Genomic DNA, 57,671 nt, shown 5'->3' on the forward strand with positions numbered 1-57,671 from the left:
AGTCACAGTGCCAAATGAAAAAAGCGAGGTATTCAACGATTTAATCGTTGAATACCTCGCAATGTGAGAAGATATGGACTTTTTCAGTGCCCTTCTCATAATAAGTGTGACTTTGAAAATCCTGATTATAATTCTTCTAAATAGATTGTAACTATAATACTTTTTGGACTGTAAGTAAAAGCTCTTTCACTCACTGCCCTGTAATTTCCATCAATATTAACTACATCACCAATGTTCGGAATCAAAGCTGATAGAGAGTCGTTGATGTCATACGTCATAATTAAATCTCCGTTTTGTTCACAAAAATTTATATTAATATGTTCTAAATTACTACCCACCTTCTACCACCACCTTCTAGACTAATCATAGACTGGAAATGGTTAACTGTGTAATATGATTTTGATGCATAATAAAAAGCCACACCTTTTGTAGTGACTAATATGGAGGAATACATTATATCCATATTTAGTAAAAAACCAAAAGAAAATAGGCTAACGTTTCTAAGCATGCAATTATATTACCAAACGTAAAGTGGCAGGAATGCAAGTTAACGATACAACCCCTTCCAATATCGTCAATATAGCAAGTATTGGATCAATGAGCATTTCAATAAGTTAATCCTTATTAGATTCCACGTCTTATGCTCTCTCGAAAAAAACCGCTCCAAGACATCAACAAACATCCTATCCGCATGTCAACAAACCATAAAAAATAGCCCCCTTAACAAATAGTTAAGAGAGCTAAATTAATTCCTAATCTATCACTTATTTCCAACTGGCTTTAATACATTCACCGGAAGCCAAATATTTGGAGCGTCATTTCCTTCTAAGCCTACATATAGATACCCATTAATTTCAAGACCTTTTGCAAAAACAATGCTTCCCTTTTCCATGATTTTTTCAGTTTTAGATTCTTTTAATGGAACGCCTTTCCCTTCTGCATTTTTCGTTATCTCGTAACGCGTTCCGTATTCTCTTTCTATCCTCTCAGTTATTTTAAAATCTGTACTAAGATACCTGTCACAATCTGTTCCCTCATCTCCATCACTAAAACAATGGTCAACTTGCCCATTATCTATGAAAGTGAGTTGATTTCTAAAAAAATAATATCCATACGAACCCATACCATTATCACGATTAATATTAATGTAAATTGGATCGTTATAGAAAGATGAACGAATTTTTATTGGTACTTCTTTGAAAACTACCAAATCCGTTGCTTGTACGCGATATTGCCCCATTTGATAGAATATTTTATTATCATATTTTTCAATATCATACGTTTTAAAAAAGTTATTTCGCTTAACCACTAAAGATTCAAACGTACCATCTGAATTTTTCTTGTATACCTTGATGTCTTTTTTAAAGGTCATTTTTCCTGTTTGCCCTTTTACAACTTCCGCTCCATCATACATCACTTTTGCTTCTGATTTTGTTGGATTTACTACTGCAAATGCAAACGCTGCTAGTAACACAATAAATAATTTTTTCATTTTTCTCTCCCTGCTTAACTTTATTTTAGAAAACATAATTCCCTAGTATTATATACCAATAATCTGATATTCTTCCAACAATCATATAATGATGAAAAAATCTCAATGTATTTTCAATTATCAGTTTCTCTATACCATATTGTAATTATTATCCTCCACAATTCATCGTTCTACTAACAAAGTTAAAATTCGTCACTATCCTTTGTAGATAAGCGATATTAGTTCCCCATTTTCAGCTAGACATAACAATAATTAATGTTTTATTATAAAACGATTAGAGAAATTGATATTAGCTGATTAAAAAATTGTAGAGGGGTGTTCCTTGTGACAAATAGTAAAATGAATCCGAAGGTTGATGAATTTTTAAGTAAGGCTAAAAAGTGGCAGGAAGAATATTCGGCGTTGAGAAATATCGTTCTTGACTGTGATCTGACTGAAGAATTTAAATGGATGCATCCTTGTTACACGCTTGAGAACAAGAACATCGTGTTAATACATGGATTTAAAGATTATTGTGCGCTTCTGTTTCACAAAGGTGCCTTGTTAAAGGATGTACATGGGATTCTGATTCAACAGACTGAAAATGTACAGGCGGCCCGCCAAATTCGTTTCACCAGCGTTCAAGAAATAGTCGGTATGGAAACTATCATAAAAGACTATATTTATGAAGCCATTGAAATTGAAAAAGCAGGTTTAGAAGTGCCAATGAAAGAGCATAAGGAATACATAATTCCTGTAGAACTTCACAATAAATTCAATGAGATGCCTACCTTGAAAACTGCTTTTGAAGAATTGACACCAGGGCGACAAAGAGCATATATTCTTCATTTTTCTCAACCTAAACAATCTAAAACGCGAGTGTCAAGAATTGAAAAATGCACGCAGCAAATTCTCGATGGAAAAGGATTAAATGATTAAGTTTATTGAGTAACACCTTTTTTATCGATATTTTGTACTAAATATAAAAGTCCAATTTCTTAACAATAAAGAAATTAGACTTTTATCATTCCATAGGAACAGCGCTCGATTCTTAGCCAGCTTCCATTCTTCATAACTATTAATCAAATATTGTATCTATAGTAGGGTCCCTTAAAAATTCAAAAAGCATTTTGATTTGAGTATTTGTATTTCTCCCTAAAGAAAGCATAGGTAAATGATCTTCATGATAAAATTTTACTCCTTTTGTTTCCAAACCAGTTCTTGCTTGCCCGCCAATAATCTCACATTGAACAAATAATTTATAATAGTGATATGGTTGAGGAGGATGAGGGTGCTTATTCATATCCAATAAAGCAAGTAATTTCGTTGGAACTACATCGTATCCTGCTTCTTCTTTAATTTCTTTGACAATGTTTTCACTAGGCGATAAACCTATATCACAGAAACCACCGGGCAAAGACCATCTATCATCATTTTTTTCTCTTACCATTAGTATTTTATTGGTATGAAATACTACTCCTCGAACATCTACTTTAGGTGTTTGATATCCCGTTTCATTCGTAAATAAATCCTTGATTGTTTTCATTTCTAACCCAGTGTATTCTCTCATGATCTGGGCACTTAAATTTCTTAATTCTTCATAACGTTCAATATCGTAAACATCTTTTGAAAAAGTTAATCCTGCTTGGGATATTGATTGGATCTTCTTCGCCCATTCTAACCATTTATAACTCATGACGAATACCTCCCTACCATTTTAAAATCAACAAAATGATTAACGGTGTTAATACCTGTTTCATTCACAACGATTTATTAGAGATAATCTATAGTGTAAAATATTAATATTACCCCAACGATACACATAATCCAGGATAAGGCAGAACTTGAACTGCTTGATATTTTATTCCGAAGATTAACTAAGGTAGGGTTTATCCACTTTCCAAACAATTTATATCCTAAAAATATAAGCAGAGCTGGTAGAACCATTATAATATTGTATACTGCTATAATTGGAAGCCACTGATAAAAAGGTATATCTATTGTCGTTAATAAGCCAATAGCGGCAAAATACGGTAAAGCTGTGCCTGCCTCAATGATAAAAGTCGTAACACCAATAATAATAATGGAGAATATGCTTTGAGTTTTAGGCTTTGGAATATTACTTTTTTTATTTGCAGGGATAAAAAAGCTAGCAGTAAATAATATCACCCCTACTATAAAGATGACCCAGCTAAATATTTTATTTTGAAAAATGTTAGAGAATGCTTCCATCATAAAATTTAGGCCTAACATCATGACGATACCTAATGAAAAATAGAGTAGCCCAACCGTAAGTAAATATGCGAATAATCTTGATGTTAAATTTCTATTGTCTGTTAAAACGAGAAATAAAGTAACACCAATAATCGTAGGGCTTAATGTATCTAAAAGAGCTAAGCCACCCAAATAAATTAATATATCTGTTCCCATCTTTCCCCTCCGCATTTCAAACAACTATGATTTATGTCCGAGATAATACATATATGCCTTTTCCATAAAGTTAAGGATTTCCTGATCCATTGGATATAAATTATATTTTTCGGATTCCTCAGGTGACATTCTAATGTCCCAAAGTTTATCTAAAAAAGCATCTTCGTCATTAAAGTCTTCACCTTTTTTTACATCCATTCTTTTAATGATATTTTGTATTCGTGTATGACTATAACCAAGGTGCATATGCTTTTTTAATTGCCCTACTAAAGCAATCCACTCTAAAGAGTCTGGATCGCTACTACCCATTTTTGGAAGTTTTTCTAGTGCTTCCGTGTTTTTTAAATTTAATGTATCCCGATTATTTTTTAATCCTTCTTTAGAATCCTGATTATTATATAAATCCATAATTTTTTTAATCCTAAATTCTTCTCCATCAATCGCTATACCGTTTATTAGTTCCCTTAAACTAATTTCTATCTTTGAAAGACGGTCCTGTTCACTAATAACATAAGATAGTTGTTTCATTAGACTATTCGACCAATCCCATTCCTCGGACTCTAACATCATTTTGATCTCACTTAATTGAAATCCTATAGTTTTTAAGAATTGTATTTGCTGAAGTTTCTTTAACTCAGTGTATGAGTATAATCGATGACCTCCTTCAGTTTTTGATACAGGTTTCAGTAGTCCAATTTTGTCATAATATCTAAAGGTTCTAACTGATACACCGCTCAGTTTTTTAAATTCGTTAATATGAAACAAGTTAATACCCCTACTTTCTTATTCATTTGTTTTATTAAAAAACATAGTTTTTAACAGGTAACCAATTCCTAAGCCGATTAGTACCCCCGGAAAAGCATTATCAATCAATAAACCGACTCCTGCTCCAATAATAACGCAAGCATAAATAATAATATCGTCTTTCTTCATAACAGGATTCTCCTTTTAAGTTAGTTTAAAGTAAAAGCTCTAATAACAGTATAAAAGATGACGCAAGGTCACTTTCAAGTAATTTAAACATCCTGTTGGATAAAATTTGAAACTGACTTTACGTCATTTAATATAATCAAGTTTAAGGAGGGCGGAAAATGATTAAACAAACAACCATTAGTTTATTTTTATTACTAATTATGCTTGCAGGCTGTTCGACAAGGGAGGAAGAAGTCGTCGTAAATAAAGAATCCATAGAAGATATTGAAGAGATTATGATAAATTTTGCAAGTACAGAAGTTGTGTTTTCTCCAAGTGAAACAAATGAAATAGAAGCAAATTTAACGGTTAATGATGACGGACCGGGTGCAATAGTAGAAAAATCTTCAAAACAGATAACGATTAAATTGGATACTGATATTACAAGATTATTTAACCTTAGTAAAAAACCGACTTTAGAAGTTAAAGTACCTAAGCAATTCAAAGGGAAAATAATTCTTGATGGATCTTCTGGTAATGTTACCGGAAAGGAATTAATTCAAAATGACATCGAAATACGCTCAAGCAGTGGTCATGTTAAACTTCATTTTATTAAATTGAATAATGATGTAAAGATAACAACCTCAAGTGGTAAAGTATCAGTGAATTTTGATGAAGAACAGCCTAATTTAGCTTTAGATATCCATACAAACAGTGGTAGACCTTCAATTGGCTTAACTCTATACGGCAATCCCAAGACAAAAAAGGGATTTCAGGGTATTTCAGGTAATGGTGATCATAAGATGCAAATTGTAACGAAGTCAGGAAATATAGATTTGAATTAATATAGGATAGATAAATATAAATGGCATAGCATATTTAAAGTTAAATATGCTATGCCTTTTCTTTTCAATGAAGTGACACTTTCTAAACATTCCCTGCCCTTTAGTCACTTGTTGTTACCTGAGTTATTTGGAATGCTATTTTGAGCAATCTCGGATACCACTGAATCATAAATAAATTACCCAGATTTATATCCTAGAGGTTGACCACAGTTTTACTCCTCCCAGAACAAATCATCTAAGGTTTTATTTAACGTTTTACATATAGCAATACATAAATTCAAAGTCGGGTTATATTTCCCTAATTCAATTAAACCAATTGTTTGCCTTGTGACCCCCACTTTTTCAGCCAATTCACCCTGTGATAAATCGTGTTCAATTCGAGCCATTTTTAAGCGTATGTTTTTCACATGTATCACCACTATCTTCATCTTCTAACATTCTTTGAATAACTCGATCACTTTTCTTTTTAGCAAGCACATAAAATACGATTAAAAGTCCGGAAATAAATAGTGCATACATGAACAGTGATACAAAAAATACCATAAAGAAAAAATATATTGCTTGCGGAGTGCTTTCTGCATTATTGAATGCACTGTTAACCCCCATTAAAATTGCAATAACCATGCCAATAGCTACACCGATAATAATATATTTAGTAGTTAATTTAAATTTACTTGTCCTATCGTGAATTTCTACTTCATCTGTAAATATGCCGAGATTGGCTGCTCTGAAATAATAATAAGTACTTGAGATTATTAAAATCCACTCTTCTGTTAACACATTTTGGTAGGACACTCCCATTGTAATGAATTTTATTACGATCGATATTAAACATGTAAAAATGATAAAGTAATACATCTCTTTGTAAATTTTATTTTGCTGATTTTTAACTCGTTCATCGACGTGTTTACTTTTCCAAAACATCGAAACCCCTCCTTTATTTTACAATTTTAATTATACAGAATATTTGTCTTTTTGCAATGTATATATTGCATAAGGTAAATTATATTATTCATTACTAATATGATACCCTTTGATCGTCTGTTTTCCACTGTTGTTGATTGAACAACTGACAACAAAAAAACCACTCATAATGGAGTGGTCATGTTTATTACCTTTATCAAGTTTATAAGCTTTCGAAACATCAGTTAAAACTGAAGTCAATATGCTCGATCGGCCAACAGATGATACTTGTTGTACCCATTATTCTTTCTTTCGGAATAAACCCTACCTCAGGATTTCTGCTATCATTACTTACGCGACGATTATCACCTAAGACAAAGTATTGCCCTTCAGGCACGGTAGTTTTACCTAAATTTTGGTCTAGCGTAAAATCATAAGTGAGTGATCCAGTATCTTTTAATTCCTTCTTGTATTGGTCTAAATAAGGTTCACTGAACTTCTCTCCGTTTATGTATAATTGATCATCCTTATACTCGATTTTATCTCCTGGTAGACCAACGACACGTTTAATAATATTTTCTTCCTTTTTGTTAAGAAGAACATTTTCAACAACAACAACGTCAAATCGATCAATAGACTTAAATTTCGGACCGATTCTGTTAATAATAACACGGTCTTTGTCTTCCAGTGTCGGCATCATAGAAGCACCTTGTACGAGTACTGGCGTAAATAAAAACTGTTTGATGACAAACGCCACCAATAAAGCGAATACAATCGCCTTTATCCATTCGACTAACTCATTCTTTTGTTTTTCTTGTATTTTATCTTCCAAAATTTCACCTCCCACTTTTTCTCTTATTTAATACGTTTATCAATGGAAAAAGTTTCAATTTCCTATTCATATAATTAAATATTTATTCTCAAACAAACGGCAAGAAATCATTTTATGCGATTGATACTATATCCATTAATATGCTAGCAGAAACGATTAAACGACCTGAGCCTTTAAAATTCCGGGCTCAAGCCGCTTCATACATGTTTATTATTCCCCTTGACCTAGCACAGTTCAGCATTCTAAATTTTTCTTATTTCATTTGTTGTTGCAATAGAACTCAAAATACCTATTGTCCCGAGAACTAACAACGATTTCGATGGACCAATAATTCCTAATGTTAATCCTCCTACTCCTACGACAGTTGTAAAATACCTACTATATTTCAGTTTTGATTTTGTTACTTTTGGCGTTTTCACATTTACCCCTACCATCTTATTTACCTTACTCAAAGCAGTATCTAATTGTTTAATCATTTTAGTTTACCTCCGTTAGAATTAATTGAATAAAAAATCAATAGCTGGATTTACTAATAGCAAGAAACTGGAAGCCAATACATATATGCCATATTTTTTCTTTTTTAAAATACAAAGCAATCCAATAATAAACACCACAAGTGCAAGCCCAATTGATATGTAGGTTAATATTCCTATAGAACTATTTTGTTGCAAGATATCTAATATTAAATTTCTCAAAGCAAATTCCCCCAATCTTAATGTTTGTTTCTATTAGTTTACACAATGGTCATTATTAGGATTTTTGTTTGCTAAAGAAAACGAATTTCCAAAAATTTTATATATTGAACTATCCAGTAGAAAATTGAATACTTCGCATTTGTTATAAACTAAATCTTTTTTCAGCGCTGCGATATTTAAAAGTGTACTAAAGATCCCATATGCTTTTTCTTTTGAAATTTTCACATCTAGATTTGAACGCTCTAATACTTCATCAAAAAAATTCTTATCACTTTCTCTTAGACTTTCAATTTTTTCTTTGGGTAGCTTTTTTAAAAACAAATGATAATCTGGATTGTTGAAATTATATAATGTAGGATGCTTTACATACTCTTCAAAAAGCCAGTTCATAGCTTTTTTAAACCCTTCAATACTTGAGTTAGTCTTTATCATAGAGTGCCATTGTTCTTTCAATTGATTTTGAATCATTGACAGTACTTCTAGAAAGAGCTCTTCTTTTGTTTTATATAGCCTGTAAAAAAATTCAGTTGATATGCCAACCTCATTAGTAAGTGTATCGATGCTAGTTAATTTGTATCCTTTCGTTTTCCAACTCTGAGCACAACTTTCACGTAACTTTTGTTTAAGTACTGGAATATCTTCTTCAGTAAAATTTTTAGCCATTAGATCGGTTCCTCTAATTAGTATCATTTAAATCATTCCCTTTCATTTCGTACTTTAATTGTACGAATAGATTGTCTCTTTTTTCTTACTCATTCCTTACAAGTTTATTAATTTTACAAAACTATAGTTGAGCCAAATGAAAAAGTAGAAAGGGTTTAATCAAGCTGAAAAAAGCCCTACACAGACGATTGTGGAAGGCAATAGAAATATTTTCATTCGAAACTTGTCCTTATAAATATTTAAAGGGAGACAAGTTTGTCTCCCTCTCCATTTAATATAGGCAGCCTTTTCACGTCCTCGAACTCGTTCCAAGACTTCTACCGCCGTCATTCTCCCAACGATCAATGTCCCAAACAACATCAACATCTTCCAAGCCGTCTTGTATTTCTCCGCTAGGAAGGGTACCAGTTCTAACTATAGAAATAATACATCCTCCTTTTTTATCAATTTCGCCTTGGCGTAATTGAGTCCGGATTTTGAATTGTGCCAGCACAATTTATTCCTTTCAAAATCCATGACATCCGCCGGAGGCTTTATCTTCATTCAGTAGGTGTTTGACTGAATGAAGATAAATATTTCTTATTTTTATATTATGTAATGTCATTTGTTTTGTTCATCGCCAAAAATGGGGGTTGTTTTGGAGCTAATAATCCAACAGCCACAGAACATAGAACCATTTCTATGGTTACTTACTCTTTAATACCGATAATATGCACTCTCATAAAAATATCAAAAATTATTGCTGCTGGAACAAATGCTGGAATTTCGGGGAATAAGAAATTTACATATCCTACTATACCAATCGCTACTACTGGTCATGCGATTATATATTGTAGAAGTACCCCGATTCCCGTAATAAAACCTTCATACCTTCCCATAGCTCTCCTTGCAAAAGAATAAGCTGATATGTTTTTTTCTGGAAGAAAGTATACTGTTCATGAATAAATAAAAAACATACTAACATTAGTATGTTTTTTATAAGAAAGAGTGAAAGCTTTGAGGGGCTAATAAGATAGAAACTTTCGTTTTATATTTTTCCAACCTAAAAATTCTTTTATATATTCAGCAGGTGTTATTACAAGTAAGCTTTTAAATTCTTTGTAATAATGTGAAGGATCATAGTAACCATATTGGTCAATGTTTACAGGTGTCTCTTCAAAAGAAAAATGTTGAAGTAAGAGTTGAATACGTATGAATTTACTTAGTTTTTTTGGTCCAAAACCTGTTTTTTTGTAGAAAAGTTCTCGGATATATCGCTCAGAATAACCTGTTTTATGCTGAATTACATCTGGTAAGAACAGCCCATTATTTTCAATAATAGAATCAAAACAAGTAGCGAATATTTCATCACCCAAGCTTTTTTCTTTTTTTTGAGAACAAAAATACTCATTACAAATCTGCACTCTTTGTTCGAAATCTCCTGCTTCAAAAACAGCTTGTATAAATTTAGAGTCTAGTGTGCAGCCTAATTCAACATTAACAAACGGTTGTTGAACAATTTGTTTTAATGCGCAATTGTATTGAATAACCGTTTGTTTTGGATTTAGACGAACCCCAAAATATTTACCTTTTGGGGTAAATGAATAAATTTCACGTGTAGTCGGGGTATTCCCTAAGACAACATTTTGATCTTTGCCCAAGTAAAACATTAAATCTTGGCAAGCATCCGGAATGACATGAATATCACTATTAATGCCTATTGGTTCAAACTCATAATAAAATAGTATATCCTGGTTTAAATTGCTGTTTGGAGTCAGTTCTCTATAAGAATACGTTTTTTGGACCAATTCAGGTTGGATTGGATAATAGCTACTCAATAAGCCGCCCCCTCACTTCACTCTTAAGTAAAATTAAAAGAATCCTTGCGCCTGTTCATTGTAACTAGCTAAAACACATTTAGTTGATTGATACGATTCTAAAGCTTTTAAATGATTTTCTCGACCGACGCCTGACTTTTTGTAGCCGCCAAATGCTGCACCAGCAGGGTATTGGTGATACGTATTTATCCAAACACGTCCTGCTTGGATCTCTCGACTTGCTTTATAGGTAACGTTTGTATTACGTGACCATACAGCTGCCCCTAATCCATACATAGTATCATTTGCAATTTCAATCGCTTCCTCGAAGGTTTTAAACGTAGTCACTGCCAATACAGGACCAAAAATTTCTTCTTGGAAAATACGCATTTTGTTATTGCCTTTAAAAATAGTTGGTTTAATAAAATAACCATCTAAATTATCAAGGTGATTTTCGGCGCCACCGATTAAACATTCTGCGCCATCTTGTTTGGCAATTTCAAAATAAGAAAGAATTTTTTTATGTTGTTCTTCTGAAGCCTGTGCACCCATCATTGTTTCAAGTTCGAATGGATCACCCACTTTAATCTGCTTTACTCGTTCAATGGCTTTTTCCATGAAACGATCATAAATAGACTCATGGATCAAGGCTCTAGATGGACAAGTGCAAACTTCACCTTGATTTAAAGCAAACATAACTAATCCTTCAATCGCCTTATCTAGATATCCGTCATCAGCATCCATGACATCTTCAAAGAAGATATTAGGAGATTTGCCACCTAACTCTAGTGTAACAGGAATTAGATTCTCAGATGCATATTTCATAATCAGTTTGCCGACAGCTGTAGATCCCGTAAAGGCCACTTTGGCAATACGTGGACTTGAAGCTAACTCTTTCCCTGCCTCTACACCAAAACCATTAATGACGTTTAATACACCTTTTGGTAATAGGTCTTGAATAAGTTCAACTACGAATAAGAATGATACCGGCGTTTGTTCTGCTAATTTTAATACAACACTATTTCCTGCAGCAAGTGCTGGCGCCAATTTCCAAGCTGCCATTAAAATAGGAAAGTTCCATGGAATGATTTGGCCAACTACACCAATAGGTTCTTGGAAATGATAAGCTACTGTATCCTCATCAAAAGGTGTCACTTGCCCTTGTTGTGCGCGAATGGCACTTGCAAAATAGCGGAAATTATCAATTGCTAATGGAATATCAGCATACATAGTTTCACGAATCGCTTTCCCATTATCCCAAGTTTCTACCCTTGCAATTTTTTCAAGGTTTTCTTCCATACGATCAGCAATGGCTAGTAAGATACGTGCCCGTTCTGCTACAGGTGTTTTCCCCCAAGTTTTTTGAGCTTCATGAGCGGCATCTAATGCTAGCTCTACATCTTCTTTTGTTGAACGAGCTACACGTGTAAATACTTCTTTCGTGATAGGCGTAATATTATCGAAATACTCTCCATTTACAGGTGCTACCCATTCACCACCAATAAAATTGTCATATTTCTTTTTGAATTGAATGCCAGATTCTTCAATATTCGGTTTAACATTTAGCATAATTATCGACCCCTTTAATGATGATTATGATGCTGTTGTTCTTCTTTTACAGGTACCTCATTTTGAATCTCAAAACTACTTAATACTAGTACACAAAGCATTAAACCAGCCACAATGTAAATATGCTTTGGGATGGCTTTTATAAAGATAGGAAACATCTCACGATTCCATACACCGATAGAAATGATAGCACTTACAATAAACATCATTGTAAAAAAGATAATGCTTAACGTTAAATATTGGGTGGTCATTAATGTTAGCATCGCGCCCATCATCGCTCCCATAAAACTAGATCCTACACTTTCCATGAATAGGTACATTGGTAAGCCTGTTGACAGTAAATAGCCTAATGCAATAGAAATAATAATAGATGCTATTGCACCTAGTACCATATCGGGAAGCCAGGTAGCCATATTCATCCCAACAGCAGTACTCATTGTCATAGAAATCAGCATTATACAGCACTTGGCCATGCCATGATTAGCAAAACGCTGTTTTAATAAACGGTTAGTGATTACCGTAAAAGTAACAATCACCAACATGCTTAGGAATGGTAGCATATAATCACTCCTTTAAGAGTTTTATTGTATATGACAAGACGAAGTTGTGTGACACTTCTTGTCCGGTCTAGGAACGTCTATTGCTGGGTTTCGATCAAAGAATCCAACTGGTTTCAATTGGAAATTGATGTATGCAGTTGGCATTACAGGCCAATCTTCAGGGCGTGGGATATGATGATGGCCCATTGTGTACCAAACGACGATATCTTCATCATCAATTGAACGGTTTTTCTCAACGTATTTTGGAAGTCCATCTCCTCCAGCATGTTGATTTGGATACATACCTGTTGCATATTTTTCATTTTCATCAAATTGCGTAACGTGTAAATGGTGTTTAAGGAAACCAGCACGTTTCATAACGCTTGCATCTTCATGAGCAAATGGGAAGCAATTTTCGCCAGGCAAAATTTTATATCCAACAGGTTGATTCACTCGATTAAGTGAGTTTTTATTGATAATTTTCCAAGTACGCTGAGTTTTTAAATCTAAATTACGTAACGCTTCCTTCTCCGTTTTAAAGATACGTGAAAGAGGATAGAAACCATTGCCATTCGGATTGTGTTCTCCCAATGTTTCTGATACTGTTTCTGTTTCAACTACTGAGTTATTTTCACCGTCTAACATCGTATCAAGTCGGAAATTAAAGAAGTGTTGATGATGTGATGCGTTTAATCCTGGAGAAATCTCAGATCCATATTTTGTTTGGATGCCATCTTCACATGTACCAGTGCTTAAAATACCTGTTAGTTTGACTTCGGCTTCAATCGTACCGTCTTGGTAGAAACTCCAATAGAAGCCGTAATCATAATTTCCAACTGTACAGAAGAATGAAATCACTAGTCGACGTGAGCGCCGTACTTCTACATGGCCTGTACGCCAATCTGTATGTTTCCAACCAATCCCGTAATCTTCTTCGTGTAAGCAAATCGCATTTTTGATCGTACGCGCATTTCCTTTAACATCAGCTACAACACCATCAAAGTATTGAATTTCGCCTAAGCAGTCGCAACCTAGTTCTAACGAATTGGCTAATTGACCCATTCCATATTCACCAGCATCAAAGGCATTTTGTGTGTTATGCGAAAATGTTGGTTCACCATAAGGGACAACCATTTCTGATAATGCTGCACGAAAAAGAACTGGACGATCCTTGCCTTTGTCATGGTAATTAATTGTGTATAATACAAGGCCCTCACGTGGTGTAAATCCATAGCGGAAACTCCACTTTTGCCATTTGATCAAATTACCTTCAATTGTAAAGCTTGGACCTTCAGGTTGAATGATTTCCAATGGTTTTAAGTCATTTCTAAACACAATTGATTCATCAACTTCAGGATGGTAATTACCTGATGTTGTTGGGATTGGACGTACCCCGTGATCTTCTACTTTGTAAACTTCCATTTTGTTTAGGTCTACATACGTTACAATACCTGTTAAAGGGTAAGCATATCCGTTATCTTCTAGTGATTGTTTTTGCCAACAAATCGCACGAAGTAAACGTTTACCTTCATGTTCCTGAACACCAAAATTCCCTGCTGACCAAGGATCCACCATAATTAAATCAGGATTGTCAATGCCACGTTTCTGTAAAGCTGCTACAAAATCAGGGTGGCTCTTTACTAATTCTTCACATTGCTCAAATTCCTCTAAGGCTACATTTGGTTGTACGCCAGGAATATGTTCGTAGGAATCAACTTTTTCTGAAGTTAAATTTACAACTGCTTCAAATGTTTTCAATTCTTTATCATCTAAAATCACTAAAAATACTTGGCGATCTACAGTATTACCTGGTTTGTAATTTAGTACTTCTGATTTTTTAGGTTCATGTAACATCACCGACATAAATCGTACATGTTCAGATAACTGTTGCTGTTCCTTGACTATTTGAACAGCTTTTTCAATTTCTACTTCAGATAATGGTGATAATGGGTGTCTTAGCTCAACGTTTGGATTAACCTTTACTGACATTCTATCAACCCCTTATAATTTGTTCTCTTTAATTATAGTCAGAAAATTCAGCGAAGTGATTGTAAATAACGGCATTTTTATAGATAAGTTATTTTTAGCTAAAAACATACAATATTTTCTACTTTAAGTGTTCTTTATCTTCATAAAATAATTCACAAACTCCATGTAATTTCGTTAAATTCAAATATGCATTACGCGTTTGTAAAGGATCGTATGTCCAGGTCATTTTTTAGTAGCCAATTTGAGAAGCAAGTTGTTTTTGTTGTAAAAAAAAACAGCTAAGCACCTATTTGCTTAGCTGTTTTTATTTTAGAATTATCCCTTAATTCTTCCCATGACAATCGTATTATAATAGTTGCCATCTGAAAGGAGTTTATCATTTTTCAAGACGCCTTCAACTTCAAAGCCAAGCTTTTTATAGAGCAAAATCGCTTTGTCATTTGTCTCTACAACAGTCAAGGCCATTTTTTTAATGTCATTAGCGTCAGCCCACTCTATCGATGCTTTCAAGAAATTTTTTCCTATTCCATAGCGCCAAAACTCCTTTAATACACCAACACCGAATTCTACTTTATGAGCACATCTTTTTAATGGCGATCCCTCACATCTAGAAAATCCGACAATGCGATTATTGACCACTGCTACTAAACACAAATTCCTTGGATTTGCTGTGTCTTTCTTAATGATCTCTTCAAATCCTATCGCATCGATGAAACCTTCCCCTTGTTCTCTATCGAAGTTTTCCGTCTCTCCATCAAGTTGTAGCCTTAAATCAGATAATGCTTGGGCATCTTCGTTATTAGCGGATCTAATTGTATAATGAAGTTCGTTTACAGTGAATTGTTGGCTGTTTATGAGCATTATTGAAACCCCTTTTTACTTATTTTGAAAAAAAGTACGCGGCTGGATGTTCACGAATCGATTATGCCAAACGGACTCGTGATGCTTAATAATTTGCTGCGCATTTAATACGTGACTATCTAGTGTGGTATGTGCACCTTCAACTAAAATATTGTGATGGTACCCATGGCTATAAGCATTTCGAATGGTCGTATCTAGGCAAAATTCTGTTTGAGCACCAGCAAAAATAAGCTGCTCAATTTGTTGTTCCTGTAAGTATTGCGCTAATTCCGTTTGATAAAATGCATCCAACGTTGTTTTTTGAATCACTTTATCCTCTGGTTGTCGTAGAAGCTCGTGATATAGATCCCAACCTGGCTTGCCAAACGCAAAATCGTCATCTTTATTTGAATCCGTATGCTGGATAAAAATAATTGGAACTTCGCTGTGTCGTGCCCAAGTTATTAACATATTAATGTTTTCTAATACTTTTTCGTAATCAAATAAGTAGTTTTCACTATCCAAAAAGAATGCTTCCTGCATATCCACAATAATTAGAGCCTGCTTCATATAGTTCTCCTTTAAGAATCAGATTTAATTCTCTTATTGTACAAAAATCTTTTTTTCATTTAAAGAGAATTGTGAAAACTATGTATATTCCGCAGATGATATTTTCCGAAGGCTGTTTTCTCAAAGATTGTTGCTGTTAAAACTAAAAGACAGATTTAATCTACAAAATGTGTAGGATAAATCTGTCTTTTCGGTTTGATATTTCGTGAATCGAAAATCTAACGAAAGCTCTGGTTAGTTGAAGAAAAAACATTCATTATTTTTAAAATATTTTACTTACTTCTATGTAAAATAACTATTTTCCTCGTGGCCAAATGAAATATGAAATAGATATGATAAAATCAATTCCCAGTACTAAAGACCATACTTTTAGTGTTTCAAAAAGTTTAGAGCTACGGTCCGCATCATTTACTAGGTATATCAATATTAATAAAAATCCTGCTCCGATGATATATGCAAATAAATGCTGAAAAGACCCTTTCAAAGAATTACGAGCATATGCGAAACCAGTCTTTTTTTCAGGTTTTGTTCCCTCTTTTTTTATGTAGTATAAGAACCTTTCATCAGCCCAACGAACGATACTCTTTCCAAAAGCAATCGACACACCTAAATAGATAGCAGCAATTGCGTGAGACGTAGTTGCATTTCCACCCTTTAATAGATCTATAGCAGTTACGATTAACAGAAACAAATCAATCACGGGTGTTAGAAGTAAAAAGAACGATCCCATTTTTTTAAAGTTATATACATAACGTAAAGTTAGACCGAGTATTATAACAATCCAAAAACCAATTTCTGCTGCAATAATTGACCAAGTAATAAAATTCAATTAACCACCCCACACTTTTACTTACAAAAAATCTAGTAGTATAAAAACACACGCTTATATATTGTATATTATAAGGAGAAACAATAAAAAATTCCACCTTTTATCAAATTAACCATATTAATTCAGCGAAAACCTCTTTTTGCTTCGCTAATTGAATAACAGTAAACCACTGAATCCGCTTAAAAAGCATCTGATAAATGGTGCTCTTTGCCTTTTCTTATTGCTTCAATTGTGAAATAGTTAGATTTTTGACAAGTTGAAATAAGCATTTGCTCTACCCGATTTTCAAATGCCAAGTTTTTATGTAACTCAAGCCAACGATACCAGTAAAGGTAACTATCCAAATAATACGTACCAACGCCCTGAAATCGTTCCATCCATCCTTTCAAACGGCGATGGAAGTTATTAACGTGTTGTATATGGAATATCCCTTTTTTTACTCGTTGATTTTGATTAAGATTAACTGTTTCGTGTTTAAGATTTTTTGCTGCTGCAAATTTTTTATAATTGGTAGCGGTATCCGTGCATAACAAAGAAGAATGGGCTATATAATCCCTGATAACCCCATCAATTTCTTCTGCTTTTACACGACCTCTACCCGCCATCCTCGCAATAATATTGTTATTTCGATCTTGTGCTACAACTACAGCAATTTTCTGATTTGAAATCCCTCGTTTTTCATCCTTTTCTCCTCGTTTTTTTGGTTTACGATGTGTAAATCTACGACCTTTTAAAGATTCACGAAAGAAAGTCTCATCACTTTCAATGATGCCAGATAATTGGTTGAAGCCGTGACTTCCTAAAGCGTTTAAAATCTTATGTCTCCAATAAAAAGCGGTAGATATATGAATTTTTAAAGAGTCTGAAATCTTCGGTAATGTAACACCGTTTATAATCATTTTAATGTATTCAATCCATTTTTCCGGATAACGCGAACCTGAAAAAGGCGTATTTGTCATATCATTAAATGTTTTTCCACAATCCTTACATAAATATCTTTGTCTAGAACGATATTTACCATTACATTTTACGGCAGTACTTCCACAATGAAGACAACCTAAACTAGACGAAAAGCGAGACTCCTTGATCTTAGGAAGTAATTCTTCCATTTTATTTTCTTCTTTTGGATATAGATCTTGTTTCATTGCCTTAAATAAGGCTAGTTGATCTGCTTTTCCTAATTCTCCGACTGCTTCATATACATATCTCCACATTATTGAACGCCTCCTGAAAATGCATTATATTCAACCATATTCAGTATTTCAAGAGAGCAACAATCTATACGAAAACAGCCTTTCCGAAATATTATTATGTATCAACCATCTAATACTTATTCTAGATTAGATGGTAGTAATTAATCACTTAATATATTCTAATGTACGATAAACAGCATGAACCGAATTGGCAAATGCTTTTTGCTCCGCTTCGTTTAAATGCAATTCAATCACACTTTCAATACCATTTCCACCAAGAACTACAGGTACACCGATACAAGCGTTATGAACATGATAATCCCCCTGCAAATAAGCAATGACTGGCATAACTCTTCGTTTATCTTTCACAATGGCTTCAATCATCTTGACAATTGATGCTGCTGGGGCAAAATAAGCGCTACCATTACCAAGAAGCTCAACAATCTCCCCTCCACCTTTGCGCGTTCGTTCCACTAATTGTTCAATTTGAGCTTTCGATAACATTTTTTCTAGTGGGATTCCACCGATATACGTATAGCTCACAAGTGGCACCATTTCATCACCATGTCCACCTAAAACGAAACTAGTAACATCCTCAACTGATAAATGAAGAGCCTCTGCAATAAATGTATTAAAACGAGCTGTATCTAAAATTCCTGATTGGCCCATTACACGATTTTTTGAAAATCCCGTCGTTTCTAGACAAACATAGGTCATGGCATCGACAGGATTACTTAATACGATTACGTAGCTGTTTGGTGCATAACACTTCACATGCTCACTGACGGAGCGAATAATGGAGGCATTTGTTTGAATAAGATCCTCTCTCGTCATTCCAGGTTTTCTAGCAATTCCTGCTGTAATGACAACAATATCTGCATGCTCAATTTCTTGATAGTTTGCTGTTCCTATAATGTGAACATTAAATTTTTCAATAGGACTTGTTTGCAAAATATCTAGCGCTTTCCCCTTAGCTGGCATTTCTAAGTCTGGAATATCGACTAGTACAATATCTCCGATTTCTTTTTGAGCGACCATTAAAGCTATGGTGGCTCCAGTATGACCAGCACCAATAATCGCAATCTTTGGTCTTTTAAATCTCATTTTCATCACTCCTAACGAAAATGACCCCGTGCTATCTAGATACAGGAACTATGCTATATTTCAGTTTGGGCATCGCTTAAAGGGTTAGTGTTCGTTTCTTTTAATTGTGTTTTATTACGGGCTGTCGATTTAGTCGGTCTTACTTTTGTCACTTTTTGTTTTTGGTGAATAATAGTTGCGAAAACCTCATCTGCCGCTCGTGGGATGACATGTGCACTTAAAACCTTACCAACGCGTGCCGCTGCTTCTTTACCAGAATCAACAGCAGCCTGCACTGCCCCAACATCTCCTTCAACAATAACTGTGACAATTCCTCCATCTACGAATTCATGTTTGACTAATTGGACATTTGAAGCTTTGAGCATAGCATCTGCCGCTTCAACGGAGCCCACCATGCCGTAGGTTTCAATCATTCCAATGGCTTCTTTCATAGTTTTCACCTCACGATTCCTCTGTTGCGTCAATAATGCCAACAATAATGGCATCAATTGGACAAACTATTTCTTTTGAAAAGCTTCGAACAGCGGCACTTCCCATCGTTAAAATAACATCATCTCCGACACCTGCACCAATTCGATCTGCCGCAACGATTTGCTCGTCTCCTAGCTGTCCATTTTTTGTTTTCGGTTGAATGATGAGTAATTTCAGACCCTGTAGCCCCTCCTCTTTACGAGTTGCCCATATATTCCCTACAACTGTACCTATACGCATGCATCATCATCCTTCATATCTATACTGTATTCCAATCTTTAAATTCGTTATCGTGTCCATGGCGAATGCGGTAAATCTCGCAAATTGCGGAACAATTATAGTTTGCCCTTCACACCCTATAAGGTCATTTTCAGTAATAATCTTTTCGTTGATTTCGATGGTGTCGGTTGAGGAGGGACTTTTAGGAATGTCGCTTAAATCTTCCTTTAATAACGTTCCTGTTACACCCGTTTTGATAAAGCCCGCATTCCCCTCATCCGTATCAATATGCATCTCTAATCGATAACGATCTGCAACACGGACTTTAACGTGATCAAAAGTCACTGGACGGATACCGTGAATTTTGACGGCTACGTATTGTCCATCACTAACATGGAAGTTTTTCGCATCTATTGGCGACATATGAATATGGGCTTGGGCAATAATGACTCCCTCTTGTAAAAACAAGCTTCCATTTGGACCAACTAGTGTACAGCTAGCTGAATCTGCAATATTTCCTGATTCTCGTATCGGTGGATGAACCCCTAATGAAATGGCATCTGTATTGCTTACCTCGACTTGTGTTAAAGTTCGAGCAGGGCCTAAAACACGCACATTCGCAATGCTACCTTTTGGGCCAACAACAATGAGTGTTTCATTTGCTGCAAATTGATCTGGCTGAGAAAGCATTTTTTGAACGGTCAATTGTGCCCCCTTGCCAAAGAGGTGCTCCACATGCTCCTGTTGTAAGTGAATATGTCTTGCTGATATCCCAATAGGAATTTCATTTTGCAAAAGTGGAACTGCCTGCTTCGTTTGAAATAATTCAGCAAAAACCTCATCGACGATTTGCACTATTGCTTGTTGATTCATAAATCCACCTCACTATTATGGCAGTTGTAAAATAGCTTCTAATTCTGCATGTGGACGTGGAATAACGTGGACAGATAAAAGCTCTCCCACACGTTGTGCAGCTGCAGCACCTGCGTCAGTAGCGGCTTTAACAGCACCCACATCACCACGAACGAGTACAGTGACAATACCGCCACCAACATGCACCTTGCCTACGATATTGACATTTGCAGCTTTCACCATTGCATCTGCTGCTTCGATGGAACCAACCAGTCCTTTTGTTTCAATCATTCCTAATGCGCCTAAATTATTCATCTCATTGTCCTCCTACTCAATCAATTATATCTCGGCATAATTGCGTCCAAAATCAGCTTTGTGCTTAAGCCTGCAGATGTTTTTTTGTGCGATAGCGTAGTGCTAACGTAGCGGCAGCAATGTGTTTTATCTGCGCGAAAAACATAGCGCCAGCGGCAACAACATGATGTAAGTCAAGTTAGCCTATCGCATGGAAAGAAGTTAAAATGCTTCAGCATCTTCTGGTAATGTTTGTCCGCCATCAATGATAATGGATTGTCCTGTGATGAAGCCTGCTTCTTTACTACTGAGAAATAAGGCCGCATACGCAATATCTTCCACACTTCCAAGACCACCCAACGGGATAGACTTTACCATCTTCTTTAAATACTCTTCACCAAGACCATCTAAGCCTTCTGTTGCAATATTTCCTGGCAGCACTGCATTTACTGTAATGTTATATTGTGCTAATTCAAGTGCCGCGGTACGCATAAATCCTAGCTGGGCTGCCTTACTTGCTGCATAATGAGTCCATCCAGCATAGCCTGTAACAGGGCCTGTAATCGAAGAAGTAATAATGATTCTACCGAAATCTGCCTGCTTTAAATAAGGAACACATGCCTTCACAGCAAACATCGTTCCCCTCGCATTGATATTTAACACTTGATCCCAGTTTTTTGTCGTCATATCCTCCAGCTTAACTGATGGGAAAATCCCAGCATTAGAGCATAATATATCGATTGCTCCATATGTTCTAGAAACCTCTCGCGCCATATTTTCAACAGATTCATAGCTTTCCACATCAACTTCGATTGCAGAAGCAGAGTAGCCTTGCACTTGTAGCTCTGTAGCTAATTTTGTTGCAAGTTCTAGGCCTCTTGCGGCAATAACGACTTGAGCACCTTGTTTAGCAAAAACTGTTGCAATTCCTTTACCTATTCCTTTGCTTCCACCAGTAACAATAACAACTTTGCTAGCTAAATCTACTTTCAAATAAATCTCCACCCTTTAAGATTTTTTATTGCTCTTACATTGGCTTTTTAGCAACTTCAATTACTAGACCGTTGACAGTAACATCTGGACGTAAAATAGTAGTAGAGGCAATCCATTGGTTAGCTTCTTTGGCCAATTTTGTACCAATCTTAATAGCTTCCCGAATTGCCTCTGTATCACCTTCAATTGCAATTGTTACAAGTGCTAAATCGATTGTTTCTTGTCGGAGCAATCTAATATCTGCGGCTTTTAACATGGCATCTGCTATTTGAATAGAAATGGCAAGACCTCTTGTTTCCACAATGCCAATCGATTTTGTCATGTAACAACACCCCTGCTATTTTCGTTGAATTATAATGCCTTTTTCTTGGATCACATCTTGTGCAAGTGGTGTAAGTTTAGAATGCATCGGTATTTTGAGCTGTTGCCCTTGATACGACCTAATCATTTCTTCTGTAATAAAACCTTCTTTCATATCGAAATCAGATGAATCTCTATCATTTAAATAAGGCATAAGCTGTGAAAATAACTGAAATTCACAGCCGTAATTTTTTAAGCTTTCCATATGCTGCCTAAGCATTTTCATGTATGCATTTGGTTCTTTCGTCGTTAACATTAATGACATTTTTTCATCGGGAACTAATAGAGCTGGCTCATCTTTCAACAGTAATTCAGTCAGGAACAAGGATGCCGGGGAATTGGGTAATCCTTGCGCACTGCTGACAATGAAAGTCTGATCAACTTCAAGAAATACTTTGGCATCGTAAACCATTTGGGATGAGTTCGTCGCAAATGCCTCCGTTTGCCACTCTACTACTTGGAAATAATTTTTTAATGTTTCTACTTGTTTATTCGAGATTGCTGTATGGGGATGAACAATCAATACTCTTTTTTTCTTCGTATTCACAATGGTAGACACCACTTCTTGAATGAGCCGACGTAACGCTTGCACTTCCATACGTATCACCTCATTTTTTAAGTTTTCCGTGTTGATTAGTAGCGATAGCTGCTGCATTTGCCTCATCTGTATCGATATGCATTTCTAGCATGAAATTTGGTGATACCCGTACGACCACATTCATCATTTGTATTTGACGTACCTCACTAATAATTTCAACTTTTACGATTTCTTGATCCTTCACATTTAATAAAGCAGCCTCAGTTTCGGACATATGAATATGTGCCTGTGCAATGATAAGCCCATGCTTTTTATGCAGTATTCCATGTGGACCTATCAATGTTATCGGTGAAGAATTCTTTAGATCTCCTGACATTCGAATAGGTGGGGAAACACCAAGTTTTACTGCATCTGTTTGGCTAATCTCTATTTGTGTGTCATTGCGAAACGGCCCTAATATTCGAACATTGTCAATTTGCCCTCTGGGACCTTTAATGGTAAGTACTTTTTGCGCAGCAAATTGACCAGGCTGTGAAAGATCCTTCCATTTTATTAACTTGCTGTTTTCGCCAAATAAATGATAGAAATCCTCTTCACTTAAATGACTGTGACTAGCTGAAACTGCGATGGGAATGGTGTCAGCTAATATGCTTTTAGAATTGGATCCAAGTGTTTGATTATTTGGCATCAAAACACCTCCAATTCTTATTTAGGTAAAATCGCTAATAGTTCTGAATGTGGACGTGGGATAACATGCACGGATAATAATTCACCTACTCGACGAGCAGCTTCAGTACCTGCTTCTGTAGCAGCCTTTACCGCCCCAACATCACCCGTTACTAAAACTGTTACAATTCCACCGCCAACATGTACCTTTCCTACAATATTAACGTTTGCAGCTTTGACCATAGCATCTGCTGCCTCAATGGATCCAATTAACCCTCTTGTCTCGATCATTCCTAATGCTCCATTAATTTCTACACTCATCTGAAAGTCCTCCTCTAGACACTTAATTTAGTGACAATTTCTTGTACTATTCTTTGAATCATTGCTTTATCAATTTGCGCTTCTTCATTCACGTGATCCGAAGCAAATGTTTCTTGTACATTTTTGGGATGACGTGGCTTAGGAATGGTCAATTCCCTGATTCCATAAGCGACACGTTTTATATTGATCAAATGTCGCGCTGAAATATTATCACTTGTAATATTTCCTCCATAGGCACCGCAGCCTAATGTAAAGGCAGGCGTTAAGCTTGTTGTACCTCCAGCAGCGCCAACAGATGCTAACGTATTTACTAAAATTCTAGACACTGGCATTTGTGTAGCAAACTCTTTGACAAGTTGTTCGTCCTGAGCATGTATGGCGAGGCTATGTCCTCTTCCACCGACATCTAATAATTTCCTACAAATCGTTACTGCCTCATCATGAGAATTTGCAGTATATAAGCCTAGAATAGGTGATAGCTTCTCGATTGAAAACGGAAAGTCTTTACCAATCTGATGCTCCTCTGCTACAAGGACTCTAGTATGAGATGCCACTTCAACATTCGCCATTCTTGCTATGAGCGTAGCTGGCTTGCCGACAATCTTGCTATTGAGTGTACGTGATACAGGAGAAATAATTTTCTCTAATTTTTCCTTATCTTCGTCTCTAAGTAATACTGCCCCATTTTCAGCTAAGCCTGCTATTACTTGATCCTTCACATCCTGATGTACAACAATTGCCTGTTCAGTTGCACAAATTGTGCTATTATCAAACGATTTACTATCGATTATTTGCTGTACAGCGCGTGCTACATTTGCAGTACGATCAATGTAAGCTGGGACATTCCCTGGTCCAACGCCGTAAGCTGGCTTCCCTGAACTGTAGGCTGCCTTCACAAGACCTGCCCCTCCTGTTGCTAGAATAAGCTGAACATCTTTATGCTGCATTAACGCCTCTGTACCCTTTATCGTTGGATGGGCAATCCATTGGATAAGTCCTTCGGGTGCACCGGCACGAATAGCTGCCTCATTACATATTTTTAATGCTTCTATTGTACAGTTGACTGCTGTTGGATGAGGACTAAAGACAATCGCATTTTGAGCCTTCATGGCAATAAGCGTTTTATAAATCGCTGTAGCTGTGGGATTTGTAACAGGCGACACGGCAGCAATGACCCCAAATGGATAGGCAATTTCCACTTGCTGAGCAGTAGCATCCTCGTAAACAATGCCAACCGTTCGTTCATAGCGAATCGATTCATAAACACCTTTAGAAGCGAGCTCATTTTTTATTTTCTTATGTTCAATAACGCCCATTTGGGTTTCTGTGACTGCTAAAATTGCAAGGTTTTCTGCTTGTTCATTTGCATCCTTCGCAATCGACTCTATAATTCTATCAACTTGCTCTTGTGAAAAGCTGGCAAACTTTTTTTGAGCAATGGAAGCCTCTTTGACAGCATCTCTAGCCTCTTGTATTGATAGTAAATCTTGATCCTTTATCATCCGACCTTCCTCCCATCAAGAAAAGTTTTTTAGGGTGATTAAGTCGTTCGTTTGAGTTGTTTTCGAAAATGTTTTTTGAAGGCAGTCCCAATTTTCCAGTTCCTGTGCAGATAAAGCTTCGTATCCACCAGCAGTTACCGATGTATGTTGAGATAGATTCCCGCCCTGATTAATTAGATGAAAGGACTGCCATTCCTTTAGCTCTCCCTGTGATAACTCTTGATAACTCGTATCAGATTGAGATGCTTGTGAAATTTTCTCCAAGACTAATTCAGTAATTTTGGCAATTAGTTGGTTGTCCATAAGTTCACTCCTTTTTTACAAACATCGATACTAATGATTCATCATAGAATTCAATAATTTTCGTAGCATCTGGTAAATAATCTTTTGGGTAAATTTCCTTTGGTATTATGCCGATGGAAAATTGCATACCTGCATTTTTCGCAAAGAGCATATCTGCATTGGAATCACCAATCATTACAGTCCGTTCAAGTGGCACATGATATCGTTCCTTTGCCACATTTGCTAAATCTGGAAAAGGCTTGCTATAAGTGGCTTGATCACTTCCAATTACAAATTCAAATAGTGATAAAATATCTAGCTGCCTTAAATGTGCCTCAGCACGAACAGTTAGATCCGCAGTGATAACACCCATTTTAATGCCGTTATTTTTTATGGTCGTTAAGAACTGTCTAATTCCAGGTAGTTCTTTTACGGTTACATGTTCTTGGTATTTGTTAAACTTGCCGCAGCTCTCGCTAATGTCACGCCCTTACTCCAAGGAATATCTTGCTGATAGAGTAAATAAGCTACAATTGTTTCAGCTTCTTGTATACTTCCAATAGCTAATGGACTTGTTGGATCAATGAAGATACCATTATCTTTTACACCTATACTTTTTAAAAACTCCTGTAATGAGAACGTAATTTCAAAATCTAAATTTTCAGTTAAATTTAGATATAAATTTTTTGCCCAAGATATCCATAAAGAATCCATTTCAATAATGGTTCCATCCTTATCAAAAATAATCCATTCTACTTGATTCATTGAAGTACACATCCTTTTGTTCTATTCTCTTATGGCTTCCATAGGTTTAGCTGAGACTTGTTGATCAAGTTGGATCATTTCTTCTTTTGCAAAGCGTTCTTCCGGCGCATCCTCATTAATTTGATGACGTGCCCAAACCCAATAATAAATACTTGCCGCAGCAAAGACAGCTAGAGACACGATAAAAAATGTAAAATTCGCAAAGAAACTGGCGAAAATCGCAATAATGGACAACACTAACGACACAATAGGCGTTAATGGATATAATGGTGTTTTAAAGGCCCTTGGAAGATTTGGCTCTTTTTTTCGTAAAATGATCACCGATAAATTCATCGTGATATAGGAAACTAATGCCCCAAAGGTAGAAATTAAAATTAAATCATCTGGATTGAATAATATCACGAGTATTAAGCCAATAAAGCCAGGTAAAATTATAGCCATATATGGAGTTTGACGCTTTTTATGCATCTTCGCTAAAATGCTCGGTAAATAGCCTGCCCGAGAAAGCGCGTACACTTGACGAGAATATGCTAAAATGACACCTGAGAAGCTTGCAATTAAACCGACTAACCCAACTGATGCTAAAATTTGTGCTAGCCAATACGTTTTGCCGAATGCTGCGGCAATGGCTGCTGGGAGTGGGTCTTCAGCTACCGCCATTACATCAATACCAGCTAGTCCAATCGCTACAGTCGTTGTTAAAATTGACAATACTAGCAATGTTACCATTCCTGAGATTAAGCCCTTTGGCATGTCCTTTTGAACATTTCTTGTCTCCTCAGATAGCATTGGTAACATTTCAATCGCTAAAAATAACCACATGGCATATGGGAGTGCAGACCAAACACCTTTAAATCCACCAGGTATTAAATCACCATCTGCAGGAAATAAATGCGCCACATTAATTTGTGGTAAACCAACGAAATACATTAAAATTAATAACCCCAATGCTATAAAGACGAGCACCATTTCAATTGTCGCATATTCCTTAATACCGATAATATGGACACCCATGAATAATGCATACATAAATGCAGCAGCAACTACTGTCGGGACAGTTGGGAATAAAAAGCTAATATAGCCACCAATTCCGATAGCAATAATAGGCGCTGCAATAACGTACTGTAACACAACACCAATGCCAGTAATAAACCCGATATATCTCCCCATTGCACGTCTAGCAAAAGAATAAGGTCCTCCTGCATAAGGTAACATCGTAGATAATTCTGAGATTCCTAAGGTCATTGTTAAATACATAATGGCCATAAATAATGTAGCAATGAGCATCCCTAAATAACCAGATTGACTTAATCCAAAATTCCAACCAAAATAATTACCTGAAATAACAATACCTACGCCGATTGTCCATAAGTGGATTGGTGTAAGGGCTTTCTTTAATACAATTATTTCATCTTTTTTAGAAGACATATCATCCACCACCTTTTAGTTAGATGTTATAGCATTGTATTTCTCTCTAAATACTCCTTCACTAAGGCATCACTCTGCATTGTATAATTTTCACCTAGTAATCTCGTTGTTTCATTATCACGACTACCGATCCAAGAGATAAGCTGCAGTCTTCTCATTAATATAAATGTTGGAATCATATCGATCTCTTCATCCGTTAATGCTCTTATTTTGCTATAGCCTTTTATCCAAGAGGCAATAAGATCATCTAGGTAGGGCATATGTTCAATAAAACTTACCGATGTCGCTAAATCATATAAAAACCACCCAAATCCACAATCATCGAAATCAATGACCTTTATTTCGTCACCGTAAATTAATAAATTGGCTAAGCGTAAATCTGAATGAATCAGCCCAAATCTTATCTTGCTCTTACCAAATGCCTCTAACTTGTTTTTAATGACAAGAGAGGCTTCTTCATATAAAGCTAAACGTGATGGTATCATGCCAAGCCCATCCTGCCACTTCCCCCACTTCGGAGACTCACCTAAAATCGTGTCATAATCCCACGTCATGCGCTTAAATTCTTTATAATGCTCATGCTGCTCAATTGTATGCTTATGGAACATTGCTGTAATTGTTCCTAACGTTTCAAATTGTTGAATTAAATCTTCCTCATTATTTTCATCAGGGGCATTCCCCTCCAAAAATGTAAATAACGTGCTATAATAAATTGTGTCATTATATTTATGAGCATGTACGTAGTCACCGTCATCTGCTCGAATTGGTAATGATACATCAATTGGAGATTGCTCGTGTAGCGAGTTTAGCCAAGCAATCTCCGCCTCTATTTCCTCCTTTTTGTGGTAATTTGGCCTACTTATTCTCAGAATATACTTTTTAGACTGTACGTCTTCCACTAAATACGTAGAATTTTCGGAATAGTCAATCATTTTACAAGATGCCTCTACCAAACAACTAAATTCCTTCAATGCATCATTCGCTGCTTGATGGAAGTTTGAAAGAACAGTCTCTAAATCTAAGAAATCCATTTGTCCCATCCTAAAACCCCCTTTTTAGAAAATGAATTTAATAGCGTGCAAACTTTACGAGCTGAGAAGCCTCTTTAATACCCGCTTCACATTTTTCAAGTAATTCGTCACAGTAAGCTTTATCGCATAGTAAACCAGGCTTAAATTGAAGGACACGCGTATCGAGCATTGAATAAATTGCCCACACCCCATGCTTGTACAAGGAACTCATCACATGTTTTGCCCCTTCTGGATGATTAAACTCTAGCCCCATGACAACTCCCAATTGTCGAATTCCAACAAAGAAATCAGGATACTGTTTCTGAATACGCTCTAAGCCCACGCGCAAATAACGAGCTACATAATCAACATTCTTCACAACTTCTGGTCTCTGTGAAATTTCTAGTACCTTCATTGCTACAACACAGCCTAGTTCTGCACCACCAAAAGTAGAAATATGGGCAAGTCCATCTTCTACCATCCAGCCACCTGCTCGCTCATTAACAACAGTTGCTGCAATTGGATAAATACCTCCACTGAGACCTTTAGCTGTTACTAAAATATCTGGGTTCACACCATAATGCTCAATTCCCCAAAGCTTTCCAGTTCTCATTAATCCTGTCTGCACTTCATCAGCAATATAAAGTGCTCCGTAGCGCTCACATAATGCCTTTACACCTGATAAGTAATTGGCATTTGGTAATGGGAATCCGTAGGTAGCTGGTATTGTTTCGATAATAACACTAGCAACATCCCCTTTTGAAAGTTCTAGTTCCATCGCTGCAAGATCATTGAACGGAACATGGACAAATTCATTTGGGTCACCTTCACTTAAAAATGGCTTGGAATAGCGTTCATTACCGAGAGAAACTGCTAAACCTGAATGTCCATGGTAACCATTTTTAATAGAAATCGTTTTCTTCCGTTTCGTTGCATAGCGCGCACATTTTAAGGCTACATCAATCGCTTCACTACCACCACTTGAGAATATGGTGTATTTTAATCCCTCCGGTGTACATACTGCTAATTTTTCTGCTAATTGCGCTCTAGCTGTTGATGGAAAATGATGATTTCCGATATCAAAATAATTTGTTCCTTCAATAAGCGCTGCAATCACTTCAGGATTACGATGACCTAAGTTATAAGTACCTCCATTTAAATGTACATTCATTAACTTTTTGCCATCAACATCGTAAAAATAATAGCCTTCTCTTTTTCCAATCACTACATCTACGCCATCCACTTGCCATTGCTTTGTTTTTCCTGGATTCCACCAGTCAATTGATTTTTGTAAAGTTGCTTGTTTATTCGCAAAATAGTCCATATTTTCCACCTTCCTATACGTTGACGTCTTCCAAAATTTCACTTGCAATTAATAACTCAACCTTTTTTTGGGTTAATCTTTCTTGCCATTGTGTAGAACTTTTTTCATCTGTTATTATCATGGAGACGTCTTCCAAATGACAAATATGTGCAAATGCGGAGACTCCAAATTTTGTGTGATCCGCTAAAATAATCGTATTTTCAGCACGTTCAATTAATTTTTTAGAAATCGCTGCTCCGCTAATATCATAATCTGTAATTCCATCATTCAACGATATTCCCCCAGCAGCTACAAATGCTTTATTTGCCTTTAATTGATTGAAAAATAAATCAGCTAATGGACCACCCATAAATTTTTGTCTTTGCTCAAACTCACCTCCCGCAAAAAGGACCTTACCCTGAAAACATTCTGCTGCTAATGATAAAACCGGTAGAGAATTCGTCACCACTATTACATTTGGTTTATCACTTAAAAAGCGAACAATTTCATAGGCTGTTGTACCATGACCAATAAAAATAACGTCACCGTCTTCCACAATATTAGCTGCAGCCTTACATATTATTCTTTTTTCAAAGTTGTTGAGTGAGGTTTTCTGCTCGAATGTCTGTTCAAACTTTTCTTTAGCCTTCACAGCACCTCCATAGACTTTGTGTAGGAGCCCTTCCTTTTCTAATCGGTCCATATCTCTACGTATAGTCTCACCTGAGACGTTTAATATTTGTTCTGCGTCACTTACTTTTACTTTTCCATCTAAATTTAAAATATCTAATATTACTTTTTTTCGTTCCTCAAATGAAAGGGACATTCGCAATCACTCCAAACCAATAATAGAATGTAACAAAATCCACAAATCCAAATCAAAACACCTGTTTTTATGTGGATTTGTTTTGAATTTTAAATAATCACTCAATAAAAGTCAATACAGAAAATATTAATTTTTCTAATTTTCTAATATTTATTTCTTCTTAAATCTATATTTTGCTATAAAACGGAACTCCCTAGTTATTTTAGAATAACTAAGATTTTCTCCAAACACTCATAATTCCAAATCAATACAACCAAATAAGCACGAAAAAACCCCTTCATAGCATAATGCCATGAAGGGGGTAAACAACATTTTATTTCATTAATTCTTCAACAAATTCAACTGGTACATATGTTTTTGTCGGTTCTAATAAAGCTGGTGCTACTTCAAAATGACGAAGTGCTTTATTATAGCCATATTCTTTTTGACCACGTGTAATTGTATAAGATAATGCGCCTTTAGAAATAATTGCGCCTTTTCCTGTTGATTCTACTTTAAAGCCTAACTCTTCGGCAATTAAACGTAGTGGTACCATTTTAGTATCTTCAACTTCATAAAAGTCATTGTTAATAATTTCTTGTACAGCAGCTTTAGATGGATCCACTTCACCCGGATCAACCTCACCTGGCTCTTGTGCAATCGTATCTAAAACGACAACTTTTGAAGGTGGAGTTTGTGCTGGGATACTCATTGTTGCAATTGTATAGAACACTAGTAAATGTTGTTCTGCTAAATCCTCAGCCTTTACTTTTTTACCAGACAGGCTAAGTAATTCCGTTTCTTTACCAACATTTAGCTTTAACGTGTTATCAGTATTCACTAGTTCTTTATTGAAAAAGTCAACTTCAACAGTTCCCATTTCTTTTGTTTCAACAATAATTACTTCTGGGTTATATTGTGGTGGATAAATCATTAGCATTGGCTTATTTGCATACGTGTAAGCCGTTACTTTATCACCTTTTTGTAGTTTAACTTCTTTACCAGTATTATCGAAAACTAGTGTATCGTCATTTACGACAAAAACATTTGTATTTTCGCCTTCTTTAACAGTGTAATATGTTGAATCCTCACGTTTTTCAACGTTCTCAATTGTTCCAGCTATTTTAATAAAAATAGGTTGAACTTGCGGATTTTGTTCATTATTATCAGTAGCGTTCGTCACAACCGCTTCTCCTTCTTTTGCTGATGCAGTTGGAGCTACTACAGCGCCCCCGATTAATAATGCTGACATGGCAAATGGTACGACTTTCGTCATTTTCATAAAAAAGCATCTCCTTCATTTCACGAATTCAATGTAGTAGTCGGTTATAAAAGAAAAAGGTTACAACATTTCCAACATTTTTTTCATTCACCTAAAAAAGCCGTGATTCTTTTACGATGAAGAATCACGGCTGTCACTCTAACTGTGTGGATCGGTTCGCGGGTATTTCTCCATGCTTCGCGCAGGTAATTGCATTAAATCACATAAAATTAAAACATGAATTGCAATAGATTTAGTATACGCTGTAAAAAGTATTCACGCTCATTTTGCTTTTTTCGTATATCCAAAGCTATATCTGGGAGATCGGTAATGACTCCATTGACATTTTTCCGAATAAATTCTTGTAATGATCGGTCTTTATTCAATGTCCAGACAAACAGATCAATCTTTTGTTGCTTCACCTCTGCAATTAGTTGATCTGTTACCCATGATTCCTCAAGGGAAATAAAATCAACTGTTTCATCCATAGGCCCGATATTTAAAGTATAGACAATCCCAACACGTAAGTTCGGCGCCAATTTTTTTAACTGTGTCATCATTTGTGGATCTGATGATTGCACATAATACGTATCGAGCACCTTATAAGCCTTTAGTTTTTCTACTAACTTGGGCAATATATCTTCCGTTTCTTTACCATGAACTTTCAATTCAATTAGTAAGGAAACATTTAGAGTTTTTGCTACTTCAATAAAATCATCTAAAGATGAAATTTTGTCGTTAAAGCCATTAGCATGAATCGTTAATGTCTTTAATTCTCCGAGCGTCATATTGGCGATAACACCATTTTTACCAGTTAGTCTTCTTAATGTTTGATCATGAAATACAACGAATTGTCCATCTTCTGTTTGCTGAATATCGATCTCGATTAGATCTGCACCTGCACTTGCTGCACTGACAAGACCACTGATCGTATTTTCCACATTACCCTTCGTGTAGCCACGATGAGCAATAATTTTGGTGTCTGGTGCATAGACACTTTTCTCTAACGAAATAATATTCATCACACTTAATACGATAAAAACAACCAAAACGATGAAAGACAATGGCTTATAACGCCGTTTCTTAAATTTCGGTGTAAACCTTGACTTGCCTAAAACAGATGTATTATAGGTAACAGCCACCATTACTTGTGAAAACATTGCTTGCAATAAACTAAATAACACCACGAAGACCATTTCTAAAAAAGCAAGCGTAATCCCCGCTGTGACAAGTGCCACGCTCGGTATCAAACGCTCCAAAATATACAATGGCAAGGTGCTTATAATCGTAATTCCAAGCATCACAAGCATATAAACTGTAACAAGCATGGCTAATAATCCAAGGAGTTCAAACAAGCCCCGCTTTGAAAAACGCCAGCTCTGTATTAATGAACGAAATATTGATATTTTGGGCTGGATTGTAAAAATCGGCAACGCCAAAATGCTACGTATCCCCACTATTACTAAAACAATTGCAACAGCAGCATAAAGTAAACGGCCAGAACGACTGCTCATTATTTCATCTGTCAAAAAATGTGGAATAGACATTGCTGGAGTGAACGTTAGTGGAAATATAAATGAAGCTAATGGCAATAAAAGGGCAATATAAATTATTAAAAAAATAACTTGAATACTAAAAAAATAAATAACCTTACGATTGAGCTGCTGCCATATGTGTAGATATCGATAGCGAATTCCCCGTTGTTGATAATAGGCCATTAAAAAAAGAAAGCCCATTTCATAATAAATAAATAGCAACATAAGCATGATCAAAAAAATAATCATCACGATGACAAAGGGATGTACCATAAAACTTTGAACATTTTGCCTAGTAATATGTGTATAGCCCGTTACTCGCAGCATTAGCTTAAATACGATAGCCATCATAGGAACAATTAATAAAAACTGAAATAATTTAATCAGGGCGAAAACCTGTATATAATCGATGCGATACATATAAATATTGTAGATGGTTTGTCGCATTACTTGTCCCGCTTTGTGCATTTACTCACCCCAGTCATACCTATCGTATCCCCTATCTTAAGCATCTTTACGATTTTTATAAGCTCTTTCCTATATGATATGTAAATCCAATTATTTCAAATTATCTTTAGCTCTTGAAATACAATTTGTCCCATATAATATGCGAGAAAAAATGATAAGATTTCTGTATTTATGGTGTCTATAAATATTTTCTTGAAACTTTTTTGTATGTAACTCGGTAAATAATAAAATCGATACAAATAAAGGGGGCTAATAATGATGATACAAACAATGTTTAATCTTGGTGATATTATTAGTACAACCGTACTTTTTGTCATTTTCCTAGCGATATTTTTCGTGATGATTAATACGATTAAAAAAATGAAATCGACTGCTCCTTTGCCTCCTCAAGAAACACTTCAGCAAAAAGTTGATGATTTAACAACACGAGTGAAAATGCTAGAGCATCAAGTGAAAGATTTATCAGAAAGACGGTAACTTCTTAAAAGATTATTGTTGCATGAAAAAACGCTGTAAAGGTTATTCTTTACAGCGTTTTTTCAAGTTCTTATAAAAATATTATGTCAATGAAATTAGGATGTTATTAATGACTCTATGGCAAAGCGAGGGTTGATTTACGTTACGACTGGGCGCTTTCCTGGGGGAGTTCGACGAGTCGCTTGGGCCGGTTGTACGAAAGCGTAGCGGCTGCACAGGTGTTTTATATCCCTTTTTTCAATACTACGAAAAAAGCTACTTTGTTTGCAAAATGCTGTATGGTAATTTTATTTCGCCATCCTCGGCATAATTGCGTCCAACTCGGAGTGAAAATCAACCTTTGTTTATTGTTACACATTATTTGTTGTCGACAAGCTAAAACGCTGTAAGGTTTATTCTTTACAGCGTTTTTCATAGACGATACGGCCATCAACAACCGTATAAGCGACTTTTACTTGTGGAATATTTTCGATAGCTATCGTAAAAAGATCCTCTTCTAGAACAGTGAAGTCTGCTGTATAGCCCTTTTCAATCTTACCTCGAACATGGTCTTGCGCTATTATTTGTGCAGCTCCTACAGTATAGAGTCGCACTGCCTCAAAGCGTGAAACTTTCTCCTCTGGACCGTAGCCGTTATGAAATTCCCCAAAATTCCGTCTTGTTACTGCAGCATATATACCATGTAAGGGATTTGGTACCTCAATCGGGGCATCACTACCACCTGCAACAACTAATCCACGATCTAGCAGCGATTTTAATGGGTGCAAGCCTTTTGCTCGTTCCTCCCCTAGTCTAGCTAGTTCTGCCTCATACTCTCCCTGCACAAATTGAGGCTGCATATCCACTGCGACAGGCAACGCAGCAAGTTTTTCTAAAATACCTTCATCGACCAAGCTACAATGAATAACACGATCTAATTGACCTTCGCGAGGCGGATGGGCGGCAAATACCTTTAAAATTGTTTCAATGGCTAAATCTCCAATGGCATGCACTGCCACTGTTTGTTCATGCTGACGTGCAAGTTGAACATATTCCTCTAATTGTTTAGTTGAATGTACGAGTATACCGCAATTGCCTGGTTCATCACAGTACGGTTCACGAAGAGCAGCAGTACGTCCTCCAAAGGCACCATCGACAAAAATCTTCATGGCACCAAACTCTAAATAAGGAGAAGATGTTTCTTCCATCTTGGCAACTTCTTCAAATACCGTGTGGTGTTGTAATAAATGAACTTTAAACGATTGCTTTGTCTCAACAATCTTTCGAAAAGCATGTATTGGTTGAAGCGGCGGCCCGTAATAACTTAAATCCTCAGAATGACCACCCACTAAGCCATATGATTGCAAGGATATTACCGCCTTTTCGAGAGCATCCTCAATATACTCAGGCGTAATATGAGGCATATGGTTCACAATCATATACAATGCTGCATCTTTTAAGACTCCTGTTAGGTGTCCATCCACCATATCAATGACGCCACCTTCTGGAGAGGGTGTGTCCTTTGTTATTCCCGCAAATGCTAGCGCCTTGGAATTAGCCAAAATTAAATGATGGCAACTGCGCTTAATAATTAAATGTGCTTCCCCTAGAGCATCAAGCTCCACTAATGTTGGGAAAACAGGCACTTCAAATTGTGTCTCATTAAGCCCTATCGCGATGATCCATTCATCAGTGGGAACTTCTAGCATCCGTTCACGAATAATTGCCAGTAGCTCGTCCTTACTTCTGACGTTCGATACATCAATATGCTTTAATTTCTCCCCGTAGCCAATAATATGTAAATGACTATCGACAAAGCCTGGATACATCACATTCCCTTGTAAATGTTGAATAGAAGTAGCATGTGGCGACAAGCTATCTACCGAGCCTGTCGCCACAATTTTTCCTTCTTTTACAAGGACTGCTTCAACTGTTTCGCCAACTTGCGCCATCGTGTAAATTTTTCCACCTGTCCATAACGTTGCCAAAACAATTCCTCCTATGCTATTGCTTCTAATCAATTATGCCTCGGCATAATTGCCGCTGTCGCTACGCTTTCGCGCAGATAAACAATGCGTCCGGAATCGGCTTTGTGCTTAGGCCTGCGTGATGCAGGTCAGTTAGCCGTTATCGCATGGATGCGATGATTTTAGGCTAACATCCCCTTAGAACTCCTTTCCGATTCCGTGACATCCGCCGGAGGCTTTGGGCCAACGTGATGTTGGTCACTCAGTCGTTGCCACAGGACGTGGCGTTCTTAGACTGAGTTCCTCTGTTCAGCGGGTGTTTGGAACCCGCTGAAAGAAATTAAATGTGCTCGTTCTAAGCGACGGCGAACAATTACGCCAAACCATGCTGCCAGAACAGCTTTCACAATACCTACAACGATAAATGGTACCGCACCACCCATAAAAGCAGCTGTCCAAGTTAAATCTCCGACAATTTTTAACCAAGTCGTTCCAAACGCCAATGTCACAACCATTCCAATGATGTTCGCAACAATTGCGTGGAAAATTGTAAGCCCAAATTTATCTAAGTATAAGCCCATTATAATTGCCGTAACAAGGAATCCAACAATATAGCCACCTGTAGGACCAACTAAAATACCCAATCCCCCTGACATACCGCTAAATACCGGAAGACTAGCTGCACCAAGTAAAATATAAAGCAATACAGATAACGTACCAACTCTTGTCCCTAAAATCGTTACGACTAAGCCTACTGCTAATGTTTGTCCTGTAATTGGAATAAGTGGTAGCGGAATCGTTACTTGTGCAAGAACAGCAATAATCGCTGCACCAAATGCCGCTAACACATAATTATATGTACTACTCTTTTTCAAACTAAATTGCCTCCCTTTGTACGTTAACTCAATGTGTAAATAAGTTAACACAAAGATAAAGCAAATAAAAACTGTTGTCAATCTATTTTGAAATATTGGTATAAAAAAAGAAATTGCTATAGTAAACTAGCAATTTCTCTTCACAAATTACCAAAGCGGATCATTGATAGGATCATCTTCTTGCAAATCAAAGACATATGGTGCTAATAGACGATAATAAATAAAAACACCAGCTATAAAGAAAATCATCCCAATAGTAATATTAACAAAAACAAATTGCATAAAAACCATAAGAGGAAACGGAAACGTTAAAATGCCACTCATTTGCATAGATTTTTTTGTACGATATTGTTTTTTTCCACAATAAGGACATTCGAGTTGTCCATTTTTTCGGTACATTTTTCGAGCTTGCTTCTCTGACCAAGTTTCCCCACACTCAACGCACACCGGTAGGCCATATCCTTTCTTGATTAACACACGTTTAATAATAAGAGAAATCCCCACCATGAAACTAAAAATCAATATACCTTTAACGAAATCGTATTGTAAAAATGTCCATATACTCCATGTATCCGCTTCTTGCTGTAAGCTAGCTGCCTGATGACTTCCTGAATTTTTATTGTGTGATAATAAATAACTAAAACCAATGACAAAAATCGTAAACGTTGCAAGCACCACACGATATTGCCACGGACTACTTCTTCTTTGTTTAGTTTTACTACGAGCTTTTTGGGCAATTGCTTGTTTTTTCTCATCTGTAAGCTTTACATCCCGAAGTTCATTTAGCACATCTTCTTTAAATTGATTCATGGCGTAACACCTCCCAATCATAGTCACCGATTGCTGTTGCAAGTTGCTTTCTAGCACGCTGTAATCTTGTACGTATTGTTGCTTCTGGACAACATACGAGCTGTGCAATTTCCACTGTCGTCATATCCTCAAAATAATAGAGAATCAGTACTTCCCTATATGCCACAGATAATGTAAACAAAGCTTCTACTAGCTCTCGTTTTGTGGACTTCGCAAGAAATTCTTTTTCAGGCGTGACCGCTGTCGTACGCCCTGTTATTTTTTCAAAGAGTGTCAGTCGTTTACTTTTCCAGCTACGCAAATAATCATGGCTTCGATTGACCGTCATTTTCACTAAATATGTACGTAATGATGATTCTTGACGAAATTGCTCCTGCTTTTGATAAAAGGCGATAAACACATCCTGCACAATGTCCTCAGCTGTTGCTTCATTTTTCACATATAAATAAGCAACCTTTAGTAAATAGTCACCGTGCTCTGCAATAATTTTTTCGATATCCATTTGTTGTCCCACCTTCTTTCTAAACTACTGACGGATGCCACTTCATTTCCGATTCATTTTATTAAAAAAATTTTTAAAAGAAAAGAATCTGCAAAACTCCAACGTCTATTCGTTGAAATGAAGCAGATCCTTTATGATTGAATCAATTATGCCTCGGCATAATTGCGTCCGGAATCGGCTTTGTGCACGCACAAAGAACTCCTTTCCGATTCCGTGACATCCGCCGGAGGCTTTAGGCCAACATGATGTTTTTTGCGCGAAAGCGTAGTGCTAACGTAGCGACAGCAGCATGATGTTGGTCACTCAGTCGTTGCCACAGGACGTGGCGTTCTTAGACTGAGTTCCTCTATTTCAACGGATGTTTGGACACCCGCTGAAAGAAGTTAAGAATATTTCGCTGAATAGAACGCTTACATTTTAATATTCTCCAGTATCAACATCTGACTAGGTTATTTACTATTTCCCGCATCACTATATTGATTAAAGACCGTGATTTGGTTACGACCGTTGCGCTTGGACGTATACAGTGCTGTGTCCGCATTATGGATCAACTCTTCGACCGCTGTAATCTGGCCTTGATTGTTTGTACTTACGCCAATACTAAATTCCAATTGAACGGTCTCATCATTGATTGTTAAAGACATAGAGTTTAATGTTTGATAGAGATTTTCCGCCATCATTTGTACAGATACACCTTCCTGTAATTGACTAAGAACAATAAACTCATCTCCGCCAAAACGAGCAACTATCGACTCAAATTGTTGAAAATAGTCTTTTAATTTAGTAGCAGTAATCGTTAAAGCATCATCACCAAATAAATGACCATTTGTATCATTGATTTCTTTAAAATGATCTAAATCAATCATCATTAATGCTAATTGCTGATTTTCTACTGAAGCTTTCTCTACCATTTTCTCTGCATTCTCATCAAAATAGCGTCGATTATATATATTCGTTAATGGATCAATGAAAGAGGTTTTTTCTAATTGTTTCTTCTGGTCATTATACTCCATCTCAAATAACAAATGAGTATAATTCTCTTTTTGTATTTCAAGTAAAATGTTAATATACTCCTTTTGTATCGAGCATAATACAATTTTATTACCTTGCTCTTCTATTAGCTTCACCAAAGAATTATAGATAGTTTGAAGCATAGATAAATCATTATTTTGTAAGGCATAGTGCTTCGACTTTTGGTACAAATCAATGGCCTCGCCAATGCGTCCCTGCTTTTCACAAAGCAAAGCATAGGCATTTATAACCTCCAATTGTACCTTGGAATAAGGTGGTTTCTGAATCATTGTTAGCAGTTCTTGCAATAATTCATCTGCCTCATCAAATTCCTCCAACCAAATTTGTGCAACAGCTAAGTTTATTTTTGAATAAATAATCCCTGTATAAGGATTTTCATGCTTTTTCTCAAAGAAATTAGCATAGTATAAGCTCTTTAATGCAAAATCCCTCGCTTTTTGATAGTTCCCTAAAGAGTTTTCTAAGTCGCTCAAATTATTATAAATTTTCCCCATACTATCTATATGTTGAATACGCTCAGCAATCTTTAGCCCCTTAATCATAAACTCTCCAGATTTCTTTAAATGGCCCAATGTCCCCCAATAAATGGCGGCTAAAATATAATGATGGATTAAATCGATATCATCACCATATTGAAAGGTTAATTCGCGATATTGCTCAAGCACACTAATGGAAACTTGCAAATCACCTGTTTGAAAATAGCTTGCACAGCTATAGCGTAATAACAGGATTGCTTTTTTATACATACCAAGTGCAATAGCACTTTCAATTGCGACACTACTTAATTCTATATATTCTATAAAGCGATTCGCATTATACAATTCATTTAGCGTAATCCATAATTCTTCAAACTCCTGTGTGTTCATACCGCCCCTCCTTATATTAACCCCTACTTCTTTAATACTATCTTTATGCGCATAATATTACAATTCCTCAGACTCATTTATTTTCAAATTTATGAGTAAATTTAACCTCAAAATAAAAATAAGTGATTCATTTATCCTAAAAAAATGTATATACCTTCAAAAATCACTCTTTTTATATGGAAAATATTTATAACAGTACAAAAACTATAAGTCCCAGGCAAATAAAAAACAAGTCTCTTCTTTAAAGAGACTTGCTGACTGTCGTAAATGGAATGAATATAAATTACTTTATGCATACAAGCTATTAAGATTCTTCAATACCTAATATCGCCTTTAACTCTTCTGATCTTTTTTGACTAAGATGTACAATACCGTAACCCTCTTTATACACATAAAGTGATTGACCGTAACTAACCCAGACATCTACACGAACTCCCTCTAGCATAAATGAATAATCTGGAGGGCTTTCCATATGTTCAGCAAGCTGCCACACTGTTTGTCGAAAGAATTGAGTGACTTCCTGTTCATTTTGGATGTTGAGTTTAGTAGTAACTGTGACAGTTGGTTCACTAATTTCCACATTGTTTAATACGCCGTAGTGTGTGACAATTCCATTTTCATCAATTGACTGGCTACTATTTGATTCTAAACTGACATAATCTCCTTGATGTACGGAAAAATCATCCATAATCGGATACCATGTAGCTTTTGGGTACTTTTTCATGATTTGCTCTTGAGAAAGGTTTTCTAAGTCCTTCGGAACAACTCCTTCAACAAATAGAAAAGCATTGGATTCTACCTCTACATTTATGACTGTTCCCATATACATAATTCCATGTGAGCTACTATAATAATTCTTGATGCCATTTTGTTCCTCAAACGTTTTTGCTTGCTCTGCATAATGTTTATCAAAATAACGGAGAGCATCTTGAGTGGCTAATTGTTGTACTATACCTTTCGGGAAAGTAGGATATTTTTCTTGATATAAGGTATCAAGCTTTTTGTTAGCTGCATACATCGGTAACAACGGTTCCAAATACTTCTTAAAATATTTTTCGACTCCCTCTTCTTTAAAAAGCTCAGCATATTCAGGTATTTGTTGTATCCTAACAAGCTCGTCATAATGCTCATTTCTCACAGCTTCTAGCTCTGCCTCAGAATAATGAAGACCAAGTAACTTCGCATAATAATAAATGGCAACTACCTTCTTATAGCGTTCAAATGCCTCTTTTGAGTAAAATTCCTCGTCTTGTTTGCCCCAATTGATACGTGTGATTTTTTCAAAATGAGTAAGCTGTGTATCGTTAAACATGTTTGCCGATTGTTTCGTTTCCTTATTTAGTAGCTGTTCCATGACAAATCCAACTAAGCAAAACGTCACAATTGCTGTTAAAAGCGCGAAACGAATGGGCTTTTTAGCTTTGACAGCCTGCTGCTGTAAGACACGTTTTTTGACACGCTCTTTACTCTCATCCATATCCCCTGCTACTTTCATCATTTCCTTTTGCCATTCATTCATGTCCAAGCACCTCCCATTCTTCCTGCTTTAAATGAGACTTTAAGGCTTCTCTTGCCCTTTTTAACCTTGTTTTCACAGTGTTTTCTACAATACCTAGAACTTGTGCGATTTCGGCAATCTTCATTTCTTCATAATAGTAAAGGATGATTGGCTCTCTATATGTTAATGGAAGCTTTAATATAGCTGCCCCAATATACGATCTTTCCTCCGCTTCAATCAGTGTAGCGCGCTGTATGTTAGCCTTCACCGGAAATATTCTTTCTTGTAAAATTAATTTTTTATAATGCCAGCTTTTTAAATAATCTTTGCTTTTATTTATCGTTAATCTCGATAAATAAGCACGTAGCTGTCCACGTTCCTCATAATCATGCTGTGAAAATTTTATAAAAACTTCCTGCACGATATCTTCTGCTGCGTGCCTATTTTTCACGTAAAAATAGGCGAGACGCAATAAATGCTCTGCATGTTCATCCATAATTTTTTCAAGTATGCCGTCCACCTCCCCCTCTTACACTATAAACGACTGTCAATAAATGACCGTTTCACTTCATTTCAAAAAATTGTATTGACCTTGGAGCATACTCCAATGTTAGGATAAATTTAGGAGGTGCTCACATGCATATCAAACAATTTGCAGCTAAGTATAATTTATCTACTGATACCGTACGTTACTATGAAAAAGAAGGGTTACTACATCCAAATAAACAGGACAATGGCTATCGCGTGTATGATGTCATTTGTGAACATACAATAAAATTTATTTTAGTATTAAGACAGGTTGGCTTTACATTACAAGAAATCAAACAGCTTCTTACACTAGAGCAAAAGCCCATTTCAGATTCTTGCAATCAAGAAACAGCTCAGCTTTTCTCTACAAAGATCACCCACATTGAGCAGCAGTTATTTTTTTATCAGCAGGCACTACAATCCTTGCAGCTCACTCAAACATTATTAGCTGAAGGAAAATACGCGGAAAATAAATTGGTCATCGGTTCCCTGATCGAGGATATGTATAATAAATTACAAGAAGGAAGTGGTCATCATGAAACTACGTAATATTATCTCATTGGAATATTTACTAGCATTTGTAGGAAGTGTATTTTTCTACTGGCATTTTGAATTTTCGTTCCTATATTTTGTATTGCTGTTATTACTACCTGATATAAGCATGTTAGGCTACATTGTAAACACTAAAGTTGGCGCGTTCTTTTACAATCTTGGTCATAGTTTAGTTGTTCCGGTCATTCTCTTGATTATAAGCTTTGTCACTGTATCAACACCGCTACTAATGGCCTCTATTATTTGGCTAGCCCATATATTCTTAGATCGTGCACTAGGCTATGGTTTAAAATATGATGAAGCCTTTACTAAAACTCATTTACAACAAATAGCTTAAGTTAGACGTTGCTATTTTATCGGCGGTTTTGATAGTTTTATCAGCGATTCCGGTACTTTTATCAGCGATGTTCGGCGTTTTATCAGCGATTTTTGCACTTTTATCAGCTATGTTCGATGTTTTATCAGCGATGAACGTTTTTATCAGCATTTCTGTTCACTTTATAAGCGTTGATGTTTACCTTTTCAAAAATCAATTTTTATAGGAGGGATACTATGGTGTTGAATTTAGTTCTTCGCTTTTTATTAGAAATTTGTGTGTTAATGGCTTATGGATATTGGGGTATACAAACTGGGAAAGGCATGTTCTTCAAGCTTTTACTTGGCATTGGAGCACCCGCTTTGTTCGTAGTTATTTGGAGCATGTTCGGTTCACCTAAAGCAACATTTCCATTGAATGGGACTTTGCATTTTATGCTTGAATTTGTGATATTCTCTTTAGCCGTCATAGCTCTGTATGCTACAGGACGAACACAATTAGCTACTATATTTGCCATACTAATCATCATTAATCAGATTTTATTGTCCGTATTTCATCAACGCTAAAAAATCCACGTTATTAAAAGTGGATTTTTTAGCGTTGATGAAGGTATTTATATATAGTTGTAAGGTTAGCTTTAATACCGTTTACTCCCTTCCACTCACTATACTTATTAGGTATATCAAATTCATAAATAAAATCTTCTAGTGATAATTTGTGTTGAATAGCTTCTTTCGCGCGGTGAGTGATAAAAGATAAATAATCTATTAACGTATCGCATAAAGTCAAATCTGCAACGTTACCATGACCAGGTACAATTTTACTTATATCGATTTGTTTAACTCGCTGTAATATCGTCAAAAATTCTTCAGGATTATAGATTGGTACATGTAAATCTTCAGTCGCTAAATCACCCATAAAAGCTATTTTTTCTTTAGGTAGGTACATAAATGTATCACTCGGTGAATGTCCTCCGCCTAAACAGTATAATTCCACAGTTCTATCGGAACCGGTGATGGTCAATTTTTCTTCAAACAACAAGGACGGCAACACAATTTGTAATTGATATAAGTCATCCAACACCTTCGACATTTCTTCATATTGGTTGATTAAACTCGCTTTTATAATGGTGTCCTCTGTTGAATCGATTTGATTTTTTAGCTGAAGCAGGTATTGATTCATGTCCTGCTTTTCCTTCTCATAGTCTTCAATCTTATTTTTTTCTTTGCACAATTTCTCAGTTACATATGTAGAAATAATCGTTGTATCTGAAAATACTTGATTTCCAAAAACGTGATCCCCGTGATAATGACTGTTAATCAAATACTTTACTTTCTTACCAATTAAACTTTCAGCTTGGCGTCTTAACTCTTCCCCCGCTGAAGGAGTACTTAGCGAATCAAAAATTAGAAGCTCGTCACCTAAATCAATTATTCCTGCATTACTCCAAGCGCCTTGTCCTGGTTTAGCAATAGCAGCAAATACACCGTCACTTAAAGTATGCAAAGTAAAATATTCTGTTTCTACAATCTTTCGTTCCATTCATAGCTCCCCCTAGCAGTTTTTACATATTATAGCATTCATACTGGAAGATAAATCAAGACAAAAAGAAAAAATCCACTCTTTCAAAGTGGAATTTCTCATTATATTAAATAAGTCGCTTAATCTTCGTTTCATATAACGCAACAATTAATAAGCCACCAAGTATAGGGGTTAAAGAACTAAAGCTAAAATAAAATCCTTCACCATTGTATTGTCCTAAGAAATGAAATTGTAGCCATGGAACGCCATATGTTTCACCTACACCGTATAAAAAAACTGTGCTAAATAAAAACAATGCGAGACATTTTATAAATTCATTTCTTTTCATTACAATTCACCTCATTTAACGATGGTCATTTGTTTTGCATAGGCTACAAGATCTTCGATTGTTTGCTTAGAATCTACAATAAACATGCTATATTGATAGCCGTTTTCCTGCCAGTTAATACAATGGAATTTATTCTCGTCCATTACAGTACCTTTTTGACCTCGGATGTCCATTTCTTTTTCACCTTTAATAGACTCTACCTTCTTAGCATTACTATTTGCTTTAAAAACAGTTACTGAAATATCTGGCTGACCATTCTTCGCATAAGTAAAAGTATACTCTGAACGATCTTCTATCCCTTTATCTAATGAAATACCCTCCAAAGTTAGTCCATTTCCTTCTGGCACCATTAAAAATTCGCCAAGCTGTTCTTTTACTGTATCCAGTGTCACTGACTCAGATTGAGGTACTTTTATTTCTTCCACTTTTGCATCCTTCGGAATATCAATTGTAAATTGTGCATCATCAATTTTTGCACTGTCATCCAGTTTCGTATACTCTGATGTCATTTTATTTCCAGCACTATTTGTTATTGTTTTTAACGTTACCCATGTTTTTTTATCGACCCATACTTCTATATCACCTATTAAAGTATCATCTTTTTTAGCTTTCGCGACAACTTTATACGTATCTCTTCCAGCAATCTTCTCCTCTCCTGCAATTTTCACATCATGCGTATCCTTTACTAGATTAAATAGTGATTCTGCCTGATCTCTTGGTGATGGGAAGCCATTTGAACCATCTCCGTTCATATCCATTTTATGAACAGTGTTTTTTACAACATCATACATAATAACTTGTGAGCCATTGTTGACTGTGATGATATGCTCACCATTTTCTGCTGTCATCTCAATACGTCGTTTACCATCTTTAGTCCACTCCTTTACTTGAGCTTTTCCACCAATGTCACCCATGTCCATTGTGTATTCACCGTAATAAGTAATTGGTTCTTTCGTTTCTTGCAATGCTTGATCAATAATTTCCTGTGGTGAATATGACCCTTCTGTATTACAACCTACTAAGCTAAATGTTAGTGCGGCAACTAAACCTGCTGCACGTAATGATTTTTTCCAATTCATTATGAAATCTCTCCTTTTAATGGTGGCAACCAGCAAAGTACAGCTGTTCCATAGCCTTCTTTCGATACAAGCTCTACTGTCCCACCGTGTTTTTCTATTATTTGTTTTGCAATATTTAATCCTAGTCCAGTGCCTCGCTCCCCAGCCTTAGTTCGTGCTGAATCAGCTTGGTACATGGGCTCGAATAGCTTCTCGATATCCTCTTTTTTTACACCTTGCCCGCTATTTTGTACAATGATATACATTCCATTCTGCTTATTCAGTGCTGGCGATACAAAATCAAAGCACTCTATAGGGCATTGTCCAGCATTCACGGCTGCTAAGCCTATCGTTGTACCTACTGCTCCATAGCGCCAAGCATTACTCATTAAGTTGTCGATCACCCGTTGAAGCTGCTTCGGATGAACTTCATACATACCCTCTATGTCAAAAGTAACTTCAAGCATAAATCCTTGATCCTTGCATAGTTGCTCATAATCAGACAGTGCCATTTCAAAATACTCTGCCCCATCTACTGCAACAAGTTCTAAATGATAGCTTGTCGATTGCAGTAAAGTGTACATTAGTAAATCCTCTAACATATGCTTCATCGTTTCAGACTTTGTTAAAATAATTTGTCGATACTCTTCTTGCTGTTTTTCCGATAACGTCTTGCTTTGTAAAGACTCAGCATATGCTTGAATAGCTGTAAGAGGTGTTTTTAAATCATGGGAAATACTTGCAATCATTAGCTCCTTTTGCTGTTGTTCAGCTTTTAAATGAGTTCGCGCAGTTTCAATTTCGTCTTGCATGGCAAGAAAGGTTTGAGCAAGTTCCCCAATTTCATCTTTTCTTGCTCCTAAATTCGATTCCACATGCTCCCCCTTTGCAAAAGCACGCATTTGCCGCATCAGTTCATGTAACGGACGATTTAATTTACGGTTAAGCAGCATCATAACTGCAAAATAAATAAGGAGAAATAATAATATAGAGCTAGCTAATACAAGCCAAGAACGACTTTCTACACCTTTTACCCAATCCGTTCGCACTAATTGAATCTCATAAATCCCAAGCAATTCTCCATCTTGATAAACAGGTTCTTTATAAGTAAAGGCATTGTAATTTTGCTTTAGCTCATATAAACCTTTAAAAATAGTATCTTTAGAATCAATCACCGACAACGATCTCAATGGATTTGAGGAATACAAAAACAAGCCTGATTTCGAATAAAGTGTAATTGCAAGATGATCATTCGTTAGTGCTTCAATATCTTTGATATCCGCATTTTTTCTATAGTACATAGGATTTTCGAGAATAGATTTTACTTGATTGAGCTCTGTTAATTTTTCGAAATACTCAGCAACGTTTTTATCTTGATAATAGGCATTAATCCACACATAAAGGCTATAAGCACCTGTTATCGGTAAAACCATCACGATGAAAAAAGTGATGAGTAACCATGTTTTAATCTTCATAATAGTTCACCGATAAAGCGGTAACCCTTACCCCATACTGTTTGTATATAATACGGTGATTTGACTGGGTCTTTTAGCTTTTCTCGTAGCGCCTTTATATGTACTGTGACTGTATGTGTTTCATCTACACTCGCCTGTTGCCAAATATGCTGATAGAGCTCTTCTTTTGAAAAGGTTTGGCTTGGATTTTTCGCAAGTAGTTTTAACAGAGCAAATTCCTTTTGTGTCAAGGTAAGCTCCTCATTATCAAGGCGCGCTGTTTCCTTTTGCCAATCAATTTTTAAGCCGTGTATAAAGGATGTTACATCTTCTGTTATTTCTTTTTTCGTATAACGTTTCCAGCGACGTAAGTGTGAGGCTACACGTGCCTTTAACTCCTCTAAGCTAAATGGTTTCGCTATATAATCGTCAGCGCCCTGCAAGCCCTCAACCTTATCTGCCTCTTCCTTACGCGCACTCATCATTAAAATAGGAACATCACTTTCCCAACGAATATTTTGGCAAACTGTCAAACCATTCATCTCCGGTAACATCCAATCGACTAACACTAAATCGAACGTATCTGCTTGAAAATCCGCTAACCCTTCAAGTCCTGTTGTTGCCCAAGTAATTTGGTAACCCTCTTGCTCAAGCGTATCCTTCACTATACGCCCTATCGCCGTATCATCCTCAATCAGTAATAGCTTTTCTTTCATCTGTTTTCCTCCTGTACTAACCTTACTATGTAAAAAGACATTTTTTCTGGACTTTACACTTTCTTTATAATTACCATAGATTTGGTTATCCGTCACTTCTCGTTTTTTATCCGTCGTTCTGGATGAGCTATCGGTCGGCGCGAGATTTTTCCTGCGCCTTTTCATCCGTCGTTTGGCTCGAGCTTTCCGTCGCTTCTCCTTTTCTATCCGTCGTTCTACCCAGCCTTTCCGTCGCCTTCTTTCCCATCCGTCGTTCTGCTCGTGCTTTCCGTCGCTTCTCCTTTTCTTTCCATCGTTCTACCTGGCCTTTCCGTCGCCTTCTTTCCCATCCGTCGCTTCTCCTTTTCTATCCGTCGTTCTACCCAAAATGCCCCTCAATTCTTATCTACAGCAACTTCAAAAACTCCATTTCGATAAAGATTGTTCAAAATGGAGTTACTCTTTTAGATAAGTATGGAATTTTTTGCAAAAAAGTTTGATCATTTTAATAAGCCTTATTCTGCAACCGCGCCTTTTTCTGGAATAAGCAATTCACTTATTGATATTAATATAACAGTTAGATTTCCTTTATTAGACAATAGATTTTTTTCAACATCTACTATTTGGCTGCCACTGACCAACTCGAGAATGCTGTTTTTTTCAACTTCCGTTTCGAAAACTGATTGTCCGTCTCCGCTTTGAACTATCACTTTCGCATCCTCTAATGGCTGCGCTATCGAAACGATACGACCACTTTTATCGTGAACGATCGACACCTTCACTTTTGTCATTTCTACTTCACCCCTTTCGGTCGATCAGTAGGCCAGATTATGAGAACTTTCGTCCAGAATACCCCCTCGTCACAGTGTCTCAACTTGAGCAAGAATGTGAACGTTACAAGAGTTGAAGGGTGCATTGTTCATAATTTTGATTTTATAGGCTTTTGTGCCGTCGACGTGCTCGAACGACTCCCCCTGCGTGAGCGTTGCGTGTCCCACAGGATTTAGAACACCCGCACCGGGAAAGACTACAGGACCATTTCCGATATAGTTTAGTCCCCAATTTGCACTATCATACGAATCTACCATAAGAAGAATAACAACCTTAGACATACCGCTTTGCGCAACGACTTGAATGTTACTGAAACCTTCTTTTTGGTTTTTCAGTTTAATCGTTTTATCGTCTGGATTAAATTCGTATGAAACAGCTTCACTGTTTGTGTTGCTAAGTGTAACGGTTGGATTGTCTAAATTCAAGATGTTGATTAAACCACCCAAATTGATTACTTTTTCCTTGTTCAGACCAATCATAGAGACATTAATGACTTCGCTGAATGATTTCTCAAGGTCGCCTACGCCTACCTGTCCGTTATCTTCAATCACAGGTGGTTTAGGGTTAACCGGTGGTGTGACTACCGCATCCTCAACATCAACCATGAACGTAATTGGTTCAGAGTAATTCGTTCCATCTGTCGCTTTTACAGATACTTCATAAGAATCTTTGACTTTAGACGTGAACTTCAATTCACCTTTCGCATTTACCCAAACTTCTGACGTGTGGTCATCTGATGTCGTCGCTTCAAATGACAGTTTGTCACCGTCTGGGTCGCTGAATAATTTAGTTAAGTCTACCGTTAAAATGTCACCATTTTTAATCTTTTTATCCGGTATAGAACCAATGACTATCGGTTCGTTATTTACGGCAATGTTGAATGAGTATAATCTCTTTGTAGTGAATAACTCGTTTGATGCTACGACTTCAAGCGTATGCTGACCGCCACCTGTAATTTTGCTACTTCCATCGTATGGATTTCCGTCAAGTGTGTATGTAACCTTATCAGCATATTGTACAGTGAATATAGGTGTTACTTCACCTTTATAAGATTCACCAGCTATCAAGCTAGATGTAATAGTTGGCTCTTTTAAATTTTCTTCTAAAGGTATAAACCCTTTGCCCATGTAAGCAGTCTCAGTTGTAGACCCAACATGACCTAAGATTACACCCGTTGTTGTAATTCCAAATGGTAAACTACCCGTAGGATACTTTAAGTATTTATTTAATACAACGACCTCGTTAAACCATGTATTCGTGTTAAAGGCGTTGACATCAACAGAAATTAACGCCTTTGGTAGTACCAATTGATTGAAAGTACCCATGTTTGAAAATGCATTCGCACCAATAGATGTTACAGAACTAGGAATTATCAACTCTTTTAGACCTTTTACCCCATTGAATGCGTCAGCGTCAATCGTTGTTAGGGTGCTAGGTAAATTCAAGGCTTCTAATCCTTTTACGCCCTTGAATGCTTTAGTCCTAATGCTCTTTAAACCTTCATTAAACTCAATATTCTTTACGGTTGTTCCACCCTCAAAAAAGGCATTTTTAATATCCGTTACATCATCAGCAAACTCCAGTTTATCTATTGTACCTGTAAATGTCGAAGGTGTTGATGGGTAATAACCGTACTTATTATTTAGCACGTTCTGCCCCAAAATCAATTCACTGCCCGCCCCACCAAAGTTGATGAAATTGGCACGAAACGGTCCGGGACTAGTAAGGTTTCGTGTATCCAATTTGTTCACGATGGTATTTTTAGTAAACGCGTCTGGTACGGCTGTATAGAATGTTGTAGGTAACACTAACTCACCAATCGTCATACCTTTAAACTCAGCAAGATACCTTGTTTGCATCCCAAAAACCTTTTCAGGAATCACGAATTTATCTACAGTTATAGGTTTCGCTGAATAATCCGACCATAATGCCATATTGTTAAGACTATTGTCTATTACACCACTGTATTGATACGCATAGTAAACATCTATCCCTGAGTCAAGTGTTGTTTTATACTTTACGGGTTTAAAGTTTCTATCATAGTTGATAAACCCACTCATTTTGATGTCTGGATTTGGTACTAGTACCTCAGACAAATAATCTTTTGGATAAACACCATCTCGATTATACTGTGCCTGATTACTCAAAGTCTCAAATGCGCTTGCATCAAAATCCACAACCTTGTAACCATTTATCTCTTCTGGAATTTTAACACTATAAGCCCCTGTTAAAGATGACACGGTAATATTAGTGAATTTAATTTCTGTATCACTAACCGTCATATAGTTAAGGTAATACCCATCACCTTGCCACTTACCACTTGCCGCATGAGCTGTCGGAACTCCCGAAACCGCTGGTACTACTGATGTTACTACTAATGCAGGAATTGCTATCCCTTTGAATACTTTACTTCCTGTTATTTTTTTTGCCATTTAAAACACCTTTCTTTCTTTTAAACAAAAAAAGAAGTACCAAATAAACGCACATAAGTGCACTTATTCGGTACTTCCGAATTGTGTTAGTTGTTTTGTTTTTTTACATTCGTTTCCAATAAAAGAGTATTGAACCAAATACATATTAAAGTATATTTTATTTATTATTGATATTCAAGGTAAATCTTTAAATAATGAAAATAGAAGTATTTAATAACTATTTAAATATAATCATCCAAATCTGTAGAGTCTAATTTGATATAATGCTCTGAAATTGTTTGAACAGACTTATGGCCACTCTGCCTAGCGATGGTTGCTAAATCTGCCTTATTACGGTGCATACTGGTGATTTGTGTTTTCCTTAACGTATAAGGCGCAACATTTATCCATTTCTTTATGTTTTGGCGGTAAGTATTAGCGTTTATTTGAATAGAACTATAATTTCCCCACTTATCCAATTTGCCAACAAAGTAATCATCAGGAGCCAACTTAAAGCTAGATATATACCGTTGAACAGCAAATAACGCTTCCACTGTTAACCGCTTCCGATGTAATATTTTTTGCTTAATTAACTTTACAGCAACTTCCCTCCTGGAAAAATCAAAATCTTTCAAACGTAGTCGTATCATTTCAGAAGGTCTATTTGCAGTGATTAGATTAACTAAACAAATTGCATAAATGCGGATATCCTCAGGTTTATCAGTATTGAACTTTTCAATTAGAGATAAGGCTTCTTCTTTCTGCATTGCAAAAGTAACAGGATTGATTCCCTTTTTTTCTAGATAAGGTTCAAAATTATACAAATCACGCATAGCCTGAACGGACTCGCTAAATACTTCTGACTCAATATGTCCTTGAATTTCAGCTAAATAGAAGCGGAGTGCAGCTACTTTCCGATTCATTGTATTTAATCGAACACCTTTAACTTCAACTTCATGTAATAAATATTTTTCAGCCCCAAAGAAGTCAATTGCGTAGTGATTTAGTGAACACCATTTCTTAAATAAGTTAAATTCCCCTTCATAGTCTTTTCTTTTCTTCTCTTTAGTTAGCATTTTTATTTCTTGTATTCGTTTTTCATCTTGAAAGTGATTTATTCTTATTATCGATTCTTCATTCACCTGGGACACCCCATTATCATGTATTTCGTTATTGAGTTGGAATACACTCTAGATAGTTCATTAACTTAAAGCTTTATTATTATAAACGTGTGAATATTTCAGAAAAATTAAATAAAAATCAAGTATAGAGAGAAAACGGATAAAATCAACTAGTATTAGGAACATCGCTTTATTACTTATAAATCACTATGACGGTTGCAATAAACCAAACATTTAACTTCTTTTGATAAAAGATGAAAAATAAATGAATGAGTTTTTTCCTATTTATACAGATTATCTGCAATGAAATATCCTTGTATTAAAATCTTTGTAAGAACTTGTTCTGGATAAATCGTTTTAGGATCAGTCAAATTTATACCTATCGCTAATTCATTTGAAATTGCAAGGAAGTCATACCTCTCTTTTTTTAGAAAAAATTATCTTTTCCTCATACTCTTTCGTTATCCGAAAAAACACTAAATAAATATTAATATAAGAGGAAACAGACTCTTTTAAGAAATTTCCCTAAAACAATCTCATATCCCATTAGTTTTTATAAATTACATAAAAATTATTAATTACCTTATTTTGTATAATATTAATTAACTTATTCAATCTCTATTATACTCATTTTATCAACCACTGAAAAGGAAGGTTTTTAGTGGTTGATATAGAATTAACTTTCAATATAAAATATTTTAAATTGTTTTACTAGTTGAAATAAATTGTTTAAATAAAGATTTTCTTTTCTGGAAAATTTGAATTTATTTGATGTTTCTGCATTGGTTGAAAATTACAAATTAATTAGATGAGGGACTTGAAATAAAATGCATAAAAAAAGCCTGTACATGACAGGTTACTGGAAAAGGAATGTTGAAATTTTGGCTATACCTTCCTCTCCCCTTCAGGTGCTTGACCACGAACAGATAAGTTACCTTTATTTAAAATTTCGGTTTACGAAATATCAAACCAAAAAGGCAGAGTTCATTCTCTCACATTTTGTAGATTTAATCTGTCTTTATGTTTTAATAGTAACAATCTTTGAGAAAACAGCCTAAATAAAAAACAAATTTTAATCCCGATAAAGGTAAATGCTTATCGGGATTGGTTTTAATGCATGATATAAGGTATGTAATCCAACGTAAGAATGGCTTTTATGAAAGAACTTTAAATTACTAAGCACGGTTATTTAATCCTACATTGGATACTATCAATAACATTAAGCTTCGGACTAGCACTTTTAAAAAATATATCTATTTATAGTAACTCACTGAAGAAGTTGCAGGATTCCTTCCGGTTGTTTATTTGATTGAGCCAACATTGATTGAGTAGCTTGTAATAAAATATTATTTTTTGTGAATATCATTATTTCTTTAGCCATATCAGTGTCACGGATACGCGATTCAGCAGATTGAAGATTTTCAGATGTATTCATAACCGATTGATTGGCATGTTCGAGACGATTTTGATATGCACCATATTTACTTCGCTCTTTTGAAACTATGGCGATAGCTTTATCAATTATAGAAATTGCATCATTAGCACCTTTTTGAGTTGATAAATCAATTTTATCAAGACCTAGAGCAGAAGCTCGAACATCAGACAATTCTATTCGCATATTTTAATTAGAATTTGCGCCAACCTGTAGTTGTATTTCTTTATTATTAGAATTTTCAAATTGGGATGAATCAATATCTTTTGCACCAACAAATATCTTTCCATTATGACCGACAGATATAAATTGATCATTAAAACTTACAGTATCTAAAATCATTCCAGGTGTAGTAGTTGACGATTTCCAATCTGTACCATTATAAGAATAAAGAACTGTATCTTCAGCTGTAGCAACAAATTTACTTCCATCAAATACTACCTCATTTATATTATTAGGTGTATTAGAAATTTGCGAATCCCAATTGGATAGATCTGAAGACGTTATGATCGCTCCATTTGCTCCTACAGCAACATGAATACTTCCATTCCATGAAATACTATTAATATGTGTTGGTAAATAAGGTTTATCTGTCCAATTTACCCCATCTGTAGAAGTCCTTATAAAATTAGTACCTTTTAACCAAATAAATTCATTATTATTTTTGGAAATCTCGGAAGTTGCCTGATTTAAATTTGGATCTTGATAAGTCCATGTAGTACCATCATTCGAATAGGCAATACCTGCATTACCACTAGCCATGTATATTCCGTTTTTCTCATTAATACTGTAAAAATAATGTGATCCCCCTGTTATGCCATAATCCCAATTCATACCATCTGTCGAATAAATGACTGTTTGCCTTGAACCAACGGCGAAAAATTTATTACCATCCCAATAAGCATCAAGTAAGCTTAAAGGCGATGGTAAATTAGTAACCGTCCAATTTTCTCCATCAGTAGACATTGCAATTTCTCCTTGGCTTGAAACAGCTATTAACTTATCTGAACTCGCTATAATACTTTGAAAATTCCCATGTGCTCCTGTTTGAATTGTTTTCCAAATTATATTTGATTCTGTAGTACCACTTTTAATCTCACTACTACTATTGTTATTTAGTAATTTAATACCATTAAACTCTGTATTATTTGCAATTGCGTCAATACCACTTTTAATCTGCTCAACTTCCTGTTGAATTTGTTGACGGTCCAAATCGGTTAATGTGTCATTAGCGGCTTGGATAGCTAATTCTCTCAATCTAAGTAAGTTAGGATCTTGAATACTTCCTAAGCCACTTTCAGCTGTTTCGATTAATGAAATACCATCCTGAATATTTTTACCTGCCATATTTAAACCACGAATTTGCCCACGCATTTTCTCAGAAATTGCTAAACCGGCAGCATCATCACCAGCACGATTTATTTTATATCCAGAAGAAAGCTTTTCTAATACACTATCAGCCTTTTTCTTAGTTTGTGTTAATCTATTATTTGTATTCAGAGATGCTATATTGTGCCTAATTATCAAAGTATTGGATCCCCTTAAAATTCGTTTTAAGATAAAGTTAAATTTCTAATTTAAGATAATATTACCATTTTACCATTAAAAATGGAAGGACACTCGTTAAAATAGGAACATTACAGCATTGTAGATATTGTAATACTAGTGTAAAAAGAAAACCCATTGTTAGTGGGCAAAAAATTTAAATACTTCTTTGCTCCGGTGAAGAATTTTTGCTCACAAAACTCTATTGATACAGGTAGATACTTAAAAACTGTCAGATCATCTATAAATAAACAAAAGTGCATGCTGAAATATACGCATACACTTTTCTTACTAATTAAACTCTGAATTATTTAAATCACTAGGGCTAATCCCCAGTTAACATTGATTACAGTAGTAATTTGCTTCTAGGATTAAAATTCAAATGAAGATTAGCATAAATCTCCACTGTAGGCTGAGGGAAGCCCCCAACTACCAAAAGACGCTCTTCAAGCTTTTCTATTTGCTATATAATTCCCACTCAATCATCGCTGGTAGAGCGAAATTTTATTTACGATAATATATTAATCTTGCTGTTGTATAAAGTTTGTCATCATTCACAGAGATCAAAGCAGTGTAATCATTCTTTTCCCATCTTGAATATAAATGGCTATATTCTGTATAGGTAAATCGGTAATCATTACCGAATTCTGCTACCCCTTGCCTATGTAGACGGTCATGTAAAGAAGACATTTGAGCCCATGTGTGATAACTATCTTGTTCAGGAAGGAAATCATAGCTAATCATATCTAATTGCCCACCAGTAAAAAAGTATATCAACTGTGCTGAAAAGCCATATTTTGTCGTTCCATAGACTAAATAAGTATTTCTACCATCCTGTTGTTTTTGTATAAGCTTTGATTTTTCATTTTTCTCTACATCACGAATAGTCAATTTAAAGTTAATATTATTGAAAGGCACAACAGGCTTCTTTGCGGATAAAAATGCATCTACTACGTATCCTTTAATATTACCAGCAGTCACATAAGACCAACCTACTAATGTAGAATGTACAGTTACCTGTGTACCATTACTTAATGAACCTACTGAAGCTCCCGATTGACTGGCAATATTTCGAACGATAACCCCACTACCTGTATTAACGTACTTTGTCGTTGTTTTAGTCTTCCCAATAAAATCGGATTTAACATAGCCTACCACATTACCATATTGCACAAATGACCAACCATTTCCTACTGATCCATAGTCTTCAACAATCATATTATACTTTAATGTAGCTAATGTTGGTGCTGAAGGAGATGGCTTAGATTTCACAACGAGACCACTTTTAGAATTTGCAATTTTAATCGTCGCAGGTGGAACACTTAAAAAAGAGGAAGAAACATATCCCTTTACATCACCTGTTTGTATGTGAGACCAACCATCTGAGGAAGAAAACTCTATCACAAATTCATCCTTAGCTAGATTACCAATGGAAGCAGATGTATCATTCGGCGACTCTCTCACAACCAAGTTGGTGCCACTTACAACCTTCACTGTTCGATAATCAGCCGCATCTGCTACTTGATGCTGAATGCTAAATAGCATCATGAGTACAAAAACTGCAACAAACCATTTCTTTAGTATATTCAATCAATTTAC

General features: G+C 35.9%; 64 protein-coding genes. 6 read left to right on the plus strand and 58 right to left on the minus strand.

Features of this window, described 5'->3' with window-relative positions; genetic code table 11:
- Positions 1 to 125: 125 nt before the first annotated feature.
- Both ABH968_RS22105 and ABH968_RS22110 read right to left on the minus strand, forming a co-directional pair.
- Complete coding sequence (locus ABH968_RS22105; RefSeq protein WP_370047493.1) at positions 126 to 338, minus strand: hypothetical protein; 213 nt, start codon at positions 336 to 338, stop codon at positions 126 to 128.
- Positions 339 to 760: 422 nt separating this feature from the next.
- Entirely contained in the window at positions 761 to 1,492 is a 732-nt protein-coding gene (locus ABH968_RS22110) for a hypothetical protein (protein ID WP_370047494.1), read from the minus strand.
- Between the two features lie 324 nt (positions 1,493 to 1,816).
- On the opposite strand from ABH968_RS22110, the gene ABH968_RS22115 reads away from it, so the two are divergent.
- Complete coding sequence (locus ABH968_RS22115; RefSeq protein ID WP_370047496.1) at positions 1,817 to 2,410, plus strand: YdeI/OmpD-associated family protein; 594 nt, start codon at positions 1,817 to 1,819, stop codon at positions 2,408 to 2,410.
- Positions 2,411 to 2,549: 139 nt separating this feature from the next.
- Here ABH968_RS22115 and ABH968_RS22120 read toward each other — a convergent pair whose 3' ends face one another.
- The 4 genes from ABH968_RS22120 to ABH968_RS22135 form a co-directional block, all read right to left on the minus strand.
- A complete protein-coding gene (locus tag ABH968_RS22120; RefSeq protein WP_370047498.1) occupies positions 2,550 to 3,167 on the minus strand; it encodes an NUDIX hydrolase in 618 nt (205 codons plus the stop codon).
- A gap of 77 nt (positions 3,168 to 3,244) precedes the next feature.
- A complete protein-coding gene (locus tag ABH968_RS22125) occupies positions 3,245 to 3,901 on the minus strand; it encodes a GAP family protein (protein WP_370047499.1) in 657 nt (218 codons plus the stop codon).
- Between the two features lie 24 nt (positions 3,902 to 3,925).
- Positions 3,926 to 4,666 (minus strand): MerR family transcriptional regulator, encoded by a 741-nt coding sequence (locus tag ABH968_RS22130; RefSeq protein WP_370047501.1) that lies wholly within the window; start codon positions 4,664 to 4,666, stop codon positions 3,926 to 3,928.
- A gap of 18 nt (positions 4,667 to 4,684) precedes the next feature.
- Positions 4,685 to 4,834, minus strand: coding sequence for a hypothetical protein (locus ABH968_RS22135; RefSeq protein ID WP_370047503.1), 150 nt, complete (start codon positions 4,832 to 4,834; stop codon positions 4,685 to 4,687).
- A gap of 158 nt (positions 4,835 to 4,992) precedes the next feature.
- Between ABH968_RS22135 and ABH968_RS22140 the strand changes: the two genes are divergently transcribed.
- A complete protein-coding gene (locus tag ABH968_RS22140) occupies positions 4,993 to 5,658 on the plus strand; it encodes a DUF4097 family beta strand repeat-containing protein (protein ID WP_370047504.1) in 666 nt (221 codons plus the stop codon).
- 212 nt (positions 5,659 to 5,870) lie between these two features.
- On the opposite strand, the gene ABH968_RS22145 is transcribed toward ABH968_RS22140, so the two are convergent.
- From ABH968_RS22145 to ABH968_RS22310, 34 genes are all read right to left on the minus strand, one after another.
- Positions 5,871 to 6,065 (minus strand): helix-turn-helix transcriptional regulator, encoded by a 195-nt coding sequence (locus tag ABH968_RS22145; protein WP_370047506.1) that lies wholly within the window; start codon positions 6,063 to 6,065, stop codon positions 5,871 to 5,873.
- On the minus strand, positions 6,031 to 6,582 hold the full coding sequence (locus ABH968_RS22150; RefSeq protein ID WP_370047508.1) for a DUF6773 family protein: 552 nt from the start codon (positions 6,580 to 6,582) through the stop codon (positions 6,031 to 6,033). The genes ABH968_RS22145 and ABH968_RS22150 overlap by 35 nt, the downstream gene beginning before the upstream one ends.
- Positions 6,583 to 6,802: 220 nt before the next feature.
- Complete coding sequence (gene lepB, locus ABH968_RS22155) at positions 6,803 to 7,393, minus strand: signal peptidase I (protein WP_370047509.1); 591 nt, start codon at positions 7,391 to 7,393, stop codon at positions 6,803 to 6,805.
- Positions 7,394 to 7,635: 242 nt separating this feature from the next.
- Positions 7,636 to 7,869 (minus strand): hypothetical protein, encoded by a 234-nt coding sequence (locus ABH968_RS22160; RefSeq protein ID WP_370047510.1) that lies wholly within the window; start codon positions 7,867 to 7,869, stop codon positions 7,636 to 7,638.
- Positions 7,870 to 7,890: 21 nt separating this feature from the next.
- Positions 7,891 to 8,088, minus strand: a complete 198-nt coding sequence (locus tag ABH968_RS22165) for a hypothetical protein (protein WP_370047511.1) — start codon at positions 8,086 to 8,088, stop codon at positions 7,891 to 7,893.
- Positions 8,089 to 8,121: 33 nt separating this feature from the next.
- Entirely contained in the window at positions 8,122 to 8,751 is a 630-nt protein-coding gene (locus tag ABH968_RS22170; RefSeq protein ID WP_370047513.1) for a TetR/AcrR family transcriptional regulator, read from the minus strand.
- Between the two features lie 1,004 nt (positions 8,752 to 9,755).
- Positions 9,756 to 10,568 (minus strand): DUF6597 domain-containing transcriptional factor, encoded by an 813-nt coding sequence (locus tag ABH968_RS22175; RefSeq protein ID WP_370047515.1) that lies wholly within the window; start codon positions 10,566 to 10,568, stop codon positions 9,756 to 9,758.
- A gap of 33 nt (positions 10,569 to 10,601) precedes the next feature.
- Positions 10,602 to 12,116: an aldehyde dehydrogenase family protein gene (locus ABH968_RS22180; RefSeq protein WP_370047517.1), complete on the minus strand. Its 1,515-nt coding sequence runs from the start codon at positions 12,114 to 12,116 to the stop codon at positions 10,602 to 10,604.
- A 14-nt stretch (positions 12,117 to 12,130) separates the two neighbouring features.
- Positions 12,131 to 12,676 carry a hypothetical protein gene (locus tag ABH968_RS22185; protein ID WP_370047519.1) on the minus strand — a complete coding sequence of 182 codons (546 nt, stop codon included), beginning with the start codon at positions 12,674 to 12,676 and terminating at the stop codon, positions 12,131 to 12,133.
- 21 nt (positions 12,677 to 12,697) lie between these two features.
- Entirely contained in the window at positions 12,698 to 14,644 is a 1,947-nt protein-coding gene (locus tag ABH968_RS22190; protein ID WP_370047521.1) for a primary-amine oxidase, read from the minus strand.
- Positions 14,645 to 14,959: 315 nt separating this feature from the next.
- Positions 14,960 to 15,505, minus strand: coding sequence for a GNAT family N-acetyltransferase (locus ABH968_RS22195; protein ID WP_370047523.1), 546 nt, complete (start codon positions 15,503 to 15,505; stop codon positions 14,960 to 14,962).
- Positions 15,506 to 15,520: 15 nt separating this feature from the next.
- Positions 15,521 to 16,054 carry a cysteine hydrolase family protein gene (locus ABH968_RS22200; RefSeq protein WP_370047525.1) on the minus strand — a complete coding sequence of 178 codons (534 nt, stop codon included), beginning with the start codon at positions 16,052 to 16,054 and terminating at the stop codon, positions 15,521 to 15,523.
- Between the two features lie 295 nt (positions 16,055 to 16,349).
- Positions 16,350 to 16,883 (minus strand): hypothetical protein, encoded by a 534-nt coding sequence (locus tag ABH968_RS22205; protein ID WP_132358150.1) that lies wholly within the window; start codon positions 16,881 to 16,883, stop codon positions 16,350 to 16,352.
- A gap of 179 nt (positions 16,884 to 17,062) precedes the next feature.
- Entirely contained in the window at positions 17,063 to 18,097 is a 1,035-nt protein-coding gene (locus ABH968_RS22210) for an IS1595 family transposase (RefSeq protein ID WP_370047527.1), read from the minus strand.
- A 144-nt stretch (positions 18,098 to 18,241) separates the two neighbouring features.
- Complete coding sequence (gene mdh, locus ABH968_RS22215; protein WP_370047529.1) at positions 18,242 to 19,180, minus strand: malate dehydrogenase; 939 nt, start codon at positions 19,178 to 19,180, stop codon at positions 18,242 to 18,244.
- 53 nt (positions 19,181 to 19,233) lie between these two features.
- Positions 19,234 to 19,611 (minus strand): BMC domain-containing protein, encoded by a 378-nt coding sequence (locus ABH968_RS22220; RefSeq protein ID WP_370047531.1) that lies wholly within the window; start codon positions 19,609 to 19,611, stop codon positions 19,234 to 19,236.
- Between the two features lie 10 nt (positions 19,612 to 19,621).
- Positions 19,622 to 19,891, minus strand: a complete 270-nt coding sequence (locus ABH968_RS22225) for a EutN/CcmL family microcompartment protein (protein WP_370047533.1) — start codon at positions 19,889 to 19,891, stop codon at positions 19,622 to 19,624.
- Between the two features lie 6 nt (positions 19,892 to 19,897).
- On the minus strand, positions 19,898 to 20,743 hold the full coding sequence (pduL, locus tag ABH968_RS22230; RefSeq protein ID WP_370047535.1) for a phosphate propanoyltransferase: 846 nt from the start codon (positions 20,741 to 20,743) through the stop codon (positions 19,898 to 19,900).
- Between the two features lie 15 nt (positions 20,744 to 20,758).
- Entirely contained in the window at positions 20,759 to 21,037 is a 279-nt protein-coding gene (locus ABH968_RS22235) for a BMC domain-containing protein (RefSeq protein WP_370047537.1), read from the minus strand.
- 201 nt (positions 21,038 to 21,238) lie between these two features.
- Positions 21,239 to 22,009 carry a 3-oxoacyl-ACP reductase FabG gene (gene fabG, locus ABH968_RS22240; RefSeq protein WP_370047538.1) on the minus strand — a complete coding sequence of 257 codons (771 nt, stop codon included), beginning with the start codon at positions 22,007 to 22,009 and terminating at the stop codon, positions 21,239 to 21,241.
- A gap of 34 nt (positions 22,010 to 22,043) precedes the next feature.
- The gene (locus tag ABH968_RS22245) at positions 22,044 to 22,331 is read right to left on the minus strand and encodes a BMC domain-containing protein (protein WP_370047540.1); all 288 of its coding nucleotides are present in this window, start codon (positions 22,329 to 22,331) and stop codon (positions 22,044 to 22,046) included.
- A gap of 15 nt (positions 22,332 to 22,346) precedes the next feature.
- Positions 22,347 to 22,967 (minus strand): hypothetical protein, encoded by a 621-nt coding sequence (locus ABH968_RS22250; RefSeq protein WP_370047541.1) that lies wholly within the window; start codon positions 22,965 to 22,967, stop codon positions 22,347 to 22,349.
- 10 nt (positions 22,968 to 22,977) lie between these two features.
- Positions 22,978 to 23,595: a phosphate propanoyltransferase gene (gene pduL / locus ABH968_RS22255; RefSeq protein WP_370047543.1), complete on the minus strand. Its 618-nt coding sequence runs from the start codon at positions 23,593 to 23,595 to the stop codon at positions 22,978 to 22,980.
- A 17-nt stretch (positions 23,596 to 23,612) separates the two neighbouring features.
- Positions 23,613 to 23,894: a BMC domain-containing protein gene (locus tag ABH968_RS22260; protein WP_370047545.1), complete on the minus strand. Its 282-nt coding sequence runs from the start codon at positions 23,892 to 23,894 to the stop codon at positions 23,613 to 23,615.
- 14 nt (positions 23,895 to 23,908) lie between these two features.
- Positions 23,909 to 25,396 (minus strand): aldehyde dehydrogenase family protein, encoded by a 1,488-nt coding sequence (locus ABH968_RS22265; RefSeq protein ID WP_370047547.1) that lies wholly within the window; start codon positions 25,394 to 25,396, stop codon positions 23,909 to 23,911.
- Between the two features lie 15 nt (positions 25,397 to 25,411).
- Entirely contained in the window at positions 25,412 to 25,699 is a 288-nt protein-coding gene (locus ABH968_RS22270; RefSeq protein ID WP_370047549.1) for a hypothetical protein, read from the minus strand.
- A gap of 4 nt (positions 25,700 to 25,703) precedes the next feature.
- Entirely contained in the window at positions 25,704 to 26,159 is a 456-nt protein-coding gene (locus ABH968_RS22275; RefSeq protein WP_370047609.1) for an HAD family hydrolase, read from the minus strand.
- Positions 26,114 to 26,443, minus strand: a complete 330-nt coding sequence (locus ABH968_RS22280; protein ID WP_370047551.1) for a hypothetical protein — start codon at positions 26,441 to 26,443, stop codon at positions 26,114 to 26,116. The genes ABH968_RS22275 and ABH968_RS22280 overlap by 46 nt, the downstream gene beginning before the upstream one ends.
- Positions 26,444 to 26,464: 21 nt before the next feature.
- Complete coding sequence (gene eat / locus ABH968_RS22285; protein WP_370047552.1) at positions 26,465 to 27,871, minus strand: ethanolamine permease; 1,407 nt, start codon at positions 27,869 to 27,871, stop codon at positions 26,465 to 26,467.
- Between the two features lie 26 nt (positions 27,872 to 27,897).
- On the minus strand, positions 27,898 to 28,911 hold the full coding sequence (locus ABH968_RS22290; protein WP_370047554.1) for a phosphotransferase enzyme family protein: 1,014 nt from the start codon (positions 28,909 to 28,911) through the stop codon (positions 27,898 to 27,900).
- 28 nt (positions 28,912 to 28,939) lie between these two features.
- Entirely contained in the window at positions 28,940 to 30,205 is a 1,266-nt protein-coding gene (locus ABH968_RS22295; RefSeq protein ID WP_370047556.1) for a class-III pyridoxal-phosphate-dependent aminotransferase, read from the minus strand.
- 13 nt (positions 30,206 to 30,218) lie between these two features.
- The gene (locus ABH968_RS22300) at positions 30,219 to 31,010 is read right to left on the minus strand and encodes a DeoR/GlpR family DNA-binding transcription regulator (protein WP_370047557.1); all 792 of its coding nucleotides are present in this window, start codon (positions 31,008 to 31,010) and stop codon (positions 30,219 to 30,221) included.
- A 313-nt stretch (positions 31,011 to 31,323) separates the two neighbouring features.
- A complete protein-coding gene (locus ABH968_RS22305) occupies positions 31,324 to 32,271 on the minus strand; it encodes a stalk domain-containing protein (protein ID WP_370047559.1) in 948 nt (315 codons plus the stop codon).
- Between the two features lie 209 nt (positions 32,272 to 32,480).
- Entirely contained in the window at positions 32,481 to 34,253 is a 1,773-nt protein-coding gene (locus ABH968_RS22310) for a glycerophosphoryl diester phosphodiesterase membrane domain-containing protein (RefSeq protein ID WP_370047561.1), read from the minus strand.
- 255 nt (positions 34,254 to 34,508) lie between these two features.
- Here ABH968_RS22310 and ABH968_RS22315 point away from each other — a divergent pair, with 255 nt between their 5' ends.
- Entirely contained in the window at positions 34,509 to 34,730 is a 222-nt protein-coding gene (locus ABH968_RS22315) for a coiled-coil domain-containing protein (protein ID WP_370047563.1), read from the plus strand.
- A gap of 392 nt (positions 34,731 to 35,122) precedes the next feature.
- Here the strand turns inward: ABH968_RS22315 and ABH968_RS22320 are convergent, their stop codons facing one another.
- From ABH968_RS22320 to ABH968_RS22350, 7 genes are all read right to left on the minus strand, one after another.
- On the minus strand, positions 35,123 to 36,697 hold the full coding sequence (locus ABH968_RS22320) for an amidohydrolase (RefSeq protein ID WP_370047564.1): 1,575 nt from the start codon (positions 36,695 to 36,697) through the stop codon (positions 35,123 to 35,125).
- Positions 36,698 to 36,966: 269 nt separating this feature from the next.
- On the minus strand, positions 36,967 to 37,551 hold the full coding sequence (locus ABH968_RS22325; RefSeq protein ID WP_370047566.1) for a biotin transporter BioY: 585 nt from the start codon (positions 37,549 to 37,551) through the stop codon (positions 36,967 to 36,969).
- A gap of 147 nt (positions 37,552 to 37,698) precedes the next feature.
- Positions 37,699 to 38,361, minus strand: a complete 663-nt coding sequence (locus ABH968_RS22330) for a TIGR04104 family putative zinc finger protein (protein WP_370047568.1) — start codon at positions 38,359 to 38,361, stop codon at positions 37,699 to 37,701.
- Positions 38,348 to 38,863: a sigma-70 family RNA polymerase sigma factor gene (locus ABH968_RS22335; RefSeq protein ID WP_049666144.1), complete on the minus strand. Its 516-nt coding sequence runs from the start codon at positions 38,861 to 38,863 to the stop codon at positions 38,348 to 38,350. Before ABH968_RS22335 ends, ABH968_RS22330 begins: the two co-directional genes overlap by 14 nt.
- A 449-nt stretch (positions 38,864 to 39,312) precedes the next feature.
- Positions 39,313 to 40,761, minus strand: a complete 1,449-nt coding sequence (locus ABH968_RS22340; protein ID WP_370047570.1) for a tetratricopeptide repeat-containing diguanylate cyclase — start codon at positions 40,759 to 40,761, stop codon at positions 39,313 to 39,315.
- 304 nt (positions 40,762 to 41,065) lie between these two features.
- Positions 41,066 to 42,280 (minus strand): hypothetical protein, encoded by a 1,215-nt coding sequence (locus tag ABH968_RS22345; RefSeq protein ID WP_370047572.1) that lies wholly within the window; start codon positions 42,278 to 42,280, stop codon positions 41,066 to 41,068.
- The gene (locus tag ABH968_RS22350; RefSeq protein WP_370047574.1) at positions 42,273 to 42,779 is read right to left on the minus strand and encodes a sigma-70 family RNA polymerase sigma factor; all 507 of its coding nucleotides are present in this window, start codon (positions 42,777 to 42,779) and stop codon (positions 42,273 to 42,275) included. Before ABH968_RS22350 ends, ABH968_RS22345 begins: the two co-directional genes overlap by 8 nt.
- Before the next feature lie 116 nt (positions 42,780 to 42,895).
- On the opposite strand from ABH968_RS22350, the gene ABH968_RS22355 reads away from it, so the two are divergent.
- From ABH968_RS22355 to ABH968_RS22365, 3 genes are all read left to right on the plus strand, one after another.
- The gene (locus tag ABH968_RS22355) at positions 42,896 to 43,336 is read left to right on the plus strand and encodes a MerR family transcriptional regulator (protein ID WP_370047575.1); all 441 of its coding nucleotides are present in this window, start codon (positions 42,896 to 42,898) and stop codon (positions 43,334 to 43,336) included.
- Positions 43,323 to 43,676 (plus strand): DUF4260 domain-containing protein, encoded by a 354-nt coding sequence (locus ABH968_RS22360; RefSeq protein ID WP_370047577.1) that lies wholly within the window; start codon positions 43,323 to 43,325, stop codon positions 43,674 to 43,676. The genes ABH968_RS22355 and ABH968_RS22360 overlap by 14 nt, the downstream gene beginning before the upstream one ends.
- A gap of 215 nt (positions 43,677 to 43,891) precedes the next feature.
- Positions 43,892 to 44,221, plus strand: coding sequence for a YrdB family protein (locus ABH968_RS22365; RefSeq protein WP_370047578.1), 330 nt, complete (start codon positions 43,892 to 43,894; stop codon positions 44,219 to 44,221).
- A gap of 28 nt (positions 44,222 to 44,249) precedes the next feature.
- Here the strand turns inward: ABH968_RS22365 and ABH968_RS22370 are convergent, their stop codons facing one another.
- From ABH968_RS22370 to ABH968_RS22420, 11 genes are all read right to left on the minus strand, one after another.
- Entirely contained in the window at positions 44,250 to 45,197 is a 948-nt protein-coding gene (locus ABH968_RS22370) for an MBL fold metallo-hydrolase (RefSeq protein WP_370047580.1), read from the minus strand.
- Positions 45,198 to 45,303: 106 nt separating this feature from the next.
- Positions 45,304 to 45,525: a hypothetical protein gene (locus ABH968_RS22375; RefSeq protein WP_370047582.1), complete on the minus strand. Its 222-nt coding sequence runs from the start codon at positions 45,523 to 45,525 to the stop codon at positions 45,304 to 45,306.
- A gap of 11 nt (positions 45,526 to 45,536) precedes the next feature.
- Positions 45,537 to 46,604 carry a LolA family protein gene (locus ABH968_RS22380; protein WP_370047583.1) on the minus strand — a complete coding sequence of 356 codons (1,068 nt, stop codon included), beginning with the start codon at positions 46,602 to 46,604 and terminating at the stop codon, positions 45,537 to 45,539.
- Positions 46,604 to 48,058 (minus strand): sensor histidine kinase, encoded by a 1,455-nt coding sequence (locus ABH968_RS22385; protein ID WP_370047585.1) that lies wholly within the window; start codon positions 48,056 to 48,058, stop codon positions 46,604 to 46,606. Before ABH968_RS22385 ends, ABH968_RS22380 begins: the two co-directional genes overlap by 1 nt.
- Positions 48,055 to 48,753 carry a response regulator transcription factor gene (locus ABH968_RS22390; RefSeq protein ID WP_370047587.1) on the minus strand — a complete coding sequence of 233 codons (699 nt, stop codon included), beginning with the start codon at positions 48,751 to 48,753 and terminating at the stop codon, positions 48,055 to 48,057. Before ABH968_RS22390 ends, ABH968_RS22385 begins: the two co-directional genes overlap by 4 nt.
- A gap of 494 nt (positions 48,754 to 49,247) precedes the next feature.
- The gene (locus ABH968_RS22395; RefSeq protein WP_370047589.1) at positions 49,248 to 49,523 is read right to left on the minus strand and encodes a hypothetical protein; all 276 of its coding nucleotides are present in this window, start codon (positions 49,521 to 49,523) and stop codon (positions 49,248 to 49,250) included.
- 69 nt (positions 49,524 to 49,592) lie between these two features.
- Positions 49,593 to 51,995 (minus strand): leucine-rich repeat domain-containing protein, encoded by a 2,403-nt coding sequence (locus ABH968_RS22400; RefSeq protein WP_370047591.1) that lies wholly within the window; start codon positions 51,993 to 51,995, stop codon positions 49,593 to 49,595.
- A gap of 221 nt (positions 51,996 to 52,216) precedes the next feature.
- Positions 52,217 to 53,116 carry a tyrosine-type recombinase/integrase gene (locus ABH968_RS22405; protein WP_370047593.1) on the minus strand — a complete coding sequence of 300 codons (900 nt, stop codon included), beginning with the start codon at positions 53,114 to 53,116 and terminating at the stop codon, positions 52,217 to 52,219.
- A 1,246-nt stretch (positions 53,117 to 54,362) separates the two neighbouring features.
- Positions 54,363 to 54,701 (minus strand): flagellin, encoded by a 339-nt coding sequence (locus tag ABH968_RS22410; RefSeq protein ID WP_370047595.1) that lies wholly within the window; start codon positions 54,699 to 54,701, stop codon positions 54,363 to 54,365.
- Between the two features lie 15 nt (positions 54,702 to 54,716).
- A complete protein-coding gene (locus ABH968_RS22415; protein ID WP_370047597.1) occupies positions 54,717 to 56,054 on the minus strand; it encodes a flagellin N-terminal helical domain-containing protein in 1,338 nt (445 codons plus the stop codon).
- Between the two features lie 522 nt (positions 56,055 to 56,576).
- Complete coding sequence (locus tag ABH968_RS22420) at positions 56,577 to 57,662, minus strand: SH3 domain-containing protein (protein ID WP_370047598.1); 1,086 nt, start codon at positions 57,660 to 57,662, stop codon at positions 56,577 to 56,579.
- Between the last annotated feature and the right edge of the window lie 9 nt (positions 57,663 to 57,671).

Origin of the sequence: Lysinibacillus sp. RC79 (genome assembly GCF_041262405.1) — a bacterium.
Taxonomy (GTDB): Bacteria; Bacillota; Bacilli; order Bacillales_A; family Planococcaceae; genus Lysinibacillus.

Coding starts and splice junctions, on each gene's coding strand:
- ABH968_RS22110 (WP_370047494.1), bottom strand. CDS start 1,492: ATGAAAAAATTATTTATTGTGTTACTAGCAGCGTTTGCATTTGCAGTA.
- ABH968_RS22120 (WP_370047498.1), bottom strand. CDS start 3,167: ATGAGTTATAAATGGTTAGAATGGGCGAAGAAGATCCAATCAATATCC.
- ABH968_RS22125 (WP_370047499.1), bottom strand. CDS start 3,901: ATGGGAACAGATATATTAATTTATTTGGGTGGCTTAGCTCTTTTAGAT.
- ABH968_RS22135 (WP_370047503.1), bottom strand. CDS start 4,834: ATGAAGAAAGACGATATTATTATTTATGCTTGCGTTATTATTGGAGCA.
- ABH968_RS22140 (WP_370047504.1), top strand. CDS start 4,993: ATGATTAAACAAACAACCATTAGTTTATTTTTATTACTAATTATGCTT.
- ABH968_RS22150 (WP_370047508.1), bottom strand. CDS start 6,582: ATGTTTTGGAAAAGTAAACACGTCGATGAACGAGTTAAAAATCAGCAA.
- ABH968_RS22160 (WP_370047510.1), bottom strand. CDS start 7,869: ATGATTAAACAATTAGATACTGCTTTGAGTAAGGTAAATAAGATGGTA.
- ABH968_RS22170 (WP_370047513.1), bottom strand. CDS start 8,751: ATGGCTAAAAATTTTACTGAAGAAGATATTCCAGTACTTAAACAAAAG.
- ABH968_RS22180 (WP_370047517.1), bottom strand. CDS start 12,116: ATGCTAAATGTTAAACCGAATATTGAAGAATCTGGCATTCAATTCAAA.
- ABH968_RS22185 (WP_370047519.1), bottom strand. CDS start 12,676: ATGCTACCATTCCTAAGCATGTTGGTGATTGTTACTTTTACGGTAATC.
- ABH968_RS22190 (WP_370047521.1), bottom strand. CDS start 14,644: ATGTCAGTAAAGGTTAATCCAAACGTTGAGCTAAGACACCCATTATCA.
- ABH968_RS22195 (WP_370047523.1), bottom strand. CDS start 15,505: ATGCTCATAAACAGCCAACAATTCACTGTAAACGAACTTCATTATACA.
- ABH968_RS22200 (WP_370047525.1), bottom strand. CDS start 16,054: ATGAAGCAGGCTCTAATTATTGTGGATATGCAGGAAGCATTCTTTTTG.
- ABH968_RS22210 (WP_370047527.1), bottom strand. CDS start 18,097: ATGTGGAGATATGTATATGAAGCAGTCGGAGAATTAGGAAAAGCAGAT.
- mdh (WP_370047529.1), bottom strand. CDS start 19,180: ATGAGATTTAAAAGACCAAAGATTGCGATTATTGGTGCTGGTCATACT.
- ABH968_RS22220 (WP_370047531.1), bottom strand. CDS start 19,611: ATGAAAGAAGCCATTGGAATGATTGAAACCTACGGCATGGTGGGCTCC.
- ABH968_RS22225 (WP_370047533.1), bottom strand. CDS start 19,891: ATGCGTATAGGTACAGTTGTAGGGAATATATGGGCAACTCGTAAAGAG.
- pduL (WP_370047535.1), bottom strand. CDS start 20,743: ATGAATCAACAAGCAATAGTGCAAATCGTCGATGAGGTTTTTGCTGAA.
- ABH968_RS22235 (WP_370047537.1), bottom strand. CDS start 21,037: ATGAATAATTTAGGCGCATTAGGAATGATTGAAACAAAAGGACTGGTT.
- ABH968_RS22245 (WP_370047540.1), bottom strand. CDS start 22,331: ATGACAAAATCGATTGGCATTGTGGAAACAAGAGGTCTTGCCATTTCT.
- ABH968_RS22250 (WP_370047541.1), bottom strand. CDS start 22,967: ATGGAAGTGCAAGCGTTACGTCGGCTCATTCAAGAAGTGGTGTCTACC.
- pduL (WP_370047543.1), bottom strand. CDS start 23,595: ATGCCAAATAATCAAACACTTGGATCCAATTCTAAAAGCATATTAGCT.
- ABH968_RS22260 (WP_370047545.1), bottom strand. CDS start 23,894: ATGAGTGTAGAAATTAATGGAGCATTAGGAATGATCGAGACAAGAGGG.
- ABH968_RS22265 (WP_370047547.1), bottom strand. CDS start 25,396: ATGATAAAGGATCAAGATTTACTATCAATACAAGAGGCTAGAGATGCT.
- ABH968_RS22270 (WP_370047549.1), bottom strand. CDS start 25,699: ATGGACAACCAACTAATTGCCAAAATTACTGAATTAGTCTTGGAGAAA.
- ABH968_RS22280 (WP_370047551.1), bottom strand. CDS start 26,443: ATGAATCAAGTAGAATGGATTATTTTTGATAAGGATGGAACCATTATT.
- eat (WP_370047552.1), bottom strand. CDS start 27,871: ATGTCTTCTAAAAAAGATGAAATAATTGTATTAAAGAAAGCCCTTACA.
- ABH968_RS22290 (WP_370047554.1), bottom strand. CDS start 28,911: ATGGGACAAATGGATTTCTTAGATTTAGAGACTGTTCTTTCAAACTTC.
- ABH968_RS22295 (WP_370047556.1), bottom strand. CDS start 30,205: ATGGACTATTTTGCGAATAAACAAGCAACTTTACAAAAATCAATTGAC.
- ABH968_RS22300 (WP_370047557.1), bottom strand. CDS start 31,010: ATGTCCCTTTCATTTGAGGAACGAAAAAAAGTAATATTAGATATTTTA.
- ABH968_RS22305 (WP_370047559.1), bottom strand. CDS start 32,271: ATGAAAATGACGAAAGTCGTACCATTTGCCATGTCAGCATTATTAATC.
- ABH968_RS22310 (WP_370047561.1), bottom strand. CDS start 34,253: ATGCACAAAGCGGGACAAGTAATGCGACAAACCATCTACAATATTTAT.
- ABH968_RS22315 (WP_370047563.1), top strand. CDS start 34,509: ATGATGATACAAACAATGTTTAATCTTGGTGATATTATTAGTACAACC.
- ABH968_RS22330 (WP_370047568.1), bottom strand. CDS start 38,361: ATGAATCAATTTAAAGAAGATGTGCTAAATGAACTTCGGGATGTAAAG.
- ABH968_RS22335 (WP_049666144.1), bottom strand. CDS start 38,863: ATGGATATCGAAAAAATTATTGCAGAGCACGGTGACTATTTACTAAAG.
- ABH968_RS22340 (WP_370047570.1), bottom strand. CDS start 40,761: ATGAACACACAGGAGTTTGAAGAATTATGGATTACGCTAAATGAATTG.
- ABH968_RS22345 (WP_370047572.1), bottom strand. CDS start 42,280: ATGAATGAATGGCAAAAGGAAATGATGAAAGTAGCAGGGGATATGGAT.
- ABH968_RS22355 (WP_370047575.1), top strand. CDS start 42,896: ATGCATATCAAACAATTTGCAGCTAAGTATAATTTATCTACTGATACC.
- ABH968_RS22360 (WP_370047577.1), top strand. CDS start 43,323: ATGAAACTACGTAATATTATCTCATTGGAATATTTACTAGCATTTGTA.
- ABH968_RS22365 (WP_370047578.1), top strand. CDS start 43,892: ATGGTGTTGAATTTAGTTCTTCGCTTTTTATTAGAAATTTGTGTGTTA.
- ABH968_RS22370 (WP_370047580.1), bottom strand. CDS start 45,197: ATGGAACGAAAGATTGTAGAAACAGAATATTTTACTTTGCATACTTTA.
- ABH968_RS22375 (WP_370047582.1), bottom strand. CDS start 45,525: ATGAAAAGAAATGAATTTATAAAATGTCTCGCATTGTTTTTATTTAGC.
- ABH968_RS22380 (WP_370047583.1), bottom strand. CDS start 46,604: ATGAATTGGAAAAAATCATTACGTGCAGCAGGTTTAGTTGCCGCACTA.
- ABH968_RS22385 (WP_370047585.1), bottom strand. CDS start 48,058: ATGAAGATTAAAACATGGTTACTCATCACTTTTTTCATCGTGATGGTT.
- ABH968_RS22390 (WP_370047587.1), bottom strand. CDS start 48,753: ATGAAAGAAAAGCTATTACTGATTGAGGATGATACGGCGATAGGGCGT.
- ABH968_RS22395 (WP_370047589.1), bottom strand. CDS start 49,523: ATGACAAAAGTGAAGGTGTCGATCGTTCACGATAAAAGTGGTCGTATC.
- ABH968_RS22400 (WP_370047591.1), bottom strand. CDS start 51,995: ATGGCAAAAAAAATAACAGGAAGTAAAGTATTCAAAGGGATAGCAATT.